Annotated in this window: 51 protein-coding genes and 1 pseudogene (1 of these 52 running past the window's edge); 43 read left to right on the top strand and 9 right to left on the bottom strand. The window is 71.6% G+C overall.

Annotated features, from left to right (window positions below; genetic code table 11):
* The 3 genes from ACH4NX_RS32905 to ACH4NX_RS32895 all read left to right on the top strand — a co-directional run.
* On the top strand, positions 1-1,022 hold the 3' portion of the coding sequence (locus tag ACH4NX_RS32905) for an ABC transporter ATP-binding protein (RefSeq protein WP_279561856.1). The gene continues 76 nt to the left of window position 1, outside the view; the window shows 1,022 of its 1,098 coding nt (coding positions 77-1,098); its start codon lies off the left edge, out of view; the stop codon is at positions 1,020-1,022.
* Positions 1,023-1,045: 23 nt separating this feature from the next.
* On the top strand, positions 1,046-2,449 hold the full coding sequence (locus tag ACH4NX_RS32900; protein ID WP_398129723.1) for an ABC transporter ATP-binding protein: 1,404 nt from the start codon (positions 1,046-1,048) through the stop codon (positions 2,447-2,449).
* Between the two features lie 70 nt (positions 2,450-2,519).
* Positions 2,520-3,179 carry a trimeric intracellular cation channel family protein gene (locus ACH4NX_RS32895; RefSeq protein ID WP_398129722.1) on the top strand — a complete coding sequence of 220 codons (660 nt, stop codon included), beginning with the start codon at positions 2,520-2,522 and terminating at the stop codon, positions 3,177-3,179.
* 12 nt (positions 3,180-3,191) lie between these two features.
* Here the strand turns inward: ACH4NX_RS32895 and ACH4NX_RS32890 are convergent, their stop codons facing one another.
* Complete coding sequence (locus ACH4NX_RS32890) at positions 3,192-4,418, bottom strand: erythromycin esterase family protein (RefSeq protein WP_398129721.1); 1,227 nt, start codon at positions 4,416-4,418, stop codon at positions 3,192-3,194.
* 58 nt (positions 4,419-4,476) lie between these two features.
* On the opposite strand from ACH4NX_RS32890, the gene ACH4NX_RS32885 reads away from it, so the two are divergent.
* Complete coding sequence (locus tag ACH4NX_RS32885) at positions 4,477-5,211, top strand: TioE family transcriptional regulator (protein ID WP_398129720.1); 735 nt, start codon at positions 4,477-4,479, stop codon at positions 5,209-5,211.
* A 60-nt stretch (positions 5,212-5,271) separates the two neighbouring features.
* Complete coding sequence (locus ACH4NX_RS32880; RefSeq protein ID WP_398129719.1) at positions 5,272-6,132, top strand: thioesterase family protein; 861 nt, start codon at positions 5,272-5,274, stop codon at positions 6,130-6,132.
* 228 nt (positions 6,133-6,360) lie between these two features.
* Here ACH4NX_RS32880 and ACH4NX_RS32875 read toward each other — a convergent pair whose 3' ends face one another.
* Positions 6,361-7,032, bottom strand: a complete 672-nt coding sequence (locus tag ACH4NX_RS32875; RefSeq protein WP_351400224.1) for a TetR family transcriptional regulator — start codon at positions 7,030-7,032, stop codon at positions 6,361-6,363.
* A 114-nt stretch (positions 7,033-7,146) separates the two neighbouring features.
* Between ACH4NX_RS32875 and ACH4NX_RS32870 the strand changes: the two genes are divergently transcribed.
* The 3 genes from ACH4NX_RS32870 (at position 7,147) to ACH4NX_RS32860 (ending at position 8,990) form a co-directional block, all read left to right on the top strand.
* A complete protein-coding gene (locus tag ACH4NX_RS32870) occupies positions 7,147-7,314 on the top strand; it encodes a hypothetical protein (protein ID WP_351400225.1) in 168 nt (55 codons plus the stop codon).
* A 46-nt stretch (positions 7,315-7,360) separates the two neighbouring features.
* Positions 7,361-7,630: a DUF4190 domain-containing protein gene (locus ACH4NX_RS32865; RefSeq protein WP_351400226.1), complete on the top strand. Its 270-nt coding sequence runs from the start codon at positions 7,361-7,363 to the stop codon at positions 7,628-7,630.
* Positions 7,631-7,820: 190 nt separating this feature from the next.
* Positions 7,821-8,990: a cysteine desulfurase family protein gene (locus ACH4NX_RS32860; protein ID WP_398129718.1), complete on the top strand. Its 1,170-nt coding sequence runs from the start codon at positions 7,821-7,823 to the stop codon at positions 8,988-8,990.
* A gap of 7 nt (positions 8,991-8,997) precedes the next feature.
* On the opposite strand, the gene ACH4NX_RS32855 is transcribed toward ACH4NX_RS32860, so the two are convergent.
* Positions 8,998-9,786, bottom strand: a complete 789-nt coding sequence (locus ACH4NX_RS32855; protein ID WP_398129717.1) for an N-acetylmuramoyl-L-alanine amidase — start codon at positions 9,784-9,786, stop codon at positions 8,998-9,000.
* Positions 9,787-9,846: 60 nt separating this feature from the next.
* Between ACH4NX_RS32855 and mnmA the strand changes: the two genes are divergently transcribed.
* Entirely contained in the window at positions 9,847-10,980 is a 1,134-nt protein-coding gene (gene mnmA / locus ACH4NX_RS32850; protein WP_351400230.1) for a tRNA 2-thiouridine(34) synthase MnmA, read from the top strand.
* A 39-nt stretch (positions 10,981-11,019) separates the two neighbouring features.
* Here mnmA and ACH4NX_RS32845 read toward each other — a convergent pair whose 3' ends face one another.
* Positions 11,020-11,364, bottom strand: a complete 345-nt coding sequence (locus tag ACH4NX_RS32845; RefSeq protein ID WP_398129716.1) for a DUF427 domain-containing protein — start codon at positions 11,362-11,364, stop codon at positions 11,020-11,022.
* Positions 11,365-11,456: 92 nt separating this feature from the next.
* Here ACH4NX_RS32845 and ACH4NX_RS32840 point away from each other — a divergent pair, with 92 nt between their 5' ends.
* From ACH4NX_RS32840 to ACH4NX_RS32770, 15 genes are all read left to right on the top strand, one after another.
* Positions 11,457-11,996 (top strand): TIGR00730 family Rossman fold protein, encoded by a 540-nt coding sequence (locus ACH4NX_RS32840; RefSeq protein ID WP_351400232.1) that lies wholly within the window; start codon positions 11,457-11,459, stop codon positions 11,994-11,996.
* Positions 11,997-12,022: 26 nt separating this feature from the next.
* Entirely contained in the window at positions 12,023-12,712 is a 690-nt protein-coding gene (locus tag ACH4NX_RS32835; protein WP_351400233.1) for an SDR family oxidoreductase, read from the top strand.
* Between the two features lie 46 nt (positions 12,713-12,758).
* The gene (locus ACH4NX_RS32830; protein WP_398129715.1) at positions 12,759-13,772 is read left to right on the top strand and encodes a methionine synthase; all 1,014 of its coding nucleotides are present in this window, start codon (positions 12,759-12,761) and stop codon (positions 13,770-13,772) included.
* 15 nt (positions 13,773-13,787) lie between these two features.
* Entirely contained in the window at positions 13,788-15,983 is a 2,196-nt protein-coding gene (gene ligA, locus ACH4NX_RS32825) for an NAD-dependent DNA ligase LigA (protein ID WP_398129714.1), read from the top strand.
* A gap of 258 nt (positions 15,984-16,241) precedes the next feature.
* Positions 16,242-18,611, top strand: a complete 2,370-nt coding sequence (locus ACH4NX_RS32820) for a putative bifunctional diguanylate cyclase/phosphodiesterase (RefSeq protein ID WP_398129713.1) — start codon at positions 16,242-16,244, stop codon at positions 18,609-18,611.
* Positions 18,612-18,772: 161 nt separating this feature from the next.
* The gene (gatC, locus tag ACH4NX_RS32815; protein WP_003973500.1) at positions 18,773-19,069 is read left to right on the top strand and encodes an Asp-tRNA(Asn)/Glu-tRNA(Gln) amidotransferase subunit GatC; all 297 of its coding nucleotides are present in this window, start codon (positions 18,773-18,775) and stop codon (positions 19,067-19,069) included.
* Positions 19,070-19,074: 5 nt separating this feature from the next.
* On the top strand, positions 19,075-20,568 hold the full coding sequence (gene gatA / locus ACH4NX_RS32810) for an Asp-tRNA(Asn)/Glu-tRNA(Gln) amidotransferase subunit GatA (protein ID WP_351400238.1): 1,494 nt from the start codon (positions 19,075-19,077) through the stop codon (positions 20,566-20,568).
* Entirely contained in the window at positions 20,565-20,804 is a 240-nt protein-coding gene (locus ACH4NX_RS32805; protein WP_210960232.1) for a hypothetical protein, read from the top strand. The genes gatA and ACH4NX_RS32805 overlap by 4 nt, the downstream gene beginning before the upstream one ends.
* 15 nt (positions 20,805-20,819) lie before the next feature.
* Positions 20,820-22,331 carry an Asp-tRNA(Asn)/Glu-tRNA(Gln) amidotransferase subunit GatB gene (gene gatB, locus ACH4NX_RS32800; RefSeq protein ID WP_398129712.1) on the top strand — a complete coding sequence of 504 codons (1,512 nt, stop codon included), beginning with the start codon at positions 20,820-20,822 and terminating at the stop codon, positions 22,329-22,331.
* Between the two features lie 287 nt (positions 22,332-22,618).
* Entirely contained in the window at positions 22,619-24,865 is a 2,247-nt protein-coding gene (locus tag ACH4NX_RS32795) for an MMPL family transporter (RefSeq protein WP_398129711.1), read from the top strand.
* The gene (locus ACH4NX_RS32790) at positions 24,843-25,427 is read left to right on the top strand and encodes a GNAT family protein (protein WP_351400241.1); all 585 of its coding nucleotides are present in this window, start codon (positions 24,843-24,845) and stop codon (positions 25,425-25,427) included. Before ACH4NX_RS32795 ends, ACH4NX_RS32790 begins: the two co-directional genes overlap by 23 nt.
* 35 nt (positions 25,428-25,462) lie before the next feature.
* Positions 25,463-26,050 (top strand): hypothetical protein, encoded by a 588-nt coding sequence (locus tag ACH4NX_RS32785; RefSeq protein WP_351400242.1) that lies wholly within the window; start codon positions 25,463-25,465, stop codon positions 26,048-26,050.
* Positions 26,051-26,291: 241 nt separating this feature from the next.
* The gene (locus ACH4NX_RS32780) at positions 26,292-26,501 is read left to right on the top strand and encodes a hypothetical protein (RefSeq protein ID WP_398129710.1); all 210 of its coding nucleotides are present in this window, start codon (positions 26,292-26,294) and stop codon (positions 26,499-26,501) included.
* Positions 26,502-26,617: 116 nt separating this feature from the next.
* Entirely contained in the window at positions 26,618-26,740 is a 123-nt protein-coding gene (locus tag ACH4NX_RS32775) for a hypothetical protein (protein WP_351401586.1), read from the top strand.
* 64 nt (positions 26,741-26,804) lie between these two features.
* The gene (locus ACH4NX_RS32770; protein WP_351401584.1) at positions 26,805-26,987 is read left to right on the top strand and encodes a DUF6191 domain-containing protein; all 183 of its coding nucleotides are present in this window, start codon (positions 26,805-26,807) and stop codon (positions 26,985-26,987) included.
* Between the two features lie 10 nt (positions 26,988-26,997).
* Here the strand turns inward: ACH4NX_RS32770 and ACH4NX_RS32765 are convergent, their stop codons facing one another.
* Positions 26,998-28,200 (bottom strand): PQQ-dependent sugar dehydrogenase, encoded by a 1,203-nt coding sequence (locus tag ACH4NX_RS32765; protein ID WP_398129709.1) that lies wholly within the window; start codon positions 28,198-28,200, stop codon positions 26,998-27,000.
* A 108-nt stretch (positions 28,201-28,308) separates the two neighbouring features.
* Entirely contained in the window at positions 28,309-29,307 is a 999-nt protein-coding gene (locus tag ACH4NX_RS32760) for an aldo/keto reductase (protein ID WP_351401579.1), read from the bottom strand.
* Between the two features lie 75 nt (positions 29,308-29,382).
* Here ACH4NX_RS32760 and ACH4NX_RS32755 point away from each other — a divergent pair, with 75 nt between their 5' ends.
* The 6 genes from ACH4NX_RS32755 to serA all read left to right on the top strand — a co-directional run bounded on the left by ACH4NX_RS32755 (position 29,383) and on the right by serA (position 39,607).
* Positions 29,383-30,324, top strand: a complete 942-nt coding sequence (locus ACH4NX_RS32755; RefSeq protein WP_398129708.1) for a 2-hydroxyacid dehydrogenase — start codon at positions 29,383-29,385, stop codon at positions 30,322-30,324.
* A gap of 389 nt (positions 30,325-30,713) precedes the next feature.
* Positions 30,714-33,998 carry a putative bifunctional diguanylate cyclase/phosphodiesterase gene (locus tag ACH4NX_RS32750; RefSeq protein ID WP_398129707.1) on the top strand — a complete coding sequence of 1,095 codons (3,285 nt, stop codon included), beginning with the start codon at positions 30,714-30,716 and terminating at the stop codon, positions 33,996-33,998.
* Positions 33,999-34,240: 242 nt separating this feature from the next.
* Positions 34,241-36,088 (top strand): acetolactate synthase large subunit, encoded by a 1,848-nt coding sequence (locus ACH4NX_RS32745; protein ID WP_351401573.1) that lies wholly within the window; start codon positions 34,241-34,243, stop codon positions 36,086-36,088.
* A gap of 21 nt (positions 36,089-36,109) precedes the next feature.
* Positions 36,110-36,634: an acetolactate synthase small subunit gene (gene ilvN / locus ACH4NX_RS32740; protein WP_351401571.1), complete on the top strand. Its 525-nt coding sequence runs from the start codon at positions 36,110-36,112 to the stop codon at positions 36,632-36,634.
* Positions 36,635-36,751: 117 nt separating this feature from the next.
* Complete coding sequence (gene ilvC, locus ACH4NX_RS32735; protein ID WP_279561887.1) at positions 36,752-37,750, top strand: ketol-acid reductoisomerase; 999 nt, start codon at positions 36,752-36,754, stop codon at positions 37,748-37,750.
* A 267-nt stretch (positions 37,751-38,017) separates the two neighbouring features.
* On the top strand, positions 38,018-39,607 hold the full coding sequence (gene serA / locus ACH4NX_RS32730; protein WP_351401568.1) for a phosphoglycerate dehydrogenase: 1,590 nt from the start codon (positions 38,018-38,020) through the stop codon (positions 39,605-39,607).
* 62 nt (positions 39,608-39,669) lie between these two features.
* Here serA and ACH4NX_RS32725 read toward each other — a convergent pair whose 3' ends face one another.
* Positions 39,670-41,217, bottom strand: coding sequence for an MFS transporter (locus tag ACH4NX_RS32725; RefSeq protein WP_398129706.1), 1,548 nt, complete (start codon positions 41,215-41,217; stop codon positions 39,670-39,672).
* Between the two features lie 84 nt (positions 41,218-41,301).
* Here ACH4NX_RS32725 and ACH4NX_RS32720 point away from each other — a divergent pair, with 84 nt between their 5' ends.
* Complete coding sequence (locus ACH4NX_RS32720; protein WP_351401564.1) at positions 41,302-41,880, top strand: TetR/AcrR family transcriptional regulator; 579 nt, start codon at positions 41,302-41,304, stop codon at positions 41,878-41,880.
* On the opposite strand, the gene ACH4NX_RS32715 is transcribed toward ACH4NX_RS32720, so the two are convergent.
* Positions 41,861-43,171, bottom strand: a complete 1,311-nt coding sequence (locus tag ACH4NX_RS32715; RefSeq protein ID WP_398129705.1) for a PucR family transcriptional regulator — start codon at positions 43,169-43,171, stop codon at positions 41,861-41,863. The genes ACH4NX_RS32720 and ACH4NX_RS32715 overlap by 20 nt on opposite strands.
* 165 nt (positions 43,172-43,336) lie before the next feature.
* Between ACH4NX_RS32715 and ACH4NX_RS32710 the strand changes: the two genes are divergently transcribed.
* The 10 genes and pseudogenes from ACH4NX_RS32710 to ACH4NX_RS32665 all read left to right on the top strand — a co-directional run bounded on the left by ACH4NX_RS32710 (position 43,337) and on the right by ACH4NX_RS32665 (position 53,460).
* Positions 43,337-44,263 (top strand): proline dehydrogenase family protein, encoded by a 927-nt coding sequence (locus tag ACH4NX_RS32710; protein ID WP_351401560.1) that lies wholly within the window; start codon positions 43,337-43,339, stop codon positions 44,261-44,263.
* A 49-nt stretch (positions 44,264-44,312) separates the two neighbouring features.
* A complete protein-coding gene (pruA, locus tag ACH4NX_RS32705) occupies positions 44,313-45,953 on the top strand; it encodes an L-glutamate gamma-semialdehyde dehydrogenase (RefSeq protein ID WP_398129704.1) in 1,641 nt (546 codons plus the stop codon).
* A 307-nt stretch (positions 45,954-46,260) separates the two neighbouring features.
* Positions 46,261-46,392: a hypothetical protein gene (locus ACH4NX_RS32700; protein ID WP_302185845.1), complete on the top strand. Its 132-nt coding sequence runs from the start codon at positions 46,261-46,263 to the stop codon at positions 46,390-46,392.
* Positions 46,393-46,467: 75 nt separating this feature from the next.
* Positions 46,468-47,511: a 3-isopropylmalate dehydrogenase gene (locus ACH4NX_RS32695; RefSeq protein ID WP_351401554.1), complete on the top strand. Its 1,044-nt coding sequence runs from the start codon at positions 46,468-46,470 to the stop codon at positions 47,509-47,511.
* Positions 47,512-47,783: 272 nt separating this feature from the next.
* Positions 47,784-48,872 (top strand): branched-chain amino acid aminotransferase, encoded by a 1,089-nt coding sequence (locus ACH4NX_RS32690; RefSeq protein WP_351401552.1) that lies wholly within the window; start codon positions 47,784-47,786, stop codon positions 48,870-48,872.
* A 133-nt stretch (positions 48,873-49,005) separates the two neighbouring features.
* A pseudogene (locus ACH4NX_RS32685) lies at positions 49,006-49,248 on the top strand (agmatine deiminase family protein); the annotation flags it as partial.
* Between the two features lie 34 nt (positions 49,249-49,282).
* Positions 49,283-49,423 carry a hypothetical protein gene (locus tag ACH4NX_RS32680; protein WP_398129703.1) on the top strand — a complete coding sequence of 47 codons (141 nt, stop codon included), beginning with the start codon at positions 49,283-49,285 and terminating at the stop codon, positions 49,421-49,423.
* Positions 49,424-49,742: 319 nt separating this feature from the next.
* The gene (cimA, locus tag ACH4NX_RS32675) at positions 49,743-51,347 is read left to right on the top strand and encodes a citramalate synthase (RefSeq protein WP_398129702.1); all 1,605 of its coding nucleotides are present in this window, start codon (positions 49,743-49,745) and stop codon (positions 51,345-51,347) included.
* A 116-nt stretch (positions 51,348-51,463) separates the two neighbouring features.
* Positions 51,464-52,807, top strand: coding sequence for a hypothetical protein (locus ACH4NX_RS32670; protein ID WP_351401548.1), 1,344 nt, complete (start codon positions 51,464-51,466; stop codon positions 52,805-52,807).
* 74 nt (positions 52,808-52,881) lie between these two features.
* Positions 52,882-53,460: a cysteine hydrolase family protein gene (locus ACH4NX_RS32665; RefSeq protein WP_398129701.1), complete on the top strand. Its 579-nt coding sequence runs from the start codon at positions 52,882-52,884 to the stop codon at positions 53,458-53,460.
* Here ACH4NX_RS32665 and ACH4NX_RS32660 read toward each other — a convergent pair.
* Positions 53,447-54,004 (bottom strand): YceI family protein, encoded by a 558-nt coding sequence (locus tag ACH4NX_RS32660; RefSeq protein WP_351401543.1) that lies wholly within the window; start codon positions 54,002-54,004, stop codon positions 53,447-53,449. The genes ACH4NX_RS32665 and ACH4NX_RS32660 overlap by 14 nt on opposite strands.
* A gap of 151 nt (positions 54,005-54,155) precedes the next feature.
* On the opposite strand from ACH4NX_RS32660, the gene ACH4NX_RS32655 reads away from it, so the two are divergent.
* Positions 54,156-56,498 (top strand): polysaccharide lyase 8 family protein, encoded by a 2,343-nt coding sequence (locus ACH4NX_RS32655; RefSeq protein WP_398129762.1) that lies wholly within the window; start codon positions 54,156-54,158, stop codon positions 56,496-56,498.
* 154 nt (positions 56,499-56,652) lie between these two features.
* Positions 56,653-57,080 (top strand): carboxyl transferase domain-containing protein (locus ACH4NX_RS32650; protein ID WP_398129700.1); only part of this gene is annotated, 428 nt, incomplete at its 3' end.

The raw sequence follows: 57,080 nt of genomic DNA, 5'->3' as shown, positions 1-57,080 counted from the left end.
AAGTACGCGACCTGAAGGTGCACTTCCCGACCGACGACGGGCTGGTCAAGTCCGTCGACGGGCTCAGCTTCCAGCTGGAGAAGGGCAAGACCCTCGGCATCGTGGGCGAGTCCGGTTCCGGCAAGTCGGTGACCTCGCTCGGCATCATGGGCCTGCACACCGCCGGCCAGTACGGCAGGCGCAAGGCGCAGATCTCGGGCGAGATCTGGCTGGACGGCACCGAGCTGCTGTCCGCCGACCCGGACCACGTGCGCAAGCTGCGCGGCCGTGAGATGGCGATGATCTTCCAGGATCCGCTGTCCGCGCTGCACCCGTACTACACGATCGGCCAGCAGATCGTGGAGGCGTACCGCATCCACCACAAGGTGGACAAGAAGACCGCCAAGCGCCGTGCCGTGGAGATGCTGGACCGCGTCGGCATCCCGCAGCCGGACAAGCGGGTGGACAGCTACCCGCACGAGTTCTCCGGCGGTATGCGCCAGCGCGCGATGATCGCGATGTCGCTGGTCAACAACCCCGAGCTGCTCATCGCCGACGAGCCGACCACCGCCCTGGACGTGACCGTCCAGGCGCAGATCCTCGACCTCATCCGGGACCTGCAGACGGAGTTCGGCTCCGCGGTCATCATCATCACCCACGACCTGGGCGTCGTCGCCGAACTCGCCGACGACCTGCTGGTGATGTACGGCGGCCGGTGCGTCGAGCGGGGCCCGGCGGAGAAGGTGTTCTACGAGCCCCGGCACCCCTACACCTGGGGTCTGCTCGGCTCGATGCCGCGGCTCGACCGCGACCAGCAGGAACGCCTCATCCCGGTCAAGGGCTCCCCGCCCTCACTCATCAACCTCCCGTCCGGCTGCGCCTTCAACCCGCGCTGCCCGTACGCCGACGTGCCCAAGGACGACGTCACCCGCACGGTCCGCCCCGACCTGACCGAGGTCGGCAGCAAGCACTGGGCCGCCTGCCACATGTCGCAGGAGCAGCGGGAGCGTATCTGGACCGAAGAGATTGCGCCGAAGCTGTGAGCGAGAACGCCAAGGACGAAGCAGTGGCCATCCCTGCGCAGAGCGACGGCACACAGAGCGAGGCCGCTGGCACCGCCACCCTCACCCAGGACGCCGCCCCCGGCGAGGTCCTGCTGAAGGTGACCGGGCTGCAGAAGCACTTCCCGATCAAGAAGGGCCTGCTGCAGCGCCAGGTCGGCGCGGTGCGCGCCGTCGACGGCATCGACTTCGAGGTCAAGTCCGGCGAGACCCTCGGCGTCGTGGGCGAGTCCGGCTGCGGCAAGTCGACCATGGGCCGGCTGATCACCCGGCTCCTGGAGCCGACCGCCGGCAAGGTCGAGTTCCAGGGCAAGGACATCACCCACCTCGGGGTCGGCGGCATGCGCCCGCTGCGCCGCGACGTGCAGATGATCTTCCAGGACCCGTACTCCTCGCTGAACCCGCGCCACACCATCGGCACGATCGTCAGCGCACCCTTCCACCTCCAGGGCGTCGAGCCCGAGGGCGGGGTCAAGAAGGAGGTGCAGCGGCTGCTGTCGGTGGTCGGTCTCAACCCCGAGCACTACAACCGCTACCCGCACGAGTTCTCCGGCGGTCAGCGCCAGCGCATCGGCATCGCCCGCGCGCTCGCGCTGAACCCGAAGCTGGTCGTGGCGGACGAGCCGGTCTCCGCGCTCGACGTGTCGATCCAGGCCCAGGTCGTCAACCTCCTCGACGACCTCCAGCAGGAGCTGGGCCTGACGTACGTGATCATCGCGCACGACCTGTCCGTCGTCCGGCACGTCTCGGACCGGATCGCGGTGATGTACCTCGGCAAGATCATGGAGCTGGCCGACCGCGACCTGATCTACAAGACGCCGATGCACCCGTACACCAAGGCGCTGATGTCGGCGGTCCCGATCCCGGACCCGTCCCGCAAGTCGGCCAAGAGCGAGCGCATCCTGCTCAAGGGCGACGTGCCCTCGCCGATCGCCCCGCCGAGCGGGTGCCGCTTCCACACCCGGTGCTGGAAGGCGACGCAGATCTGCACGACGACCGAGCCGCCGCTGAAGGAGCTGCGTCCCGGACAGCAGGTCGCCTGCCACCACCCGGAGAACTTCGAGGACCAGGCCCCGCAGGACGTCGTCCTGCTCTCCGACGCCAAGGAGGCGGCGGAGCTGGTGTCCGAGGAGGCGCTGGCGGCGTCGGCGGCGACCTCGGCGGCGGTGGCCGCGGAGGTCGAGGCGGTCGAGGCGGAGGCCGAGCGCACCAAGGACGCCGGGGCAGCCGAGGACACCGAGGCCACCGAGGACACCGAGGACACGGGGAGCGGTGACAAGCCGGGTGCCGAGGTCGCCGAGAGTGCCGAGGTCGCCGAGAGTGCCGAGAGTGCCGACGAGGAGCCTCCCGCCAAGGGGAAGCCCGGGAAGCCGGGGAAGCCCGGGAAGCCGGGCAAGCCGGGGAAGTGACCTTGCCCTGCCGATGAGCCCCCGCCTTCGTTTGTAAGGCGGGGGCTCATCGTCGGGTAAGAATGGAAGGGTGTACGAGCAAATCTTCACCCCTACCGTCCAGCACACGCTCGACCTGGTCGGCATCTTCGTCTTCGCCATCTCCGGCGCGCTGCTGGCCGTGCGCAAGAACTTCGACGTGTTCGGCATCGCCGTACTCGCCGAGGTCACCGCGCTGGGCGGCGGGCTGTTCCGGGACCTGGTCATCGGCGCCGTACCGCCCGCGGCCTTCACGGACCTGGGGTACTTCATCACCCCGCTCTTCGCCACCCTGCTGGTCTTCTTCCTCCATCCCCACGTGGAGCGCCTCCAGACCGGCGTGAACATATTCGACGCGGCCGGCCTCGGCCTGTTCTGCGTCGCCGGCACGGTCAAGGCGTACGACTACGGGCTCGGCCTGACCGCCTCCGCCTGCCTGGGCCTGACCACCGCGGTGGGCGGCGGCGTGCTGCGGGACGTGCTGGCCAACGAGGTGCCCTCGCTGCTGCGCTGGGACCGCGACCTGTACGCCGTCCCGGCGATCGTCGGCGCCGCCATGGTCGCCCTGTGCATCCGCTACGACGCCCTCACCCCGTTCACCACCGGGCTCGCGGTGCTCACGGCCTTCGTCCTGCGCCTGCTCGCCCTGCGGTTCCACTGGCGGGCGCCGCGCGCCTGGAACCGGCGGTCGACGGTGACGGAGGGGGAGTGAGGCCCGGCGGCGCTATCGCCGGTCCGGAACCTCGACGTCCTTGACGAACACCAGCCCGTCGATCGAGGCCAGGTGGGCCGGGTCCAGCGAGGCGTAGCCGAACCAGGGGGACACGCGGGCCGCGGGCCGCGGGTCGCCGAGAGCGGTGGCCAGGCGGGAGGGGTCGACGACGCAGCTCTCCTCCGGGAGCTCGTACAGGAGCCCCTCGACGGTGTCCGGCGGTGGTGTGCCCACCCCCTGGTGCCGGATCGTGCCGAGGGCCGTGGCGAAGAAGGCGTACTCCTCGCCGAGCCGCGCGCCGACCAGCGCGCCGGCACTCCACCACTCCACCGGCCCCTGCCACATCCGCATCGAACTCTTCTCCCGCTGGAGATGGGCGTTCTGGGCGTTGACGAGGGCCGGGCCCCGGGCGGCGAGCGCGAGGAGGTTGTCGGCCATCATCCGGTCCCGCAGGCCCAGCAGCCGGTTCATGCGGGCCGGTGAGGCGTCGGCCATCCAGTGGTGGTAGCGCAGCAGGCCGGTCGCGGTACGCCCGTACAGGTCCGCCCGCTCCCAGTCGTCCCGCGAGGTCTCCGCGAGCAGGTGCGGCGTCTGCTCGTCGAGCAGCGACACCAGGTCGTCGGCGAGCAGCCGCAGCTCCCGGGCCTCGGGCGACCGCCCCACGGACCGGGCCGGGTCCGACATCGCGGCGGGCTCGGTCCACCGGTCGTCGGCGCCGAGCAGGCGGTCGAGCGTTTCCGCGGTGCACGGGAGCAGGCCCGCGTCCACCCGGGCCGCGAGACAAGCGTGGAGCGCGGTGAGGGCCTGGCGGGGGCTCGCGGCGCCGGTGATCTCCAGCGGGCCGTCGAATCCGGCGAAGCGGAGCCGCTCGGAGGCGGGCCGGCCGTCGTGGTGGAGGCGCTCGTTGTGGGCGCGCATCCAGCGCACCAGCTCGCGGTTGCCCGCGTACGCGCCCCAGCCGTGGCTGAACCCACGCTCCATGACCTCGTCGAGGGTGCCCGTGCCCGAGGTGACGTAGTCGTCCACGACCAGGCCCCTCAGGCAGTCGCTCTCGATCGCGACCGTCCGGTAGCCCTCCTGCTCGACGAGTTGCCGGAAGAGAGCGTTGCGCACTTCGAGCAGAGTGTCCGCGCCGTGGGTGGGCTCGCCCAGGGCGAGCAGCCGGGGCCGGGCGGGAAGCAGCCCCATGACGGCGGCGGTCTCGACGGGGTGGACGGTGTCCTTGATGCCAGTGACCATGCCCTCAACGCTATCGTTGAACCTTCGGTGGAGACTTTTCCGCGCTACAGTCCGCCTCATGGTCGGAAAGCTTCAAAACGGTGACAGGCTCAGGCCGATCGACCTCGCGCGCGGGCACGGTCTGTCGACGCAGGCCGTCAGGAACTACGAGGAGGCCGGCATCCTTCCAGCCGCCGGTCGCACGGCCCACGGCTACCGCACCTACACCTCCCTGCACGCACGGGCGCTGGGGGCGTTCCTCGCCCTGCTGCCCGGCCACGGCCACCGGTCGGCGGCCTCGATCATGAGGGCCGTGAACCGGGGTGCGGCGGGCGAGGCGTACCGGCTCATCGACGAGAGCCACGCCCAGCTGCTCGACGACCGGCGGACACTTTGGGCCGTGGAGAGCGCGCTGCGTGACCTGGCACACGCGGAGGTGCCCGTGCCCAGCGCGGTGGCGTCCCGTCCGGGCGGTACGTTCGTCGGGCCGCTGGCGGCGGAGCTGGGGATCCGGCCCGCGACGCTGCGCAAGTGGGAGCGTGCCGGGCTGGTGCGCCCGCGCCGCGACCCGCTGACCGGGTACCGCGTCTACGGCGAGGCCGACGTACGGGACGCCCGGCTGGCCCACCAGCTCAGGCGGGGCGGCTACCTGCTGGAGCAGATCGCCCCCGTGATCGCCCAGGTGCGGGACGCCGGTGGGCCGGAGCCGCTGGAGGCCACCCTGCGCGACTGGCACGACCGGGTCTCCGCGCGCGGCCGCGCGATGCTGTCGGGGGCCGCCGAACTGGAGGCGTACCTCCGCGAACGCGGATGAAGCCCTGACCGGACATTCACAAGCTACCGCTTAGTAGCCTGTCTGTTGTACCGTGCAGCCATGCCAGAAGCAGCCTCCGCAGCGGCCATACGGGCCACCATCGGCGACAGCGAGTTCGACCGGGACACCACCGCCACCCGGCGTGCCCCCGGTGTCTACGACATCGACCTCTCCGCCGGCTGGACGATCATCAACGCCGTCAACGGCGGCTACCTGCTGGCCGTCCTGGGCCGCGCCCTCGGGGACGCCCTCCCGCACCCCGACCCCTTCACCATCTCGGCGCACTACCTCACCGCCTCCCGGCCGGGCCCGGCGGTCGTACGCACCGAGACCGTCCGCACGGGACGCACCCTCTCCACCGGCCAGGCCTCCCTCTTCCAGTACGACGACGAGGGCGACGAGGTGGAGCGCATCCGCGTCCTCGCCTCCTACGGCGACCTCGACGCGCTGCCCGACGACGTCCGCACCTCGGCGAAGCCGCCGGCGATCCCGCCGATGGACCAGTGCTTCGGTCCGGAGGACGGCCCCGCCCCCGTCGAGGGCAGCTCGGCGATCGCCGACCGGCTGATGCTCAAGCTGGACCCCGCCACGCTGGGCTGGGCGCTCGGGAAGCCGTCCGGCCGGGGCGAGATGCGGGCCTGGTTCGGGCTCGCCGACGGCCGCGATGCGGACCCCCTGTCGATGCTCCTGGCGGTGGACGCGCTGCCTCCGACCGCCTTCGAGCTCGGGCTCAAGGGCTGGGTCCCCACGGTCGAGCTGACCGCGCACGTGCGGTGCCGTCCGGCGCCGGGGCCGCTGCGCGTCTCCATCACCACCCGCAACCTGGCCGGCGGCTTCCTCGAGGAGGACGCGGAGGTCTGGGACAGCGCCGACCGCCTGGTGGCCCAGTCCCGTCAGCTGGCCCGCGTCCGGCTCGGCTGACCCACGCCCCCGCGCGGCACGCCGGAGCCGTGAAGTCCGGCCGTACCGTCCACCGGGACGCCGAGGTCCCTGTCCGCTTCCGGCGTCCCGGTTTCGGCGGCCTGGTCTCCGGTGTGCCTTCCGACGGCCGACGGTCGACGGCCGACGGCAGGTTGCCAGTTGCTGGTCGCCGACAGCCGACAGCCGACAGCCGACAGCCGGTCGCCGATGGCCGACCACGGGCGGCCGTCAGTCCAGCCAGTGCCGGCGGCCGAGGCTGATCAGCCGCATCTGGCGGGTCGCGGTGTCGGCCGCCCTCCGGCGCGCCGCTTCCGCCGCCTCCCGCCCTTCCGCCACCTCCGCCGCTTCCGCTGCCTCCGGCGTCTCCAGGGCTTCCAGGAACAGGGAGCCCGTGGCGAGCATCTGATCGACGTAGAGACCCGCCAGCATCAGCAGATCGGCGTCGCTCCAGCCCACCGACAGGGGGTCCTTGGCCAGCTCGGCCTTCACCTCCTCCGCGAACCGGGCCAGTTGCTCCCGTATGGCCTCCCGCACCGGCTGCACCCCGCCGTGCCGCTCGCGCGCGATGAACCGGACGTGGGCGGGGTACGCGGCCACGTGACCGGCGATCAGCTCGACCGCGCGGGCGATGCGTTCGTCGCTGTCCTCGGCCGGTGACACCGTCGTCCGGATCATCGGGTGCAGGCTGCCCAGCGCCTCCTCGACCAGCGCCACGCCGAGATCGGCGGTGGAGCGGAAGTGCCGGTAGAAGGCGGTCGGGGCGACGCCCACGGCGCGGGTGACCTCGCGCAGGCCCAGGCTGCTCAGGCTCTGCTCCTCCAGCAGCCCGAGGGCCGCGTCCAGGAGCGCCTGCCGGGTCTTCCGCTTCTGGGCCTGCCGAACGCCGGCGGTGTGACTCATGCCATGCAGTCAACAACTGTTCTCTGAAATTGAAAAGCCGTGCCGCGCGTTAGGCTGGAAGTCAGTGAACAACTGTAACCGCAACCGTTCACGAAAGGTCGGGGGATTCGCCCCATGCTGTTTCTCGTCGCCGCACTCCTGCTCCTCGGCGTGGTGCTGGGCACCGTCGCCCACGCGCCGCTCAGCTTCTCCGTCGCCGCCGGCCTGGTCATCGCCGTCTGGCTCGGCGTCTTCGCGCTCCGCGAGCGGCACGGCCGCCGACGGAGCACCTCCGCCCGCTGACGCACGGCACACACGCACAGCACCGACGCACGGCAGGGAGAACACCATGCAGCTCACCGCACCGGCCACCGCCCGCCGCACCGGCATCCGGGACACCGACGGCATGGCCGTCGCCTCCTTCGTCCTCGGCCTGCTCGGTCTGCTCGTCCTCAACGTCTTCCTCGGCCCGATCGCCATCGTGCTGGCGGGCGTCGCCCTGTGGCGCGGCACCGCCCGCCGCGGCCGGGCCCTGCTCGGCCTCGGGCTGGGCGTCGCGGACCTGTTGGTCCTGGTGGCGTTCATGGCCGCGGACGACACGATGTCGTGGAGTCTGTGAGCCGCGCCGAGCCGCGCCGAGTCGCGCCGCGCCGCGCCGCGCCGCGCCGCGCCGCGTACCCGTACGAGCCCCGCCCCTCCGCGCGGGCCCTCCGCGAGCGCCATCCGCGCGCCATTCGCACGGCCGTGCGGGGAAGAGGCCAACCTTGGCCTGAGGCCGGGCGGGAGTGCCCCGTAGAATCGGCCCCACCATGGCTTACCTCGACCACGCCGCGACCACCCCGATGCTTCCCGAGGCGGTCGAGGCACTCACCGCGCACCTGAGCGCCACCGGCAACGCCTCCTCCCTCCACGCGTCCGGCCGCCGCGCGCGGCGCACCGTCGAGGAGTCCCGCGAGGCCCTTGCCGAAGCCCTCGGCGCCCGCCCCAGCGAGGTGGTCCTCACCTCCGGCGGCACCGAGGCCGACAACCTCGCCGTCAAGGGCCTGTACTGGGCCCGCCGCGACGCCGACCCGGCCCGCACCCGGGTCCTGGCCAGCCCTGTCGAGCACCACGCCGTCCTCGACGCCGTCCACTGGCTCGGCGAACACGAGGGCGCGCGGGTCGAGTACCTGCCGGTCGATGCCCACGGCCGCGTCCACCCCGAGGCGCTGCGCGAGGCCATCGCCCGCGACCCCGCCGACGTGGCCCTCGCCACCGTCATGTGGGCCAACAACGAGATCGGCACCATCATGCCGGTCCGTGAACTCGCCGACGTGACCGCCGAGTTCGACGTGCCGCTGCACGCCGACGCGGTCCAGGCCGTCGGTCAGCTCCCGGTCGACTTCGCCGCCTCCGGGCTCGCCGCCATGACGGTTTCCGGCCACAAGATCGGCGGCCCCTACGGCATCGGCGCGCTGCTGCTGGGCCGCGAGTACAGCCCCGTACCGGTCCTGCACGGCGGCGGCCAGGAACGCCACGTCCGCTCCGGCACCCTCGACGTCCCCGCCGTCGCCTCCTTCGCGGTCGCCGGGCGCCTCGCCGCCGGGCAGCGCGAGTGGTTCGCCCGCGAGATCGGCGCCCTGCGCGACGACCTGGTCGACGCCGTCCGTACGGCGGTCCCGGACGCCATCCTGGGCGGCGACCCGGCACCGGAGGGCCGCCTCCCGGCCAACGCCCACTTCACCTTCCCGGGCTGCGAGGGCGACTCCCTCCTCCTCCTGCTCGACGCCCAGGGCATCGAGTGCTCCACCGGCTCGGCCTGCACCGCCGGCGTCGCCCAGCCCAGCCACGTCCTGCTGGCCACCGGCACCGATCCCGACCTGGCCCGCGGCACCCTGCGCTTCTCGCTGGGCCACACCTCCACCGAGGCCGACGTCGAGGCCCTCGCCAAGGCGATCGGCCCGGCGGTGGAACGCGCCCGCGCGGCGGGACTGAGCTGAGACCCGGCTAGGCGCCGGACCGGGAGGGACCGCCCGACGGGCCGCCCGACGGGGCGCTCGTGGCCGCCCGCCGCACCAGCTTCATGTACCGGTCCCAGTCCCAGTGCGGCCCCGGATCGGTGTGGTCGGTGCCGGGCACCTGTACGTGGCCGATGATGTGCTCGCGGTCCAGGGGTATGTCGTACCGCGCGCAGATCCCCGCCGTCAGCCGCGCCGAGGCCGCGTACATCTCGTCGGTGAGGTCCTGCGGGCGGTCCACGAAGCCCTCGTGCTCGATGCCGACGCTGCGTTCGTTGTAGTCGCGGTTGCCCGCCTGGTAGGCCACGTCCAGCTCGCGGACCATCTGGGTGACGCGCCCGTCCTGCCCGACGATGTAGTGGGTGGCCGCCTTGTGCCCGGGGTCCTGGAAGGCCCTGACCGCACTCTCGAAACTGCCCTGTGTGACATGGACGATCACCATGTCGACACCGAAGTCGTCGGGCCGGTCGGCACGCCGCCAGTTCTCGTCCGAGGCCGCCACCCAACTCGCGCCGGCGTAGTCGACCACTCCCTCCTCGCGGGGCCGCTCGACTCCCGGCACGCGCCACCACAGGCGGGCCAGCTCGTCGCGCGCCAGCACGGCCGTGCCCACGGCCGCCGCCGTGCCGCCGACGATCAGCGCGCGGCGGCCGATGCGCCGGTCCGCGTCCCCGGGCCTGCCCGTGGGTCCGCCGGAGGACCCGCCCGCGGACCCGCCGGCGGACTCGCCGGCCGACCCGCCGGTGGATGAGCTTCTGGATTCGTGCTTCGCCCCCATGCGATCAACAACGCATACTCGCGGGCTCCGGTTCCCGCCTCCCCGTACCCTGGAAGGGCTATGACTGATGACACCCCGCAGCGCACCCGTCCCCTCCGCGTCCTCGCCGCCATGTCGGGCGGAGTCGACTCCGCCGTCGCCGCCGCCCGCGCGGCCGAGGCGGGGCACGACGTGACCGGCGTCCACCTCGCGCTCTCCGCGAACCCGCAGTCCTTCCGCACGGGCGCGCGGGGCTGTTGCACCATCGAGGACTCGCGGGACGCCCGCCGCGCCGCGGACGTCATCGGCATCCCGTTCTACGTGTGGGACCTCGCCGACCGCTTCCGGGAGGACGTGGTCGAGGACTTCGTCGCCGAGTACGAGGCCGGCCGCACCCCCAACCCCTGCCTGCGCTGCAACGAGAAGATCAAGTTCGCCGCGCTGCTCGACAAGGCGCTCGCCCTCGGCTTCGACGCCGTCTGCACCGGCCACTACGCCAAGGTGATCCTCAAGGACGACGGCACGCGCGAGCTGCACCGCGCCTCCGACATGGCCAAGGACCAGAGCTACGTCCTGGGCGTGCTGGACGACCGGCAGCTCGCGCACGCGATGTTCCCGCTCGGCGACACCCTCACCACCAAGGACGAGATCCGCGCGGAGGCCGAGCGCAGGGACCTGGCGGTCGCCAAGAAGCCCGACTCGCACGACATCTGCTTCATCGCCGACGGCGACACCCAGGGCTTCCTGGCCGACCGGCTCGGCAAGGCCGAGGGTGACATCGTCGACGAGGCGGGCAACCGGCTCGGCACCCACGAAGGCGCGTTCGGTTACACCATCGGCCAGCGCAAGGGCCTCAGGATCGGTACCCCGGCCCCCGACGGCAAGCCGCGCTACGTCCTGGACATCTCCCCGGTGACCAACACGGTGACCGTCGGCCCCGCGGACTCCCTGGACGTCCACGCGCTGCGCGCGATCAAGCCCCGCTGGTGCGGCGCCGCCCCCACCGGCCCCGGCACCTACACCGCCCAGCTCCGCGCCCACGGCGGCGAGACCGAGGTACGGGCCGAGCTGGTCGGCGAGTCCCTCGAGGTCTCCTTCACGGAGCCGGTGCGCGGCGTCGCCCCCGGCCAGGCGATCGTGCTGTACGACGGCACACGCGTGGTCGGCTCGGCGACGATCGCGTCCACCACGCGCGCGACGGCCGGCGTGGCCTGAGCCGGAGGTGCCGACGATCGGTCGGGACACACGAATCGGTCAGGACACCTCGACCTCGTAGAAGCAGAGGTGGTCCTTGATGTCCCGTACCTCCGGCTTCGGGTCCGGGTACGCCCAGACGACGTCCGCCGCCTGGGGCAGCGACCAGTAGGACGCGTCGCCCTTGAAGGGGCAGTGCGTCCGCGTGTCGGACGGGGTCAGCAGGTCGAGGCGTACGTCCCGGGGCGGGAGGTAGTAACGCTCCGGGAGGCCCGTCTCCCGCAGGACCAGTGCCTCGTCGCTCTCCGCCAGGACCTGCCCGCCGTGCACCACGCGCACGTGCCGGTCGCTGCGCTCGACGGTGATGCGGTGTCCCTTGAGTCCCTTGAGCTTTTCGAGTCCCACGATCGTCCTCCTCGGTGGCAGTGGCCCCGGTCACTTCAGCGCGGCCGGAAGCCGGGTTCTTCCCCGTGGGGTGCCGAACGTACCGTTGCCCCATGAACATCTGCGTCTTCCTCTCCGCCGCCGACCTCGACGAGCGCTACACGCGCCCCGCGAAGGAGTTCGCCGAGCTGCTCGGCAGGGGCGGTCACACCCTGGTGTGGGGCGGCTCCGACGTCGGGCTGATGAAGGTGGTCGCCGACGGCGTGCAGGAGTCCGGAGGGCGGCTGCTGGGGGTCTCGGTGGACTTCCTGGCGGCCAAGGCGCGCGAGGGCGCCGACGAGATGGTGATCGCCCGGGACCTCGCCGAGCGCAAGCGGCTGCTGCTGGAGAAGGCCGACGCCGTCGTGATCATGGTGGGCGGCACCGGCACGCTGGACGAGGCCACGGAGATCCTGGAGCTGAAGAAGCACGGGCACACCGACAAGCCGGTCGTCCTGCTCAACACGGCGGGCTTCTACGACGGGCTCAGGGAGCAGTTCCGCCGGATGGAGGACGAGGGGTTCCTGCCCCGCCCCCTCACCGAGCTGGTGTTCTTCGCCGAGGAGCCCGTCGGGGCGCTCGCCTACCTGGAGGAGGGCCAGGGCATCGAGTGAGGCCGCGGTGGTGCGAGCATGGCGGCATGGCTACACATGTGATCACCGGAGCGGGCTCCGGCATCGGCGCCGCCGTCACCCGCCGCCTGCACGAGCGCGGCGACGAGGTCGTGCTCCACGCGCGCGACGCGGGCCGGGCGAAGGAACTGGCGGCCGCGTTCCCCGGCGCCAGGACGCTGGTCGGCGACCTGGCCGACCCGGAGAAACTCTCCTGGGCCTTCTCGCACCAGACCCTGCCCGACCGGGTGGACTCGCTGCTGCACATCGCCGGCGTGGTCGACCTCGGCCCGGTCGGCGACCTCACCCCGAAGACCTGGCGCCACCAGCTGGGCGTCAACCTGATCGCCCCCGCCGAGCTGACCCGTCTCTTCCTGCCCCAGCTGCGCGTCGCCCAGGGCCACGTGCTGTTCGTCAACTCCGGATCCGGCCTGAACGCCCACGCCGGCTGGTCCGCGTACGCCGCCTCCAAGCACGGGCTGAAGGCACTGGCCGACTCCCTGCGCCAGGAGGAGCACGCGAACGGCGTCCGCGTCACCTCGGTCTACCCCGGCCGCACCACCAGCCCCATGCAGGCCAAGGTGCACCGGCAGGAGGGCAAGGAGTACGACCCCACCAAGTGGATCGACCCCGAGTCGGTCGCCACGACGATCCTGATGGCCCTGGACCTGCCCAGGGACGCGGAGGTCAACGACCTGACGGTGCGCCCGGGGCGGTGACGGCCCGCCGGGGCGCGGGCGGCGTCCTGCCGCATAGGCTGGCCGGGTGAGCGACAACAGCCAGACCAGCCCGCGCTTCGGCCCCGCCACCGGCATCGGTTCCCTGCCCGGCCACGACGCCCGCGAGGCCGTCAAGACCGTCACCGGCACCTTCGAGGACTTCCCCCACCTCCCCGAGCTGCCCGCCCGCGGCCCCGGCGCCGACATGATCGGCCGCACCGCCGGGATGCTCGTCGAGCTGTACGCGCGCGTGGAGCCCAGCGGCTGGCGGCTCGGCGACCGGCCGGGGCGCGACACCAAGCGGGCCCGGGCCTGGCTCGGTGAGGACCTCGACGCCCTGGAGGAGTTCACCCAGGGCTACGAGGGGCCGCTGAAGGTCCAGGCCGTCGGCCCCTGGACGCTGGCCGCCGCCCTGGAACTCAGGAACGGCGAGGCGGTCCTCTCCGACGCCGGCGCGTCCCGCGACCTCGCCGCCTCGCTCGCGGAAGGGCTGCGGCTGCACCTCGCCGAGGTCCGGCGCCGGGTGCCCGGTGCCGGGATCGTGCTCCAGCTGGACGAGCCGTCCCTCACCGCCGTCCTGCGCGGCCGGGTACGGAGCGCCAGCGGCTACCGCACCCACCGGGCCGTCGACCGCCAGGCCGTCGAGGCCGCGCTCCGCGACGTCGCCGCGGTACACGGCGACGACCCCGTCGTGGTCCACTCCTGCGCACCGGACGTGCCGTTCGCCCTGCTGCGCCGGGCCGGCGTCGCGGGTGTCTCCTTCGACTTCTCACTCCTCACCGAGCGTGACGACGACGTGATCGGCGAGGCCGTCGAGGGCGGCACCCGGCTGCTGGCCGGTGTCGTACCGGGCACGGACACCGCATTGTCAGACCCTGCCGGTAGCGTCATGGGGGTCAGGACGCTGTGGCGCAGGCTGGGGCTGCATCCGGGGCTTCTCGCGGAGGCGGTCACCGTGACGCCGGCGTGCGGACTCGCGGGCGCGTCCCCCGAGTACGCCCGCCGGGCGCTCGCCCACTGCGCCCGGGCGGCGAGATCCCTCGCGGACAACCCAGAGTAACGGGAGGACGACACGGTGGCCGGCGACAAGCAGGCGGAGACGACGAGCGTGCCCGCCGAGGCGCGCGAGAAGCACGTGCAGCTCGCTGAGCGGATCGAGGAGCACCGCTTCCGGTACTACGTGAAGGACGCCCCCGTCGTCAGCGACGCGGACTTCGACCGGCTGCTGCGTTCCCTGGAGGAGCTGGAGGAGGAGTATCCGCAGCTGCGCACCCCGGACTCTCCCACCCAGAAGGTCGCCGGGTCCTACGAGACGGAGTTCACGGCCGTAGAGCACCGCTCGCGCATGCTCTCCCTCGACAACACCTTCAACGACGACGAGCTCGCCGCCTGGACCGAGCGCATCGCCCGGGAGCTGGGCGAGCAGAAGTACCACTTCCTGTGCGAGCTGAAGGTCGACGGACTCGCCGTCAACCTCACCTACGAGCGGGGCCGGCTCGTCCGCGCGGCCACCCGCGGCGACGGCCGCACCGGCGAGGACATCACCCCCAACGTCCGCACCATCGCCGACATCCCGGAGCGCCTCACGGGGGACGAGGTCCCCGACCTCGTGGAGATCCGCGGCGAGGTCTACTTCCCGATGGAGAAGTTCCAGGAGCTCAACAAGCGGCTGAACGAGGCGGGGGACAAGCCCTTCGCCAACCCGCGCAACGCGGCGGCGGGTTCGCTGCGCCAGAAGGACCCGCGCGTCACCGCCACCCGCCCGCTCCACATGGTCGTCCACGGCATCGGCGTCCTGGAGGGCTTCAAGGGCATGACCCGCCTCTCCCAGGCCTACGACCTGCTGAAGACCTGGGGCCTGCCCACCTCCCCGCACAACAGGGTGGTCGACGGACTCGACGGCGTACGGGAGTTCATCGCGTACTACGGCGAGAACCGGCACTCCGTGGCGCACGAGATCGACGGTGTCGTCGTCAAACTCGACGAGATCCGCCTCCAGGGACGGCTCGGCTCCACGGCCCGGGCGCCGCGCTGGGCCATCGCCTACAAATACGCGCCGGAAGAGGTCAACACCAAGCTCGTCGACATCAAGGTGGGCGTCGGCCGCACCGGCCGCGTCACGCCGTACGCGCAGGTCGAGCCGGTCACGGTGGCCGGCAGCGAGGTGGAGTTCGCCACGCTGCACAACCAGGAGGTCGTCAAGGCCAAGGGCGTGCTCATCGGCGACACCGTGGTGTTGCGCAAGGCCGGTGACGTGATCCCGGAGATCCTCGGGCCGGTCGCCGACCTGCGGGACGGCGGCGAGCGGGAGTTCGTCATGCCGGTCGAGTGCCCCGAGTGCGGGACGCCGCTGAAGGCGATGAAGGAGGGCGACATCGACCTCCGTTGCCCCAACGCCCGCACGTGCCCGGCCCAGTTGCGGGAGCGAGTCTCCTACCTCGCCGGCCGGGAGTGCCTGGACATCGAGCACTTCGGCGGTGTCGTGGCGGCCGCGCTGACCGGGCCGCTGGAGCCCTCTCGGCCGCCGCTGGTGGACGAGGGCGACCTCTTCGACCTCACCGTCGAGAAGCTGCTGCCCATCAAGGCGTACGTCCTCGACCCGGACAGCGGGCTGCCCAAGCGCGACCCCAGGACGGGCGAGGAGAAGATCGTCACGGTCTTCGCCAACAAGGAGGGCGAGCCGAAGAAGAACACCCTCGCGCTGCTGCGGCACATCGAGGAGGCCAAGACCCGTCCGCTGGCCCGCTTCCTCAACGGGCTCTCCATCCGGCACGTCGGGCCCGTCGCCGCCCAGGCCCTGGCCCGCGAGTTCCGCTCGCTCGACCGCATCGAGCAGGCCACCGAGGCGGAGTTGTCGAACACCGACGGCGTCGGCCCGATCATCGCCACCGCTCTCAAGGAGTGGTTCGCAGAGGAGTGGCACCGCGAGATCGTCCGCAAGTGGAAGGCGGCCGGAGTCCCGCTGGAGGACCGGTCGACGGGGGAGGACGAGGGGCCCCGTCCGCTCCAGGGGCTGACCGTCGTGGTCACCGGCACCCTGGAGAACTTCACCCGGGACGGAGCCAAGGACGCCCTGCAGAGCAGAGGCGCGAAGGTGACCGGGTCGGTCTCCAAAAAGACGTCGTTCGTGGTGGTCGGTGACAGTCCCGGTTCGAAGTACGACAAGGCGATGCAGCTGAAAGTACCGGTTCTGAACGAGGACGGTTTCACCGTCCTGCTCGAACAAGGACCCGAAGCGGCGGCCGACGTCGCACTTTCGGCTGAGGAATAGCGGTTGAAGGCCACCCGTTCGGCGCATACCAGATGCATACGGGTGGCCAGGTCGCATTCGGGCAACCGCCGACGACCGGTGCCCCTGGAAGCCTTCCGCGGCCTACTGTTGAGGTGTGCGCCCGCCGTGCCCGGCTGCGGTCGGGGCATCCCCCTGCCCCGAGGGACGGGAGGAAGAGGTCTCCGACGCGGAGCCGTTGATGGTGGTCGAGGCGGGGGCCGCGTGGCGTGGGCACCGCCGGCTGTGAGAGGGACGGGAATGGAACCGACCGAGAGCGCCGCCGCGGGCTCACGGCTGCGCCTGCGTCGCATGGTGGGCGCGTGGCACGTGAGCCGGTGGCTCGGGCAGCGCGGTGGTGGCGCACCGCATCCCAAGGCCGCCGTCCGGGGCTCCGGGCCGCCCGCCGCCGTCCGCGGCTCCGCCTCTCCGGTCACCGGCCGGGGCTCCGGACCACCGGCCGCCGCTCGCGGCTCGGGGCCGCCCACCACCGGTCGCGGCTCCGGTCCGCCGGCCGCCCGCCACCCCTCCCTCCTGTCCGGCACCGGCACGGACGCCGGCACCGGCACCGACGGTGAACGGCACCTGGCCTGGCCCGCGTTGCCCTCGGCGGTCGTCGCGGCCGCCGCCTTCGTGCTGGGCGCCGGCTTCTACCGGGCGTTCACCGACGGCCAGGCCCTCTTCCCGTCCGGCACCGTCGGCTGGTCCCTGGCCGTGCTGACCGGCGTCGTCGTCGGCCACCTGGTGATGCTCGGCCGCTCCCGCTGGTGGGGCGGCACCGGCTCCGGCGCCGCCCTCAGCCTCGCCGTCCTGCTGCTGTACGGCTGGCTTCCGGCCGGCCTGGTCAGCCTCACCGTCGTCGTCCTGGTCGGCATAGCCCGCCGGGGCCGCTGGCGGCAGGGCGTCCTGCACGGCGCGGTGGACATCCTCGGCATCGCCGCGGGCGCCCTGCTGCTGGGCGTCTGCGGCTCCGTACCGACCGTCGAGGACCCCTGGGACCCGAACACCTGGGGGGTGTACGCGGCGCCCAAGGTGGTGCTCGTCGCGGTCGCCTACCTCGCCGTCACCCGCGCCCTGCTCTGGTACCTGCAGACACCGCGCCCGGGCCTGCCCACCGTCGCCCGCTCCGCCCTGGTCAGACAGGGCCTGGTCGCCGTCGCGCTGCTCGGCATCGCCCCGCTGGTCTGCGTGGTGGCCGTCGCCAAGCCGCTGCTGCTGCCGCTGTTCTCCATCCCGCTGATCGCCCTCGACTCCACGCTGTGGATCGCCCGCGCCCGGGCCGAGGAGCAACTGCGCGACCCGCTCACCGGACTGCCCAACCGTCAGTGGCTGCTCGAGCGGACCTGGGCCGCCCTGGACGACGCCGAGCGCATCGGGGCCCGCGCCGCCCTGATGCTGATCGACCTCGACCGCTTCCGGTCGGTCAACGACACGCTCGGACACCTCGCCGGCGACCGGCTGCTGCTGCAGACCGCCGACCGGCTGCGGCAGGCCCTGCCGCGCGGAGCGGAGGCCGCGCGGCTCGGCGGCGACGAGTTCGCCGTCCTGCTGCCCGTCGCCGACTCGACCACGTCGGCGACCCGGATCGCCCGGAGCCTGGTGGCCGCGCTCAGCTCCCCGATGGACCTGGACGGGCTCACCCTCGTCCTGGAGGCCAGCGCCGGCGTCGCCGTCTTCCCCGACCACGCGCTGGACACCGAAGGGCTGCTGCGCCGCACGGACGTGGCGATGTACCAGGCGAAGCGGGACCGTACGGGCGTGGAGGTCTACGAGTCCAAGCGGGACTCCAACACCCCCGACCGGCTCGGGCTGCTGGGCGACCTGCGCCGGGCCCTGGACGCCCACGAGGTCCAGCTGCACTACCAGCCCAAGGTCCGCTTCGACGGACAGGTCGCGGGCCTGGAGGCCCTGGTCCGCTGGGTGCACCCCGAGCGGGGCAAGGTGCCCCCGGACGAGTTCATAGCGATCGCCGAGTCCTCCGGACTGATGCCCCACCTCACCGAGTACGTGCTGGAGAGGGCCCTCGAACAGGTCGCCCAGTGGCGCTCCCAGGGCCTGTTCGTGCCCGTCGCGGTCAACGTCTCCCCGCGCGACGTCCACACCCCCGGCTTCGCGGGCGCGGTCGCCGCCCGGCTCGCCCGGCACGGCGTCCCGGCGGGAGCGCTCCAACTGGAGATCACGGAACACGTCCTCCTGGAGGACCCGCAGCGCGCCGCCGACACCCTCAACGCGCTGACCGGACACGGCGTGAAGATGTCCCTGGACGACTTCGGCACCGGCTACTCCTCCCTCGTCCACCTGCGCAAGCTCCCGGTCAGCGAGCTGAAGATCGACCGCTCGTTCGTGGCCCGGCTGGCCGTCGACACCGAGGACGCGGCCATCGTGCGCTGCACCGTCGACCTCGCGCACTCGCTCGGCCTGCTCGTCGTCGCCGAGGGCGTGGAGGACGACGAGACCTGGGAGCGCCTGCGCGACCTGGGCTGCGACGCCGTACAGGGCTGGCTGGTCGCGGCCGCGATGCCGCCGGAGGAGACCACCGCCTGGCTGCTGGCCCGCGGCGACCGCGGCTGGCAGCGTCCCGCGGCGGCCCTTCCGGCAGCCGCGGCGGACGACCCGGGGCGGGTGGGATAGCGGCGGGGCCGGCGCCCCCTCGGGGCGCTTCGGCGCCGTCGCTCCGGCGCTGAGGGCGACCGTTTCACGCGCACCGGCCCCCGACCCATAGGATTGGGCCAAACCGACTTGCGAAAGCCGATTTGCCCACACCACACACACTCACCCCAGAGGAACGCTGCATGCCTGGCATCACGCGCGAGGAGGTCGCCCACCTCGCCCGGCTGGCGCGTCTGGAGCTGAAGCCCGAAGAGCTCGAGCACTTCGCGGGACAGCTGGACGACATCATCGGCGCGGTCGCCCGCGTCAGCGAGGTCGCCGACCAAGACGTACCGCCGACCTCGCACCCGCTCCCGCTGACGAACGTCATGCGGCCGGACGAGGTCCGTCCGTCGCTCACGCCCGAGCAGGCGCTCTCCGGCGCCCCGGCCCAGGAGCAGCAGCGATTCAAGGTGCCGCAGATCCTGGGGGAGGAGTAACCGCCATGAGCGACATCATCAAGCTCACCGCGGCCGAGATCGCCGCGAAGATCGCCTCCGGCGAGCTGACGGCCGTCGAGGTCACCGAGGCCCACCTGGCCCGCATCGAGGCCGTCGACGAGAAGGTGCACGCCTTCCTGCACGTCGACCGCGAGGGCGCCCTCGCCCAGGCACGTGCCGTGGACGCCAAGCGCGAGCGCGGCGAGAAGCTCGGCCCGCTGGCCGGCGTCCCGCTCGCGCTCAAGGACATCTTCACCACCGAGGGCATCCCCACCACCGTCGGCTCGAAGATCCTCGAAGGCTGGATCCCGCCGTACGACGCGACCGTCACCCAGCGGCTGAAGGCCGCCGACGTCGTCATCCTCGGCAAGACCAACATGGACGAGTTCGCCATGGGGTCCTCGACGGAGAACAGCGCGTACGGCCCGACCGGCAACCCCTGGGACCTCACCAGGATCCCCGGCGGTTCCGGCGGCGGTTCCTCCGCCGCCCTCGCCGCCTTCCAGGCGCCGCTCGCCATCGGCACCGACACCGGCGGCTCCATCCGCCAGCCCGCGGCCGTCACCGGCACGGTCGGCGTCAAGCCGACGTACGGCGGCGTCTCCCGCTACGGCATGGTGGCCTTCTCCTCCTCCCTCGACCAGGGCGGGCCCTGCGCCCGTACGGTCCTGGACGCGGCCCTGCTGCACGAGGTGATCGCCGGACACGACCCGATGGACTCCACCTCCATCGACGCCCCGGTCCCCGCGGTCGTCGAGGCCGCCCGCAACGGCTCGGTCTCCGGCATGCGCGTCGGCGTCGTCAAGCAGTTCCGCGGCGAGGGCTACCAGCCCGGCGTCATCCAGCGCTTCGACGAGTCCGTCGAACTGCTCAAGGAGCTGGGCGCCGAGGTCGTCGAGCTGGACTGCCCGTCCTTCGACCTGGCGCTCTCCGCGTACTACCTGATCGCGCCCTCCGAGTGCTCCTCCAACCTCGCCCGCTTCGACGGCCTGCGCTACGGCGCGCGCGTCGGCGACGACGGCACGCACTCCGCCGAGGAGGTCACCTCCCTGACCCGCGAGGCCGGCTTCGGCCCCGAGGTCAAGCGCCGCATCATGCTCGGCACGTACGCCCTGAGCTCGGGCTACTACGACGCGTACTACGGCAGCGCCCAGAAGGTCCGCACCCTGATCAAGCAGGAGTTCGAGCAGGCCTTCGAGCAGGTCGACGTGATCGTCTCCCCGACGACCCCGACCACCGCCTTCCCGATCGGCGAGCGCGCCGACGACCCGATGGCGATGTACCTGGCCGACCTGTGCACCATCCCCACCAACCTGGCGGGCAACGCGGCCATGTCGCTGCCCTGCGGCCTCGCACCCGAGGACAACCTGCCGGTGGGTCTGCAGATCATCGCCCCCGCCATGAAGGACGACCGGCTGTACAAGGTCGGCGCCGCGGTCGAGGCCGCCTTCGTGGAAAGGTGGGGCCACCCGCTGATCGAGGAGGCACCGTCGCTGTGAGCGCACTGTCCAAGGCCAAGGGCTTCAAGAGCTCGAAGTCCGGCCTGTACGTCTCGATGGCCACGTCGGCGTTCGGCGCCGTCGGGGTGTACAAGCAGATCAAGAAGGCCCGCGGCGACCACGACACGCTGCGGCTGCTCGACGCCGTCGTGACCGGAGCAGCGGTCGTCACCAACCTCGCCATCCTCTACCGCGAGCTGAAGCGCCTGGGCGACGACGACGTCCTGCTGGGCTGAGAGGGAAGTTTCACCGTGACCACCACGACCGACCTGGTGTCGTACGAGGACGCGCTGGCGTCGTACGACCCCGTCATGGGCCTCGAGGTCCATGTCGAACTCGGCACCCACACCAAGATGTTCTGCGGCTGTTCGACCGCACTGGGCGCCGACCCCAACACCCAGACCTGCCCCGTCTGCCTCGGCATGCCCGGCGCGCTCCCGGTCGTCAACGCGACCGGCGTCGAGTCGGCGATCCGGATCGGTCTCGCGCTGAACTGCGAGATCGCCGAGTGGTGCCGCTTCGCCCGGAAGAACTACTTCTATCCGGACATGCCGAAGAACTTCCAGACCTCCCAGTACGACGAGCCGATCGCCTTCGACGGCTACCTCGACGTGCAGCTGGAGGACGGCGAGACCTTCCGTGTCCAGATCGAGCGCGCCCACATGGAGGAGGACACCGGCAAGTCGATGCACGTCGGTGGCGCGACGGGCCGTATCCACGGCGCCTCGCACTCCCTGCTCGACTACAACCGCGCGGGCATCCCGCTCATCGAGATCGTCACCAAGCCGATCGAGGGAGCGGGCGGGCGCGCCCCCGAGGTCGCGCGGGCCTACGTCCGTGAACTGCGCGAACTCATCCGTGCCCTCGGCGTGTCCGACGCCCGCATGGAGATGGGCCAGATGCGCTGCGACGTGAACCTGTCGCTGCGCCCGCACGGCCGGGAGAAGTTCGGCACCCGCAGCGAGACCAAGAACGTCAACTCCCTGCGTTCGGTCGAGCGGGCGGCCCGCTTCGAGATCCAGCGGCACGCCGCCGTGCTGAACGACGGCGGCACGATCATCCAGGAGACCCGCCACTTCCACGAGGACACGGGGTCCACGACCTCGGGCCGCGTGAAGGAGGAGGCCGAGGACTACCGGTACTTCCCGGAGCCCGACCTGGTGCCGGTCGCCCCCTCGCGCGAGTGGGTCGAGGAGATCCGCGCCACCCTGCCCGAACTGCCGCTGGTGCGCCGCAACCGGCTCCGCGAGGAGTGGGGCGTCTCCGGCAACGACATGCAGTCGATCCTCAACGCCGGCGCGCTGGACCCGATCGTCGCCACGATCGACGCCGGTGCCGACTCGGCCTCCGCCCGCAAGTGGTGGATGGGTGAGCTGGCCCGCAGCGCCAACGAGTCGGGCACGTCGCTCGACGAGCTGGCGATCACGCCGGAGCAGGTCGCGCGGGTCGCCGAGCTCGTCACCAAGGGCGACCTGAACGACAAGCTGGCCCGCCAGGTCATCCTGGGCGTCCTCGCCGGTGAGGGCACGCCGGACGAGGTCGTCGACAAGCGCGGCCTGAAGGTCGTCTCCGACGAGGGCGCGCTGACCGCCGCCGTCGACGAGGCCATCGCCGGCAACCAGGGCGTCGTGGACAAGATCCGCGGCGGCAAGGTGGCCGCGGTCGGCGCCCTGGTCGGCGCGGTCATGAAGTCGACCCGGGGTCAGGCGGACGCGGCGCGCGTCAAGGAGCTGATCCTTCAGAAGCTGGGCGTGGAGGGCTGAGCGCCGCGCCGGCGTGCGATGTGTGAAGGGCGGTGCCGGGACCAAGGGTCCTGGCACCGCCCTTTCGTCCTTACTCGTCAGGGTGTTCCCCGCGGCGAGGCGGGACGGTGGGCGAGGCCGGATGGTGAACAAGGCGGAATTGTGAATAAGCCCACGAAACCGGCAAAGGATCATCTCTGCCTGAAAGAGTGGCGGCGCATTGCTCATGCGTTCTTTGCGGGCTGTTCGCACCATGTACGACTGTTCCCGGCCAAAGATCCACAATCAGACACCCTGGGAGCACGTTCGTGGCAGCCCTCGCGCGCTGGTGTGTCCGGCGCCGCCTCGTCGCAGTCCTGCTCTGGCTCCTCGCGTTCGGCGGGGTCGCCACGGCCGCCGTGGCCGCCGGCTCCGCGTACTCCAACGACTACGGAGTCCCCGGCACCGACTCCGACCGTGCCTCCCGGCTGCTCGCCTCCGGTTTCCCCGGCCTCGGCGGTGACAGCGAGACGATCGTGTGGCACACGACGACGGGAACCGTCCGCGCCCCCGACGTCGAACAGTCCATGACACACACCCTGGACCGCGTCGCGGACCTGCCCGGGGTGGCCTCGGTGACCAACCCGTACCACGACCCCGACTCGCCTCTGATCAGCGAGAACGCCCACACGGCGTACGCCTCGGTCACCTTCGAGGACGCCTCCCAGGACATCGACGCGGGCGACGCGCGGGCCGTGGTCGACACCGCCGAGGAAGCCGAGACCGAGGGGCTCCAGGTCGAACTGGGCGGCGGCGCCGTCGCGCTCACCGAGGCGCCGGAAGGCCATCTCGCCGAAGCCCTCGGTGTGGCCGTGGCCGCGGTCGTCCTCTTCCTCGCCTTCGGCTCCCTCGCCGCCGCCGCGCTGCCCATCGCCACCGCGCTGGTCTCGGTCGGCACCTCCTACGCGGGCATCACCCTGCTCGGCCACGTCATGACCGTCGCCGACTTCGCCCCCATGCTGGGCACCCTCATCGGACTCGGCGTCGGCATCGACTACGCGCTGTTCATCGTCACCAGACACCGGCGCGGACTGAAGCGGGGGCTCACGGTCGCCGAGGCCGCCGAGAGCGCCGTCGCGACCACGGGACGCGCGGTCGTCTTCGCGGGTGCCACCGTTTGCATCGCCCTGCTGGGCATGCTGATCCTCCGGCTGAACTTCCTCAACGGCGTGGCCATCGCCGCCTCGCTGACCGTCGTCCTCACCGTCGCCGCATCCGTGACCCTGCTGCCGGCCCTGCTGTCGTACATCGGCCCGCGCGCCCTGAGCCGGCGCGAGCGGCGCCGGCTCGCGGAGCACGGGCCCGAACCCGAGCTGCCCACCGGGTTCGCCGCCCGCTGGTCCGCGTTCGTGGAGCGTCACCCCAAACTGCTCGGCGCCGTCGCCCTCGTCGTCGTCACCGTCCTCGCGCTGCCCACTCTCGGACTGCGCCTCGGCACCTCCGACCAGGGAAACGACCCCCGCGGCACGACCACCCGCCAGGCCTACGACCTGCTCGCCGAGGGCTTCGGACCCGGCGTGAACGGCCCCCTCACCCTGGTCACAGAGGTCGGCGGGGCCGAGGACCGGCTCGCCCTGGACAATCTCGACACCTCCCTGCGCACCACCGAGGGCGTCTCCTCGGTGACCCCCGTGACATACGACTCCGGCGGCGACACCGCCTACCTCACCGTCGTGCCCGAGTCCGCACCGCAGTCCCGGAACACCAGCGACCTCGTCGAACGGCTGCGCTTGGAGGTGCTGCCCCGCGCCGAGGCCGGCACCGCGCTCGACGTGCACGTCGGCGGTGTGACGGCCGGTTACGACGACTTCGCCGACGTCATCGTCGGCAAGCTGCCCCTCTTCGTCGGCGTCGTCATCGGCCTGGGCTGCGTGCTGCTCCTGCTGGCCTTCCGCTCGGTCGGCATCCCCGTCAAGGCCGCCGCGATGAACGTGGCCGCCGTCACCGCCTCCTTCGGCGTCGTCGTCGCGATCTTCCAGTGGGGCTGGGGGAGTGAACTGCTCGGCCTCGGCAGCGCCGGCCCGATCGAGCCCTTCCTGCCCGTGATCATGGTGTCGGTGCTCTTCGGGCTCTCCATGGACTACCAGGTCTTCCTGGTCAGCCGGATGTACGAGGAGTGGCTGGAGACCGGCGACAACCGCCGTGCCGTCCGCGTAGGCCTGGCCGAGACCAGCCGGGTGATCAACTCCGCCGCGGTCATCATGATCTCGGTGTTCCTCGCCTTCGTCCTCAGCGGCGACCGGGTGATCGCCATGTTCGGCATCGCGCTCGCCGCAGCCGTCGCGCTGGACGCCTTCGTGCTCCGTACGCTGCTGGTACCCGCCCTGATGCACCTGCTCGGCAGCGCCAACTGGTGGCTGCCGAGCCGGCTGGACAAGCTCCTGCCGCGTATCAGCATCGAGCCGCCCGAGTGCCGTGTCACCCATGAGAGGCTGGCCGCCGCGACGGACGCCGAAGTGGCGGACGTCCTTGCGGAGGAGGATCGGCAGCGGGATGTACGCGATACCACTGGGTGACGACGGAGCCGAACTGCGCCCCCTGGAGACCTGGCACGCCGAGGAGTTCCTGGCCCACCTGGACCGGGGCAGGGAGTTCATCACACAGCACATTCCCTTCGGGGCGAAGGCCACGGACGTCGACTCCGCCCGTGAGGTGATCCAGGCCTACGCCGACCGGCACGCCGCCGACAGCGGCTTCCTGCACGGACTGTGGCTGGACGGCAAGCTCGTCGGCGGCCTGCTCTTCCGGGTCTTCGACGCGGCCACCGGCGTCTGCGAGATCGGCTGCTGGCTGGAACCGGCGGGGACCGGGCGCGGCCTGGTCACGCGCGGCGCCCGGGTCCTGATCGACTGGGCGTTCGACGAGCGCGGGATGCACCGTGTGGAGTGGCACGCGTCGTCCGCCAACACCCCGAGTGTCAACGCCGCCCGGCGACTCGGCATGATGCGGGAGGGCGTGTTGCGCGAGACCTTCCCCTACCGGGGTGCCCGCCAGGACACGGAGGTGTGGGCGGTGCTCGCGCCCGAGTGGCGTGCGGCACGTGAGGCACGCGCGCGTGCCGCTCAAAAGGAACGTTAAGGGACCTCTCAGACAGCGTCCGTACGGTGCGAGACATGGGAACGAAGACAGTGGACGAGACCGGCGTGAAGACCGACCTGCACAAGACGGACGAGACGGCCGAGGCCCCCGGGACGGCCGGGACCGAGACCGAGACCGCTGACGTCGCGGGCGCCGCCGAGGACGACGCCACTACGGATGCCGAAGTGACGGACGACGGCGATTTCGCCACCACCGAGAACGAGGACGCCACCGGCGTCGGCCAGGGCGCGGGCGCCGTCGTCTCCGCGGGGCTCGGCATCGTCTCGCTGACGGGGAGCTGGGTCGGCACCGTCGCCTCCGCTCGTGAGTCGGTCTTCGGACAACTGGAGACGACCACCTCCTCGAACGTCCAGGACATGCTGGAGAAGGGCTACGGCGACGCCTGGCAGGCCACTGCCCTCTGGGGCGGCGTCTTCGCGCTGATCGCGCTGATCGTCGGCGTCGTGGTGCTGGTCCGGCCCGCGTTCGGCGCCCCCGGCAAGCCGCAGGCCGCGTGGATCAAGTCGGTCTCCTGGGCCGGCGTCGCGCTGGGCGTGATCGGCCTGATCCTGGCCGTGCTCAAGTACACCAACGTCATCCTGGACGTGCCGGCCGTGGGCTGACGCCCACGCGGCCCCCGAGGGGTCTCAGGGCACCGGCGCGCACCCGGCGCACGCCCTAAGACCCCTCACACACGTCTAAGACCCCTCGCGCGTATCTAAGGCCCCGCGTCCCGCCGAAGATGCGGAACTTACCCGATGTGGCTCACCCCCCTCGGAGACGAAGGTTGAGGCATCGCAAGCAAGCGAAGCCGAAACCGAGCCGAAACCCAGGCCGGAACCGGCTCTCACCGAGGGGCACACCATGTTCGAGTACGAGATCCAGCAGACCCGTTCCGCCGAACTGATCCGCAGCGCCGACCAGGCCCGGCTGGCCCGCGAGGCCGTCCGCGCCCGCCGCGACGCCCGCCGCGACGCCCGCCGCGACGCCCGCCGCGACGCCCGCGACGGTGCCGCCGGTGCGGACCGCCATACGCCGCGGTTCCTCCGGCACCGGTTCACCCGGGCCGCGTGAACGGGCAGTCCGGGGAAGGAGACGGCACGGCCGCCCTCCCCGTCGCCGTTCCGTCCGCCGGCCTCCGTCCCCGGACCGGTGCCCCGCTGTCGGACCCGCGTGCGATGCTCCGGTCCGTGGAGACCAGGCGCCGGCGGCGGCCGGCACGACGAGGTCTCCGCATCCTGGCCGGACTCGGTGTCCTGGGGTGCGGCGAGGCGGCGGCGGTGGCCCGCCGGCCGGCGCTGTTCCCGCTGTGAGGGCTCACGGCCCGTTCGACGCGGTGAGGCTTACGCTGTAAGGACGCCGACCGACGGAGGCTCCGTGTTCAACGCATTCGAGGAACTCTTCTCCCCCGGCCGCAAACACACCCGCGACGAGCAGAACCGACTGGAACTGACCCGCGAGGACGTCGGCGACGGCGACCCCGGCCACGGACCGATAGACCTCACCTCGGGCAAGGTCGTCGTCCACCCGCCGCGCCGCGCGGCGGCCGAGGACGAGTGACGGGCCCCGCCTACGTCACCCGCAGTTCCAGGATCCGGTCGTCGCCCCCCTTGGCGTCACCCCGGCCGTCCGTGTTGCTGGTCACGAGCCACAGCCTGTCGCCGCCCGCCGGGACCACCGTGCGCAGCCGGCCGTACTCGCCCTCCAGGAACGCCTGCGGGTCGGCCGCCGCCTCCGTGCCCTTCAGCGGGACGCGCCACAGACGCTCGCCCCTCAGGCCGGCCATCCACACGGAGCCCTCGGCGTGCGCGATGCCGCTGGGCGAGGCCTCGTCGGTGCTCCACTGGGCGAGGGGGTCGTGGAACTCCGAGCCGCCGGACTCGCCCTCCGCCTCGGGCCAGCCGTAGTTGTCCCCGGGCTTGATCGCGTTCAGCTCGTCCCAGGTTTCCTGCCCGAACTCCGCGGCGAACAGCCGCTGCTTGTCGTCCCAGGCCAGCCCCTGCACGTTGCGGTGCCCGTACGAGTACACCGCACTGTCGGGGAAGGGATTGCCCGGCGCCGGGTCGCCGTCCGGTGTCATCCGAAGGATCTTCCCGCCGAGGGACTCCTTGTCCTGGGACAGGCCGGTGTCACCGCTCTCGCCCGTGCCCGCGTAGAGCATCTTGTCGGGGCCGAAGGCGATCCGGCCGCCGTTGTGGACGACGCCCTTGGGGATACCCCGGAAGACCGTGTCCGGCGCGCCCAGCTGCTCACCGGCCGGCCTCTTCTCGTCGTACAGCATGCGCACGACGCGGTTGTCCGAGGCCGAGGTGAAGTACGCGTAGACCATGTGGTCCGAGGCGTAGTCGGGGGAGAGCGCGATGCCGAGGAGGCCGCCCTCGCTGGACGGGGACACCCCGGGCACCTCGCCCAGCTCCGTCTTCTTGCCCGTCTCCTCGTCGACCCGGGTGATCGTGGCCTCGTCACGGGAGGAGACCAGCAGGTCACCGCCCGGCAGCGGGGCCAGACCCCAGGGGCTCTTCAGCCCCGTGGCGACCGTACGCAGCACCTTCACGGAGCCCTTCGCGGGCGGGGCCTGTTCGGCGGCCGAGCCCGAGGGCGAGGACTGCGCCGTCGTACGGCTCGGGGAGGTGCCGCCGTCGGCGCCGGACGGCTCCCCGTCGTCGGAGGAGCAGCCGGCCGTCAGCAGGAGGGCGGCGGCGGCCAACACGGCCGTCACGGCTCGACGTTGCACGATCATGGTCCCTTCGACGCGGCGGGTTCTCCTTGTCATACACCGCACGCGTCCTACAAGTTCCCGATCGCCGAATCCCGAACCAGGAAACCCGGCCCTCGGTGGATCGCGCCTCAGGAACCGCGTGTCCGTACGGGAAAGCGCGGATCACTCCCACGAGCCCTGCGCCGCGGGCAGCCCGCGCACCTCCGCCAGATCCTCCGCTGTCAGCCGCAGCTGTGCCGCCCGCGCGTTCTGCGTCACCCAGCGTTCCTGCTTGGTGCCCGGCACCGGCACCACGTGCCGCCCCTGCGCCAGCACCCAGGCCAGCGCCACCTGCGCCGGCGTGACCTCGTCACCGTGCCGGGCCGCGATCCGCCGCAGACCGGCCACGATCGGCTGGTTGGCGGCCATCATCTCGGCGGTGAAGCGGGGGTGCCGGGCGCGCAGGTCCTCCGGCTCGAAACCCTGCCCGGGCGTCAGCGTGCCGGTCAGGAAACCGTTGCCGAGCGGCATCGCGGCGAGGAAACCGACACCGCGCGTCACACACCACGGCAGCAGCGTCCGCAGCGCCTCCGGCGACCACACCGACAGCTCCGCCTCCACCGCGCTCACCGGGAAGACCTGCTGCACCCGCTCCAGCTGGCGGATCGTCGCGTCGTGCAGCCGCGCCCCCGGCCGCCGGGCCGACCGCGCGCCGACCGCGCAGAGCCCCAGCGCCCGTACCTTCCCGGCCCGCACCAGCTCCGCCATCGCGCCCCAGGTCTCCTCGACGGGTATCTCGGGATCGGCGCGGTGCAGCTGGTAGAGATCGATGACGTCCGTCTGCAGCCGGCGCAGCGAGGCGTCGCAGGCACGCCTCACATAGCCGGGGCGGCCGTTGGCCACGATGTGCTGATCGCCCACCAGCAGACCGACCTTGGTCGACACGAAGGCATCCGACCGCCGCTCCTTCAACACCCGGCCCAGCAGCAGCTCGTTGGTGAACGGGCCGTACATGTCCGCCGTGTCCAGCAGGGAAGCGCCCAGGTCGAGGGCCCGGTGCACCGCCCTGACCGACTCCTCGCCCCGCTGCCGCGACGCGCTGTACGCCCAGTTCATCGGCATGCACCCCAGTCCGACGGCCCCCACCGCGAGTGCCGTCGCGCCGATCGTCCTGCGCTCCACCGGTCGTGACCCTCCCTCGTCAGGCCACCCAACCTAACCTCTGCCCTTCCGAGCCCCTGACATAGCCTCCTGACCATGACTCCTGACGTGTGGCTGCCCATCCCGCCGGACGAGATCGAGGGGCTCCCCGAGGGCCCCGCCTACCGCTACTGGAACGGCGAGGAGGCCTTCCCCGCCGACCCGGCCGACTGCGCGTACTACGTCGTCCCCTACATGAAGCCCACCGGGATCGGCGTACGCCCGCTGCCGGACATGCGCTCCGTCCAGGTCGTCCAGACCCTCTCCGCCGGCATCGACCACGTGGAGCCCGGGCTGAAGCACCTGCCCGCGGGCGTACGGCTGTGCAACGCGCGCGGGGTGCACGAGGCCAGCACCGCCGAACTCACCCTCGCGCTGATCCTCGCGTCGCTGCGCGGCATCCCCGACTTCGTCCGGGCGCAGGACCGGGGCGAGTGGCTCGGCGGCTTCCGGCCCGCGCTCGCCGACCGGAAGGTACTCGTCGTCGGGTACGGCTCGATCGGCGCCGCGATCGAGGACCGGCTCGTGCCCTTCGAGGTCGCGCCAGTGGTGCGCGTCGCGCGCTCCGCCCGCACCACGGCGCGCGGCCCGGTGCATCCGCTCACCGAACTCCCGGCGCTGCTCCCACAGGCCGACGTCGTCATCATCTCCACGCCGCTCACCGACGCCACCCGCGGCCTGGTCGACGCGGACTTCCTGACCCGGATGAAGGACGGCGCCCTGCTCGTCAACGTCGCGCGCGGCCCCGTCGTCGACACGAAGGCGTTGCTGGCCGAACTGGAGAGCGGGCGCCTCACCGCAGCCCTCGACGTGACCGACCCCGAGCCGCTGCCGCCGGGCCACCCCCTGTGGCAGGCTCCGGGCATACTCGTCAGCCCGCACGCCGGGGGACCGACCTCCGCCTTTCTGCCGCGCGCCAAGCGGCTGCTGGTGGACCAGTTGAGCCGTTTCGTGAACCGGGAGCCGCTGCGCAACGTGATCCTGATGACGGGCGCGTAATCCGTTTCAGGTACCCTCCGCAACTTGCCGGATGCGGTGGGTACGCGCATATCCGCTGGTCGTCACGGAGAGTAGAGAACCTATGTCCCTGAGTGACGAGACTGGTGTATCGTCCGACAGGGGATGCGCCGCGCACCGTTCGGCGCCGGGGATGGACATCTCAGACTGTGAGGGGGGCGACGGGCGATGCACGGCCTATGGACGAAGAACCCGACGCGGCGGAGCCGCCGCCGGCGACCCTGGCGCACGACCACGACCGCACACAGACGCGGTCGGCACCGCCGCCCCGGCGGCCCACACGGCCGGTACGGTCCTCACCAGCGTCGGCAGAGCAGCCGCGGAAAGCACCCCCAGCCGGCGCACCGGGGCCCGGGGGACGCGGGAGCGGCATGGACCGGGAGGCCCCGGTGAGCCCGCCGTCCCCCGTGCCCACCCTGGACGGAGCGCTGCGGACGCAGCCCTCGACCGGGCCGCTGCTGCCCCGGCCCTCGGCCGCCGTCGGCGGGTTCGCCCTCGTCCGCCAGCTCCTGCTGGCCCTGGTTTGCGGGGGATACGCCGTCGGTGCCGCGCTCGGCTGGGGCTCGGACTACGTCGCCAAGATCATGGGCGACTTCGGACTGAGCGCCGCCGCGGCGACCGCCGCCCTCTCCTGCTTCCTCTACGCCCGCGGGCGCCGCGTCCGCTTCCGGCCGGCCTGGCTGCTGTTCGCCCTCTCCTCGGCGATGGCGGCCCTGGGCAATCTGGTCTGGGGGTGGTACGAGGTCGTGCTGCGTCAGCCCGTGCCCAGCCCCAGCTACGCGGACCTGTTCTTCCTGTGCTTCGCGCCGCCCGCCATCGTGGGGCTGCTGGTGCTGGCCAAACGGCCGGTGACGAAGGCCGGCTGGATCTGCCTGGGTCTCGACGCCTGGCTGATCGGCGGTTCGCTGCTGACCCTCGCGTGGAGCCTGGCGCTCGCCCAGGCGGCGAAGGCCGGAGGCGGTTCCAGCGTCGCCCACTCCGCGCTCTCGGTGGCGTACCCGCTGCTCGACATCGCACTGGTCAGCATGGTGCTCGCGCTGCACTTCAGGCGATCACCCGTCTGCAGGTCGGCCGTCAACACCGCCATCGGCGCGCTCGCCCTGACGGTGATGTGCGACGCCCTGTTCACCTCGCCGCTGCTGCACAACAACTACCGCTCGGGCCAGCTGCTCGACGCGGGATGGTTCGCGGGTTCCCTGCTGCTCGCCTACGCCCCCTGGGCCGCGTCCCGGCGGGGGCTGTCGTACGACGCGCGGGAATCCGACGGGCGTGAGCCGGACGGGCACACGCGCGTGGTGCGCGAGCACGTCCCCGGACAACGCGGCACGGTCGGTCACCAGCCCGCGCCGATGTCCGTGCCCGGTACGATGCCAACGCCCGTGCCCGGGACCGCGCCCACGTCCGTGCCCGGCTCAACGTCCGGACCGGAACACGAGGGCGGACCCGGGGCCGGACCCGGTCACGCGGGCGAGCGCGGACGCTATCCGGCCACCCGGCCCATCGCCGGGTCCCTGGCCGCGCTCACGCCGTACCTCGCCGCCGCGGTCTGCACCCTGGGCATCCTCTACAACGTCCTCAACGGCCGCAGCGTCGACCGCGTGGTGCTGCTGACCGGCGGCACCGTGGTCCTCGCGCTCGTCGTACGCCAGGGCATCATGCTGCTCGACAACATCACCCTCACCCAGGAACTGGCCCAGAAGGAGAACCACTTCCGCTCCCTGGTGCAGGGCTCCAGCGACGTCATCATGATCGCCGCACCCAACGGCATCCTGCGCTACGTCTCCCCGGCCGCCGCCGGGGTCTACGGAAGCCCCGCCGAGGAACTGGTGGGCAGTGAACTGGCCGGTCTCATCCACCCGGAGGACCTCGGCTGCGTGGTGCACGAGGTACGCCGGTTCCTCGCCGCGAGCCCGGCCGAGGAACCCACCACACGCATCGAGTGCCGCTTCCGCTCCGGGGACGGCGGCTGGCTCAACGTCGAGTCCACCGTCAACCGTCACCACGGGGGCCTGATCTTCAACAGCCGGGACGTGACCGAAAGAGTGCGCCTCCAGGCCCAGCTCCAGCACAACGCCGAGCACGACCCGCTCACCGACCTGCCCAACCGCGCCCTGTTCACCCGGCGCGTCCAGCAGGCCCTGTCCGGCCGCCGCGCCTCGGACCGGGGCGCCGCCCTGCGCGGCACGGCGGTGCTCTTCATCGACCTCGACGGTTTCAAGGCCGTCAACGACACCATCGGGCACCAGGCCGGCGACGAGCTGCTGGTGCAGGCCGCCCGCAGACTCCACGAGGCCGTCCGCAAGGGGGACACCGCCTCCCGGCTGGGCGGCGACGAGTTCGCGGCCCTGATCGTCGGGGACGGCGCCAGGGACCGGGCCGCCCGCGAGGGACACATCCTGGAACTCGCCGACCGTCTGCGGATGACCCTCTCGCAGCCCTACCTCATCGACGGCAGCGACGTCCGTGTCAACGCCTCCATCGGGGTCGCCTTCGCCGAACCGGGTCTCGGCGCCGGCGAGCTGCTGCGCAACGCCGACCTCGCGATGTACCGCGCCAAGGCGGCCGGCAAGGGACGCGTCGAGCTCTACAGACCACAGATGCAGCAGGACGTCGTGCGCAAGGCCGAGCTGGCCACGCGCCTGCGGGCCGCGCTGCACGACGGTGAGTTCGCGCTGCTGCACCAGCCGGTGGTCTCCCTGACGGACGGCCGGATCACGTCGGTCTGCGCGCAGCCGCGCTGGCGCTCCTCGCAGGGGGTGATGTTCACCCCCGCCGAGTTCCTGCGCGTGGCCGAGGACGGCGACAAGACCGCCGAACTGGACCGCTGGGTGCTCCAGGAGGCCGTGGAGCAGGCGGCCGAACGCGCGGGCGCCGGGCTGCCGGTGGCCGTCGCCATACGGGTCGGTGCCCGCCGGCTGCTGGACCGGTCCATGCCGCTGGGTTCCGTGGAGGCCCTGCTGACCCGGCACGGACTGCCGCCCGGCTCACTCGTGATCGAGCTGTCGGACATCGACCCACGGGTCGGCCTGGACGAGCTGGACCGCCGGCTGAACGCCCTGCGGAGAGTGGGCGTCCGTATCGCCCTGGACGGCTTCGGCAGCGGCTACGCGGCGATCACCGCCCTGCGGCGACTCCCCGTGGACGTCCTCAAGCTCGACCGGGGCCTGGTCGAGGGCGTGGTGGAGTCCGCGCGGCTGCACAAGATCACCAGTGGTCTGCTGCGCATCGCCACCGACCTCGGGCTGCAGTCCGTGGCCGACGGGGTGGACCTGCCCGAGCAGATCGTCGCCCTGCGGGCGATGGGCTGCACGCACGGGCAGGGCATGGCGTTCTCCGGGCCGCTGGACGAGTACCGGCTGCGCAGAGCGCTCACAACCGGCCACTACCCGGTGCCGCACGGCCCGGCCGAACCGGCCTTCGCGGGCGGCGGCGGCGCGGGGGTGTACTCCAGAGGAGTCGGTACGGGAGTCGGGGCGGCCGTCGGTACGGGAGTCGGTACGGCCGTCGGCACGGGGGTCGGTACGGGGATGGGAACGGCCGTCGGCACCGGCGTCGGTCCGGGGGCAGCCCCAGGTGTCGGCCCCGGGCTGCCCGCCGTTCTGGGTGGTGGCACGGCCCTCCGCTCACATGATGAGACTCCCGTCCCACCCACTTGACAGTGGGTGCGTGCCGGGGGGAGGGTCAGTGCCATGCGCACCCGAATTCTCGTACTTGGACAGCGCGTCGGCTGAGCTGGTGACGTCCGGACCGACCCGGACTCCCAGCGACCCACACCCGGCGCGCTCCCCTCGCTTGCCTTATGGCACGAGGGGTTTTTTGTTGCACAGGCACCTGCCGAGCAGCAGCCGCACTCCGCGCAAACCTCGCAAAAACCCTCAGCATCGAGAAGAGAATGCCGATGACCGAGCAGGCCACCGGGGCCCATCACCCGCAGCCGCGGCCCCGATCCGGAGGACAGTCCGCCCCCGAGCACGTCACGGGTGCGCAGTCCCTCATCCGCTCTCTCGAGGAGGTCGGCGCCGACACGGTATTCGGCATTCCCGGCGGCACGATCCTTCCGGCGTACGACCCTCTGATGGACTCCACCAAGGTGCGTCACGTCCTGGTCCGCCACGAGCAGGGCGCCGGCCACGCGGCCACCGGCTACGCGCAGGCCACCGGCAAGGTGGGCGTCTGCATGGCGACCTCGGGACCCGGCGCCACCAACCTGGTCACCCCGATCGCCGACGCGCACATGGACTCCGTGCCGCTGGTCGCGATCACCGGGCAGGTGGTGTCCTCGTCGATCGGCACGGACGCCTTCCAGGAAGCGGACATCGTCGGCATCAGCATGCCGATCACCAAGCACAGCTTCCTCGTCACCAAGGCCGAGGACATCCCCCGGGTGATCGCGCAGGCGTTCCACATCGCCTCCACCGGCCGCCCCGGCCCGGTCCTGGTCGACATCCCCAAGGACCTCCTCCAGAAGAAGACCACCTTCTCCTGGCCGCCGGTCATGGACCTGCCCGGCTACCGCCCGGTCACCAAGCCGCACGCGAAGCAGATCCGCGAGGCGGCCAAGCTGATCACCGCCGCGAAGCGCCCCGTGCTCTACGTCGGCGGCGGCGTGCTCAAGGCGCGGGCCACAGCCGAGCTGAAGGTCCTCGCCGAACTCACCGGAGCCCCCGTCACCACCACCCTGATGGCGCTCGGCGCCTTCCCCGACAGCCACCCGCTGCACGTGGGAATGCCGGGCATGCACGGTGCGGTCACCGCCGTCACCGCGCTGCAGAAGGCCGACCTGATCGTCGCCCTCGGCGCCCGCTTCGACGACCGCGTCACCGGCAAGCTGGACAGCTTCGCGCCGCACGCCAAGATCGTCCACGCCGACATCGACCCGGCCGAGATCGGCAAGAACCGCGCCGCCGACGTGCCGATCGTCGGCGACGCCCGCGAGGTCATCGCCGACCTCGTGCAGGCCGTCCAGAAGGAGCACGGCGAGGGCGGCAAGGGCGACTACACCGCCTGGTGGAAGGACCTGAGCCGCTGGCGCGACACCTACCCGCTGGGCTACGACCAGCCCGAGGACGGTTCGCTCTCGCCGCAGCAGGTCATCGAGCGCATCGGGCAACTGGCGCCCGAGGGGACGATCTTCGCGGCCGGTGTCGGCCAGCACCAGATGTGGGCCGCGCACTTCGTCCAGTACGAACAGCCCGCCACCTGGCTGAACTCCGGCGGCGCCGGAACCATGGGCTACGCCGTCCCGGCCGCCATGGGCGCCAAGGCCGGCGCGCCCGACCAGGCGGTCTGGGCGATCGACGGCGACGGCTGCTTCCAGATGACCAACCAGGAACTCACCACCTGCGCCCTGAACAACATCCCGATCAAGGTCGCCATCATCAACAACGGCGCCCTCGGGATGGTCCGCCAGTGGCAGACCCTGTTCTACAACCAGCGGTACTCCAACACCGTGCTGCACAGCGGCCCCGACGCCGACGGCAGGCAGCCGAGCGCGGGTACCCGCGTCCCCGACTTCGTGAAGCTGTCGGAGGCCATGGGCTGCTACGCCATCCGCTGCGAGGACCCCGCCGACCTCGACAAGGTCATCGAGGAGGCGAACTCCGTCAACGACCGCCCCGTCGTCGTCGACTTCATCGTCCACGAGGACGCGATGGTCTGGCCGATGGTCGCCGCCGGCACCTCGAACGACGAGATCATGGCCGCCCGGGACGTCCGCCCCGACTTCGGCGACAACGAAGACGACTGAGCGAGAGAGACCGAAGAGATCATGTCCAAGCACACGCTCTCCGTCCTGGTGGAGAACACGCCCGGCATCCTCGCCCGGATCGCCGCCCTGTTCTCCCGCCGCGGCTTCAACATCGACTCGCTCGCCGTCGGTGTCACCGAACACCCCGACATCTCCCGCATCACCATCGTGGTGAGCGTCGAGGAGTTCCCGCTGGAGCAGGTCACCAAGCAGCTCAACAAGCTGATCAACGTGCTCAAGATCGTCGAGCTGGAGCCCACCCAGGCCGTCCAGCGCGAACTCGTCCTGGTGAAGGTGCGCGCCGACAACGAGACGCGCTCCCAGATCGTCGAGATCGTCCAGCTCTTCCGCGCCAAGACCGTCGACGTCTCCCCGGAGGCCGTCACCATCGAGGCCACCGGCAGCAGCGACAAGCTGTCCGCCATGCTCAAGATGCTGGAACCGTACGGCATCAAGGAACTCGTCCAGTCCGGCACGATCGCCATCGGCCGCGGCGCCCGTTCGATCACGGACCGCTCGCTGCGCGCACTCGACCGGTCCGCATAACGACGGAAACGGGCGGCCGGTGAAAGTCCGGCCGCCCGCATTCCGAGACCCCGAGACTTCCCTTCCGCCCACCGGCATACGGTGGGACGCAACACCTGCACACAAGGAGAGAACCCAGTGGCCGAGCTGTTCTACGACGCCGACGCCGACCTGTCCATCATCCAGGGCCGCAAGGTCGCGGTCATCGGTTACGGCAGCCAGGGCCACGCCCACGCCCTGTCGCTGCGCGACTCCGGTGTGGACGTGCGCGTCGGTCTGCACGAGGGCTCCAAGTCCAAGGCCAAGGCCGAGGAGCAGGGCCTGCGCGTGGTCAGCCCGGCCGAGGCCGCCACCGAGGCCGACGTCATCATGATCCTCGTCCCGGACCCGATCCAGGCCCAGGTCTACGAGGAGCACATCAAGGACAACCTGAAGGACGGCGACGCCCTGTTCTTCGGTCACGGCCTGAACATCCGCTACGGCTTCATCAAGCCCCCGGCCGGCGTGGACGTCTGCATGGTCGCCCCGAAGGGCCCGGGCCACCTGGTGCGCCGTCAGTACGAGGAGGGCCGCGGCGTTCCCTGCATCGCCGCCGTCGAGCAGGACGCCACGGGCAACGGCTTCGCGCTGGCCCTGTCGTACGCGAAGGGCATCGGCGGCACCCGCGCCGGCGTCATCAAGACGACCTTCACCGAGGAGACCGAGACCGACCTCTTCGGCGAGCAGGCCGTCCTGTGCGGTGGCACGGCCGCGCTGGTCAAGGCGGGCTTCGAGACGCTGACCGAGGCCGGTTACCAGCCGGAGATCGCCTACTTCGAGTGCCTGCACGAGCTGAAGCTGATCGTGGACCTCATGTACGAGGGCGGCCTGGAGAAGATGCGCTGGTCGATCTCCGAGACCGCCGAGTGGGGCGACTACGTCACCGGTCCGCGGATCATCACCGACGCCACCAAGGCCGAGATGAAGAAGGTTCTCGCCGAGATCCAGGACGGCACGTTCGCCAAGAACTGGATGGACGAGTACCACGGCGGTCTGAAGAAGTACAACGAGTACAAGCAGCAGGACTCCGAGCACCTGCTGGAGACCACCGGCAAGGAGCTGCGCAAGCTCATGAGCTGGGTCGACGAGGAGGCGTAAGCCTCGGGTCCGAAGGGGCCGGAGCGAAGCCGCTCCGGCCCCTTCGGCGAACCCCGGGCGACGTCGTGAGTGCGGCGTTGTCCCACCCGTCCGGCCACGGACGGGTGATCCTTCCGCAGAGGCGCAGGACGACCCCCGCCACGCCACTAGACTGCTGACAACATACGCGTCGGGCCCACAGCGTCGTGCGTCTTCCACGCGGCTAGCAACCCTCCACCGCATGCGGCCGTCGGGACGGCCGTCCGCATTGGACCTGTGAGGACTCACGTGAGCTCGAAACCCGTCGTACTCATCGCTGAAGAGCTGTCGCCCGCGACCGTGGACGCGCTCGGCCCCGACTTCGAGATCCGCCAGTGCAACGGCGCGGACCGGGCCGAACTGCTCCCCGCCATCGCCGACGTGGACGCGATCCTGGTCCGCTCCGCGACCAAGGTCGACGCCGAGGCCATCGCCGCCGCGAAGAAGCTCAAGGTCGTCGCCCGCGCCGGTGTCGGCCTGGACAACGTGGACGTCTCCGCGTCCACCAAGGCCGGCGTGATGGTGGTCAACGCCCCGACCTCCAACATCGTGACCGCCGCCGAGCTGGCCTGTGGTCTGCTCGTCGCCACCGCCCGCAACATCCCGCAGGCCAACGCCGCGCTCAAGAACGGCGAGTGGAAGCGCAGCAAGTACACCGGCGTCGAGCTGGCAGAGAAGACCCTCGGCGTCGTGGGTCTGGGCCGTATCGGCGCCCTCGTCGCACAGCGCATGTCGGCCTTCGGCATGAAGGTCGTCGCCTACGACCCCTACGTGCAGCCCGCCCGGGCCGCGCAGATGGGCGTCAAGGTCCTGTCGCTGGACGAGCTGCTCGAGGTCTCCGACTTCATCACCGTCCACCTGCCCAAGACCCCCGAGACCCTCGGCCTGATCGGCGACGAGGCGCTGCGCAAGGTCAAGCCGAGCGTCCGCATCGTCAACGCCGCGCGCGGTGGCATCGTCGACGAGGAGGCGCTGTACTCGGCGCTCAAGGAGGGCCGCGTCGCCGGCGCCGGCCTGGACGTGTACGCCAAGGAGCCCTGCACCGACTCGCCGCTGTTCGAGTTCGACCAGGTCGTCTGCACCCCGCACCTCGGCGCCTCCACCGACGAGGCCCAGGAGAAGGCCGGCATCGCGGTCGCCAAGTCGGTCCGCCTCGCCCTCGCCGGTGAGCTGGTCCCCGACGCGGTGAACGTCCAGGGCGGCGTCATCGCCGAGGACGTCAAGCCCGGCCTGCCGCTCGCCGAGCGCCTCGGCCGCATCTTCACCGCGCTCGCCGGTGAGGTCGCCGTCCGCCTCGACGTCGAGGTCTACGGCGAGATCACCCAGCACGACGTGAAGGTGCTGGAGCTGTCCGCGCTCAAGGGCGTCTTCGAGGACGTCGTCGACGAGACCGTGTCGTACGTCAACGCCCCGCTGTTCGCGCAGGAGCGCGGCGTCGAGGTCCGGCTGACGACCAGCTCGGAATCCCCGGAGCACCGCAACGTCGTCACCGTGCGCGGCACCCTCTCGGACGGCGAGGAGGTGTCGGTCTCCGGCACGCTGGCCGGCCCGAAGCACCTCCAGAAGATCGTCGCCGTCGGCGAGTACGACGTGGACCTCGCCCTCGCCGACCACATGGTCGTCCTGCGCTACGAGGACCGGCCGGGTGTCGTCGGCACCGTCGGCCGCGTCATCGGCGAGGCCGGCATCAACATCGCCGGCATGCAGGTGGCCCGCGCGACGGTCGGCGGCGAGGCGCTGGCCGTGCTGACCGTCGACGACACGGTGCCTTCCGGGGTGCTGGCGGAGGTCTCGGCGGAGATCGGCGCGACGTCCGCCCGGTCCGTGAACCTCGTCTGACGTCGCCGTACCCGGGGGCTGCCGCCCCCGGGCCCCCCGTTCATCCCGAACGGACTCGTCCCTCATACGCCGGACGGGCTGACCTGGTCGGCCCGTCCGGCGTTCTCCGTGCAGGACTCCTCGCGGACCCGCACCCGACGCAGCGTCACCGACGCCAGGACGGCCGCGCCGGCGAGCACCACCGCGCCCGCGATCGCCGCCGCCTGCATCCCCTGGGTGAACGCCTCCCGTGCCGCCGTCGCCAGCGAGTCGCCCGCGCTCCCGGGCGACTGCCCGGCGACGGCCAGCGCCCCGCCCAGCGTCTCGTGAGCCGCAGCCGGTGCCGAGTCCGGGACGCCGTGGCGGTAGACGGCGGTGCCGATGGAGCCCAGGACCGCCATGCCCAGCGCACCGCCGAACTCCGTGCCGGTCTCCATCAGCGAGGACGCCGAGCCCGACCGCTCCACCGGGACGGTCCCCAGGGCGAGATCCATCAACTGGGACATCACCATGACGATCCCGGACGCGAGGACGCCGCACGCGACGAGCACCAGCCACAACGAGTCCGTACCGGCCAGGGCCAGCAGCCCGTAGCCGGACGCGGCGACCACGAAACCGGCGGCGACGACGTGGGCGCGGTGTACGCCCCGCTGGACCAGCCCGGCCGTGACCGGGGCCGCGAGCCCGATCGGCAGGGACGGCAGCAGTGCCCACAGCGCGGCCTGAAGGGCGCTCTTGTCGAGCACCGACTGCAGGTACTGCGTGGTGAAGAAGGCCGAGCCCATCATCCCGAACGCGGAGACGAGGTTGAGGCCGATGGCGGAGGCGAAGCCACGGCCGCGGAACAGAGCCGGGGAGACCATCGGTGAGGCGCTCGTCCGCTGCCGGTGCACGAACAGGGCCGCGAAGAGCAGGCCGACCGTGATCGAGAGGACGTAGCGGGCGTTCCAGCCCTCGGACGTGATCTCCTTCAGGCCGTAGACCACGGGGAGCACGGCGGCCATCGACAGGGGGACGCTCACCCGGTCGAAGCGGCCCGGAGCCGGGTCCTTCGACTCGGGCAGCAGAAGCGGGGCGAGGACCAGCAGCAGCGCCATCGCCGGCAGGTTGACCAGGAAGACCGAGCCCCACCAGAAGTACTCCACGAGCACGCCGCTGAGCACCGAGCCCAGTGCGACCCCGGCCGTCATCACGCCGGACCACATGGCGATCGCCTTCGCCCGCTGGGCGGGATCGGTGAACATCGTGCGGACCAGGGCGAGCGTCGACGGCATCAGGGTCGCGCCGCCGATGCCGAGGACCGCGCGGGCCGCGATCAGGGTCTCGGCGCTGTTCGCGTACGCCGCCACGAGGGAGGCCGCGCCGAAGGCCGCCGCACCGATCAGCAGCAGCCTGCGGCGGCCGATGCGGTCGCCCACGGAGCCCATCGTCATGAGCAGACCGGCCAGGACGAATGCGTAGATGTCGAAGATCCACAACTGCTGGGTACCGCTCGGCTCCAGGTCCGCGCTGATCTGCGGAATCGCGAAGTAGAGGACCGAGACGTCCATCGAGACCAGCAGCAGCGGGAGCATCAGTACGGCCAGCGCGGTCCATTCACGGCGGCCGGCGCGGGGCGGGTTCGTCGTCATGGCGGTGACTGTACGGTCGTCCTATACGATTGTCTAGGACGGTCGTGTAGGACGCTTGTATGGATCCAGCGGTAGAGTGGGCCCATGGGACACCGCGAGGATCTGCTCGAGGGCGCCAAGCGCTGCCTGCTCGCCAAGGGGTTCGTGCGTACGACGGCCCGTGACATCGTCAGGGAGTCGGGGACGAACCTGGCCTCCATCGGCTACCACTACGGCTCGAAGGACGCGCTCCTCGCGCAGGCGTACGTGGCGATGGTCGAGAGCACGTCCGAGGCCTTCGACGGCGAGGTCCGGGGCGAGCCCGGCTCGCTGGAGCGGTTCACCTCGGTCTGGTCGAGCATCATCGGCACCATGCGCGAGCCGGGGTCGATGTGGCGCCTGAGTCTGGAGATCGTGGCCATGGGCGATCAGCTGCCCAAGGTGCGCGACCATCTGGCGCGGGCGCAGCGTGACGGCTCGCGCGGCTTCGTCTCGCTGTTCACGGGCGCGCCCGAGGAGAGTGTGCCGGACGAGGTCGTGGACACGCTCGGCACCTTCTACACGACCCTGATGATGGGTGTCATGGCCCAGTGGTCCTTCGACCCGAAGAGCGCCCCCGAGGCCGAACGTCTGACCGCGGGGCTCCGCCAGGTGATCGAGGCCGCTACAGACCCCATGCCTTGAGCGCCATGTGCAGCAGCAGCCGGTCCTCGCCGTCGTCCAGGTCCAGGCCCGTGAGCTGCTCGACGCGGGACAGGCGGTAGTACAGCGTCTGGCGGTGGATGCCCAGCTCGGCGGCGGTGCGCCCGGCCTGGCCCGCGCAGTCGAGGTAGACCTCGGCCGTGCGGGCCAGTTCGCGGTGGGCGGGGGAGAGCAGCGCCCGTACGGCGGGATCGTGCGCGGCCTGCGCGGGCAGCGCGGTCAGCAGACGGAACGCTCCGATGGACGTCCACTCGGCGACCGGACCGAACCGGCTCTCGGCGCGCGCCGCCCGGGCCGCCGCCGAGGCCTCCCGCCAGGCGGCCCCCAGCTCGGCCAGCCCGGTGCGCGGCGCGGAGACCCCCGCGGCCGCCCCGGCCGCCGCACCGATCGCCCCGGCCGTCGTCCCGGCCGTCGTCCCGGCCGCCGCCCCGGAGGCGGCGCCGGTCCGCAGGCCGGCGGCTCCGGCCCTCCCACCCGCTCCGGCTGTCCCGCCCTCGCTCCGCGCCCGCTCCAGCAGCCGTCCCGCCGCCGTCGTCGCCGGGGTCAGCACGTCCGCCGAGCGCAACCGCACCAGCAGCGCCAGCGACTGGCCCGCGGCCTCCCACGGCACCGTGCACAGCGCCGTCGCCCCCGGCACCGTACGGACCGAGGGCGCGTCCTCGGGGCCGGCCGAGGGCCAGGGCGCCACGCACACCACCGCGTGCGGGGTGTCGGCGCGGGCACCGAGGGCGGTGCGCAGTTCCGCCACCGCCATGTCCCGCTGCCAGTCCCGCTCGGCGGTCAGCACCGCCCGCAGCTCCCGGCTCAGATCGGCGCCGTGCTGCGCCTCGTCCGCGAGCAGCGCGCCGATCCGGACGGTGACCTCCATCGCCGCCGCCAGCTGCCGCTCCGTCGGGCCGGGCTCGGTGTCCAGGAGCCACACATAGCCGAGGACGACGCCCCGATGCCGTACCGGCAGACACGTGCGCCCCCGGTACACCCCCGCCTCCGGGGTCGGCGGAATGCGGACCGGGCCCCTGGCGCGGGTGATGCCGAAGCCCTCGAACCAGGCCCGGACCGCCGCCGTGGAACGCCGGGTCAGGATCGAGCGGGTGCGCACCGGGTCCAGGACCGAGGGATCGAGGTCGCCCTCGCTGTCGTACGCGCCGAAGGCGATCAGCTCGAAGTCGCGGTTCTCCAGGGTCGCGGGCGCGCCCAGCAGCTCGGAGATCTCGTCGACCAGCTCCTGGTAGTCACCCCTGGAATCCGTCGTCACCCGGGCATTCTGCCGCATTTCCGCGCCCGGTTCATACATCTGTCTGAGATCCGTGGCACGGATGCGTGACAGCTGTCGATGGCCGACGATCGGGGGGATCCCTAGATTTCACGGTGGTTCTCCGTGCCGTTCCCCGTTCGACGGGCAGCGGCCCTCGTGTTGGTCGGTAAGTGGAGGTGCCCCGTGCTGGGTCCCGTGATTCTCGCCGCGTCGCGCAGCGACCGGATGCGTCGTCTGGTCTCTGCGGCGCCCGTGACCAAGCCGGTCGTCGACCGGTTCATCCCCGGCGAGACGGTCGACGAGATCGTGCCGATCGTCCGGGAGCTCACCGACCAGGGCCTGGAACTGACGATGGACGTCGTCGGCGAGGACATCACGAACCCCGCGCAGGCCGAGGCCGCCCGCGACGCCTACCTGGAGCTGGTCGACCGGCTCGAGCCGCTCGACCTCGGCGGCCGTGCCGAGATGTCGGTCAAGCTCTCCATGTTCGGCCAGGCACTGGACGGCGGCCACGAGCTGGCCCTGAAGAACGTCCGCCCGGTCGTCGAGGCCGCCGCCCGCATCGGCACCACCGTCACGCTCGACGCCGAGGACCACACCACCCTCGACTCGATGTTCGCCATCCACGACGAGCTGCGGAAGGACTTCCCGCAGACCGGCTGCGTCATCCAGGCCTACCTCTTCCGCACCGAGGCCGACGCACGCCGGCTCGCCGACAACGGCTCTCGCGTACGGTTGGTGAAGGGCGCCTACAAGGAGCCCGCCGAGGTCGCGTACCAGCAGCGCCACGAGATCGACAAGGCGTACGTGCGCATCCTGCGCACCCTGATGGAGGGCGAGGGCTACCCGATGATCGGGTCCCACGACCCGCGCCTGATCTCCATCGCGCAGGAACTGGCCCGCACCGCCGGGCGCAAGCTCGACGAGTACGAGTTCCAGATGCTGTACGGCATCCGCGGCGACGAGCACCTGCGGCTCGCCGCCGAGGGCCACCGCATGCGCGTGTACACCGCCTACGGCACCGACTGGTACGGCTACTTCATGCGCCGTCTGGCGGAGAAGCCGGCCAACCTCCGGTTCTTCGCCCGCTCGATGGTGAGCAAGGGCTGAGCCCGCACCCGCTCGCACAACCCGCTCAAGTCAAGGAGTAACGGAACTCATGGACGCTGTGACCCAGGTCCCCGCCCCCGTCAACGAGCCGGTGCACGGCTACGCCCCCGGCTCGCCCGAGCGTGCCCGCCTGGAGGCCAAGCTCAGGGAGCTGGCCGACAACCCGGTCGACCTGCCCTGCACCATCGGTGGCGTCAAGCGGATGGGCGGCGGCGAGCGCTTCGACGTCGTGCAGCCGCACAACCACAAGTCCCGCCTGGGCACGTACGCCAACGCCACCCAGCAGGACGCCCAGGACGCGATCGACGCCGCCCTGGCCGCCGCCCCCGCGTGGCGCGCGATGTCCTTCGACGACCGCGCGGCGATCATCCTGCGCGCCGCCGAGCTGCTGTCCGGCCCGTGGCGCGAGACCATCGCCGCCTCCACCATGCTCGGCCAGTCCAAGACGGCCCAGCAGGCCGAGATCGACAGCCCCTGCGAGCTGATCGACTTCTGGCGCTTCAACGTCCACTACGCCCGAGGCATCCTGGCCGAGCAGCCCCCGGCCAACTCCCCGGGCGTGTGGAACCGCATGGACCACCGCCCGCTGGAGGGCTTCGTCTACGCGATCACGCCGTTCAACTTCAGCGCGATCGCGGCGAACCTGCCCACCGCGCCCGCGCTCATGGGCAACGTGGTGGTCTGGAAGCCGTCCCCGACCCAGACCCACGCCGCCGTGCTGCTCATGCGGCTGCTGGAGGAGGCCGGGCTGCCCAAGGGCGTCATCAACCTGGTCACCGGCGACGGCATCGCGGTCTCCGAGGTCGCCCTGGTCCACCGCGACCTCGCGGGCATCCACTTCACCGGCTCGACCCCGACCTTCCAGCACCTGTGGAAGACGGTCGGCAACAACATCGCCAAGTACCGCACGTACCCGCGTCTGGTCGGCGAGACCGGCGGCAAGGACTTCCTGGTCGCCCACCCGAGCGCCGACCGCGCCGTGCTGAAGACCGCCCTGACCCGCGGTGCCTTCGAGTACCAGGGCCAGAAGTGCAGCGCCACCTCCCGCGCGTACATCCCGGCGTCCATCTGGAACGACGGCTTCAAGGAGGAGTTCGCCGCCGAGGTCGACTACCTGACCATGGGTGACGTCACCGACCTGTCGAACTTCATGGGCGCCGTCATCGACGAGCGGTCCTTCGCCAAGAACAAGGCCGCCATCGACCGCGCCAAGGCCGACGAGACCTGCACGATCGTCGCGGGCGGCTCCTACGACGACTCGGTCGGCTACTTCGTCCGCCCGACGGTCGTCGAGTGCACCGACCCGGAGAACGAGGTCTTCCGCACCGAGTACTTCGGCCCGTTCCTCGCCGTGCACGTGTACGACGACAGCAAGGCCGACGCGTACGACGAGATGCTGACCCAGATGGAGTCGGTGTCGGACTACGCGCTCACCGGCTCGGTCGTCTCGAACGACCGAGCGGCGGCGGCGTACACGATGGAGAAGCTGCGCTACGCGGCCGGCAACTTCTACATCAACGACAAGTCGACCGGCGCCGTGGTCGGCCAGCAGCCCTTCGGCGGCGGCCGTGCCTCCGGCACCAACGACAAGGCGGGCGCCCCGCAGAACCTGATGCGCTGGACCCTGACCCGCGCCATCAAGGAGACGCTGGTCGCGCCGACCGACTACGCGTACCCGCACATGGGCTGACGCCCACCCGATCCCGGACGGGCCAGGTCTCCCCCCGACCTGGCCCGTCCGACGTTTTCGCAGGTCGCGGCCGAGTGACCGACGGCACTGTCTCAGATAGTAGGAAGTCCGAGTAATTGTGGAGACAGACGCTCCGCGCTCCCTTAGTTTTGTAGGAGCCGAACGTCCCGCTCGATCGAGCGGATGGCGGTAGTGAGCCGGGCCCCGTGCAGGCAACCCCTGCGGCCCCGTGCTCCCCGCCCCTTCCGGCGTCTCCCCGTACCACTCGCTTTCCGCGCTCTCCCGCGTGCCGAAGGAGTCGATTCCCATGGCCGAGACGACCGTCCGCCGCCGAGTCCGCCACCTCTCCCGTACCAGCGACTCCGACCGCAAGAACGCGGCCGCCGCCCTCCAGCGCGCCCTCGACCGCCGGGACAACGGCGGCTCCACCGGGCACTGAGTCCGCGGGGACGCGTCGGCGTCCGCATGCCGGACGTCGCATGTCATCCCGTGGGACGAGGAGTAGGGTGCCGTCATGTCTCGCAGCCTCAATCTCGCAGTGATTCCCGGTGACGGCATCGGCCAGGAGGTCGTGGCCGAAGGTCTCAAGGTCCTCTCCGCCGTCCTTCCGCAGGATGTGAAGCTGGAGACCAGGGAGTTCGACTTCGGCGCCCGGCGATACCACTCCACCGGTGAGACCCTCACCGACGCCGACCTCGACGCCCTCAAGGCGCACGACGCCATCCTGCTCGGCGCGATCGGCGACCCGTCGGTGCCGTCCGGCGTCCTGGAGCGCGGCTTCCTGCTGAAGCTCCGCTTCGCCTTCGACCACCACGTCAACCTGCGGCCGAGCAAGCTCCTGCCCGGTGTCGCGACCCCGCTCGCCGGCCAGCCCGAGATCGACTTCGTCGTCGTCCGCGAGGGCACCGAGGGCCCGTACACGGGCAACGGCGGCACCATCCGCAAGGGCACCGAGCACGAGGTCGCCACCGAGGTCTCCGTCAACACGGCCTTCGGCGTCGAGCGCGTGGTCCGCGACGCCTTCGCCCGCGCACAGGCCCGCCCGCGCAAGAAGCTGGCGCTGATCCACAAGAACAACGTGCTGACCTTCGCGGGTCACCTGTGGACGAACGTCTTCAACAAGGTGGCCGCCGAGTACCCCGACGTCACCACCGAGTACATGCACGTCGACGCGGCGACGATCTACCTCGTCACCCAGCCCGAGCGCTTCGACGTGATCGTCACCGACAACCTCTTCGGCGACATCATCACCGACCTCGCCGCGGCCGTCTCCGGCGGCATCGGCGTCGCCGCCAGCGGGAACATCAACCCGTCCGGCGACTTCCCCTCGATGTTCGAGCCGGTCCACGGCTCCGCGCCCGACATCGCCGGCCAGGGCAAGGCCGACCCCACCGCCACGGTGCTGTCCGTCGCCCTGCTGCTGCGCCACCTCGGCCACGAGGCCGAGGCCGCCCGGATCGAGGACGCGGTCTCCGCCGACCTCGGGGAGCGCGCCGGCGACGGCGCCCGCTCCACCTCCGAGATCGGCGACGCGCTCGCCGTACGAGTAGCCGGCTGACCCGGCGCGCTCGAAATCCAACCTTTCGAAGCCGCCGGGTCCGAGAAACAAGGCACCCGGCGGCTTTCTCCTGCGTCCGCAAGGTGCGACCATCGAACCCTGGGCCGCATTCACCCCGCTTCATCCGTCGCCGCCCGCGCGTCCGTCCGTGCGCGATAATCGAACGCGAAGCCGCGACATGAGGGAATGCTCGGACGTCCTAGCACCGGCCACCGGCCGTACGGGCGTGACAGCGGCCCGTCACAACCAAAACCGGTGAAGGACATCAACCCATGACGACGCCCACGATCGAGCTCAAGCCCTCCGCCAACCCGCTCTCCGACGCAGAGCGGCAGGCGATCCTGGCCAACCCCGGGTTCGGCCGCCACTTCACCGACCACATGGTGACGGTCAAGTGGACCGAGGGCCGCGGCTGGCACGACGGTCAGCTGGTTCCGTACGCCCCGCTCTCCCTCGACCCGGCCACCACGGTCCTGCACTACGCGCAGGAGATCTTCGAGGGGCTGAAGGCGTACCGTCGCCCCGACGGATCCGTCGCCACCTTCCGCCCGGAGAAGAACGCGCAGCGCTTCCAGGCCTCCGCCCGCCGCCTCGGCATGCCGGAACTGCCGGAGGACACCTTCATCGAGGCGTGCGACGCCCTGGTGCGCCAGGACCAGGACTGGGTCCCGGCACACGGTGGTGAGGAGTCCCTCTACCTGCGTCCCTTCATGATCGCGACCGAGGTCGGCCTGGGCGTGAAGCCGGCCAACGAGTACCTCTTCATCGTCATCGCCTCCCCGGCCGGCGCCTACTTCCCGGGCGGCGTCAAGCCGGTCTCCATCTGGGTCTCCGAGGACCGCGTCCGCGCCGTCCCCGGCGGCATGGGCGACGCCAAGACCGGCGGCAACTACGCCGCGTCCCTCCTCGCCCAGGCGGAGGCCGCGGCCAAGGGCTGCGACCAGGTCTGCTACCTCGACGCGGTCGAGCACCAGTGGGTCGAGGAGCTGGGCGGCATGAACCTGTACTTCGTCTACGGAGACAGGATCGTCACGCCGTCCCTCACCGGCTCCATCCTGGAGGGCGTCACCCGCGACTCCCTCCTCACCGTCGCCCGGGACCTCGGCTACGAGGCCGAGGAGGGCCGTGTCTCCGTCGAGCAGTGGCAGCGCGACTCGGAGAACGGCACCCTCACCGAGGTCTTCGCCTGCGGTACGGCGGCCGTGATCACGCCGGTCGGAACGGTGAAGCGCGCCGGTGCCCAGTGGCAGCAGAGCGGAGGCGAGCCCGGTGAGGTGACGCAGCGCCTGCGCGGAGCCCTGCTCGACATCCAGCGTGGGACGGCCGAGGACAAGCACGGCTGGATGCACCGCCTGGCCTGAGACGCCCGGGGCCGGTGCGGCCATGTGCCGGGGATGAGAGCCCCCGGCACCCCGTACGACGTCACCGCGAGGGGCCCCGCACGAACGCACCCGGACGGCGTGGCCGGGCCCCAGCCCCGCCTTCGAGGACCCCGGTGACCTGGCCGCCGCGCGCGTCGCCCGGCGTCGGTCGCCCGTGCCGTCCGCCGCTTCGAACCGGTCACGACGGGGTGCGGTCCGGGACAGCGGGGCGCGCACCCTGCTGGGCGACGGCGTCGAGACGGTCGAACGCGACCTGGACGACGCCCGGATGCGCGACATCGGCCCCGTCTTCCCCGCCCGGGACGGCGAGTTGGCGGCCGTCGACCGGACCCATAACGGCTGGGGCGCCCAGGAGTGGGCCCGCTGGGAGCACGACGCGAGGATCGGCCGTGACGTCGCCGGCCTCGCGGGCACCCGGACGCACCTCCCCGCTGGTCAACGAGGGCGGCATCGCTCTGGCGCTCGACCGTGAGGCCGGCATGAGCGGCGGCCGCCTCCTCTCCCGCTTCCCCCCGGTCGCGGACGCCTGAGTCACTCGCTCGCGGACGGACGCCGCTCGCATCCTGAGACGGACGGTGAGCACCGGGACAGACTGTGCCAGACTGCCCCCGTGCTCTCGTTCGCCATGATTATTGGCAGCAGGCGCGCCGGTCCGCAGTGACCACCACGTACGACCACGTACGGGTGGACACCGTCGTCCTCGACCCGCGCGCAGACCTCTCGCACCCGCGAGAGGTTTTTCGTTTTCCTGGCCCACCTCCAGCCGGGAAGAGAGCGCGAGGGATCATAGACGGACGGTGGAACCGGTCATTCCGGTAGACCGAGATCCCCTACAGGAGTCTTCAGATCATGACCGCACCCAGCGAACTCGACGATTCGTTCCACGTTTTCGACACCACCCTGCGCGACGGCGCGCAGCGCGAGGGCATCAACCTCACGGTCGCGGACAAGCTGGCCATCGCACGGCACCTGGACGACTTCGGTGTGGGCTTCATCGAGGGCGGCTGGCCCGGCGCGAACCCCCGGGACACCGAGTTCTTCGCCCGCGCCAAGCAGGAGATCGGCTTCCGCCACGCCCAGCTGGTCGCCTTCGGCTCCACCCGCCGGGCGGGGGCCACGGCCGCCGAGGACCACCAGGTCAAGGCGCTCCTGGAGTCCGGAGCCCAGGTGATCACCCTGGTCGCCAAGTCCCACGACCGGCATGTCGAGCTCGCCCTGCGCACCACGCTCGACGAGAACCTGGCGATGGTGCGGGACACCGTCTCCCACCTCGTCGCGCAGGGCCGCCGGGTCTTCGTCGACTGCGAGCACTTCTTCGACGGCTACCGCGCCAACCCCGAGTACGCCAAGGCCGTCGTCCGCGCCGCCTCGGAAGCGGGCGCCGACGTGGTCATCCTGTGCGACACCAACGGCGGCATGCTCCCGGCGCAGATCCAGGCCGTGGTCGGCACGGTGCTGGCCGACACCGGTGCCCGGCTCGGCATCCACGCCCAGGACGACACCGGCTGCGCCGTCGCCAACACCCTCGCCGCGGTCGACGCGGGCGCGACCCACGTCCAGTGCACGGCGAACGGCTACGGCGAGCGGGTCGGCAACGCCAACCTGTTCCCGGTGGTGGCCGCGCTGGAGCTGAAGTACGGCAAGCAGGTCCTGCCCGAGGGCCGGCTCCGCGAGATGACGCGCATCTCCCACGCCATCGCCGAGGTCGTCAACCTCACCCCTTCCACCCACCAGCCCTACGTCGGCGTCTCGGCCTTCGCGCACAAGGCGGGCCTGCACGCCTCCGCGATCAAGGTCGACCCGGACCTGTACCAGCACATCGACCCGGAGCTGGTCGGCAACACCATGCGGATGCTGGTCTCCGACATGGCCGGCCGCGCCTCCATCGAGCTCAAGGGCAAGGAGCTCGGCATCGACCTCGGCGGCGACCGGGAACTGGTCGGCCGGGTCGTCGAGCGCGTGAAGGAACGCGAGCTGGCGGGCTACACCTACGAGGCCGCCGACGCGAGCTTCGAGCTCCTGCTGCGCGCGGAGGCCGAGGGCAGTCCCCTGAAGTACTTCGACGTGGAGTCCTGGCGCTCGATCGCCGAGGACCGCCCCGACGGCTCCCACGCCAACGAGGCCACGGTCAAGCTCTGGGCCAAGGGCGAGCGCATCGTCGCCACGGCGGAGGGCAACGGCCCGGTCAACGCCCTGGACCGCGCCCTGCGCGTCGCCCTGGAGAAGATCTACCCGGAGCTGGCCAAGCTCGACCTCGTCGACTACAAGGTCCGCATCCTGGAGGGCGTGCACGGCACCCAGTCCACGACCAGGGTCCTCATCTCCACCAGCGACGGCACGGGGGAGTGGGCCACGGTGGGTGTCGCGGAGAACGTCATCGCCGCCTCCTGGCAGGCACTGGAGGACGCGTACACGTACGGGCTGCTGCGGGCGGGGGTCACGCCCGCGGGATGAGTGCCGGGAGGGGAGTGGGCCGCACGTAGTGCCGGAGCGGTGCCGGGACGAGTGCCGGTTTTTTTCCGGGTCCGCACCGATGTCTTATCGGGGCGGATTCGGGTACTTTCGAACGTATGACGGACGCACGTGTTCGAGTCCTCATACGCCTCCTGGTCGCGCCGGTCGTCGCCGCGCTGGCGGTGCTGATGGCCGGGGCGCCCGGCGCGCAGGCGGCCACCGACGTCTCCGAGATCGGCGCGGCCCTGCGCGAGAGTCCCGTCTACGTGGACCCGGCCGCCACCGACGTGCTGTCGTCGTCGGACGCCGAGGCGCTCGCCGACAAGATCGAGGACGCGAACGAACCCGTCTTCGTCGCCGTCCTCCCGGCCGACTACCCGACCGAGAACCTCTTCCGGAACCTCCGCACCGAGACCGGCATCACCGGCCTGTACGGCATCCGCCTCGGCGACGAGTTCGACGCGCGCGCCGACAGCCGGGTGCTGAGCCGCCAGGGCGTGGACAACCTGGTCACGGCGGCCCAGGGCGCCGGAGACGCCAAGGCCCAGCTGAACGACTTCGTGGACGACGCGCTGCGCAGCGTCCGCGGCTCCGCCCCCTCCTCCTGGGACTCCGGCGGCGCCTCCGCGCCGACCGGCGCCCTGATCACCGCCGGCGCGGTGGTGGCGGTCGGGGGCGCGGGCGTCTACGCCCTCTCCCGGCGCAACCGGCACCGCAGGGAGGAGGAGCAGCGGGAGGCGCTGGAGCGGCTGCGGGTGGTGGTCGACGAGGACATCACGGCGTTCGGCGAGGAACTGGACCGCTTGGACTTCCACCCTGCGGAACCACGCGCCGACGACGCGATGCGCACGGACTACGAACGCGCCCTCGACGCCTACGAGCAGGCCAAGACGTTCATGGCGGACGCCCGTAAACCGGAGGACGTCCGCGCCGTGACCCAGGCCCTGGAGGACGGCCGTTTCTCGCTCGCGCAGCTGTCGGCCCGGCGCGAGGGCAGGCCGCTGCCCGAACGCCGCCCGCCCTGCTTCTTCGATCCGCGCCACGGCCCGTCGGTCGCCGACGTCACCTGGACCCCACCGGGCGGCGCCACCCGCGAGGTCCCGGTCTGCGCGGCCGACCGGACCCGGCTGTCCGACGGCCGGGACCCGATGATCCGCGAGGTGGACACCGAGTACGGCCGGCGCCCCTACTGGGACGCGGGCCCGGCCTACGGCCCTTGGGCGGGCGGATACTTCGGCGGCGGCATCCTGCCGGGCCTGCTGGTCGGCACGATGCTGGGCGGCATGATGGCGGGCCCGGCCTACGGAGCGGGCTACGGCGCCGGCTACGGCGACTTCGGCGGCGGCGACGTCTCCGGCGCCGACTTCGACCCCGGCGACTTCGGGGGCGGCTTCGGCGGCGGCGACTTCGGTGGCGGCGGTGGGTTCGGCGGCGGTGGCGACTTCGGCGGAGGCTTCTGACCGGCGCGAGTTCGCCACACCGTGAGTTCGCCGTACGGAGGGCAAGGGGAACGCTCGTTCGTTAACGTGAGCCCATGCCGCATACTCCCGCGCTCCTCGTCATCGACATGCAGAACGCCACGGTCGGCGCCGCCCACCGGCCCGCCGAGACCGTCGCCGTGATCGCGGGGCTGAGCGAGCGGGCCCGGTCCGCCGGCGTGCCCGTGGTGACGGTGCGGCAGCGGGGGGAGGGGATGGTGCCCGGCACCGAAGGGTGGCGGGTGGTGCCGGAGCTGGCGCCGCGGGTGGGGGAGCCGGTCGTCGACAAGACGACTCCGGACAGCTTCCTGGACACCGACCTCGCCGAGATCCTCCAGGCCCACGGTGTCACCGAGGTGATCGTCACCGGGTTCGCCACGGAGGTCTGCGTGGACACCACGGCACGGCAGGCGCTGAGCCGGGGTTACGACCTGGTCGTCGTGGCCGACGGGCACACCACGTCGCGGCGGAGCGCGGCGGACGCCGGTGGTCTGATGCCCGCCGACCGCTCGATCGCCCAGTACAACACGGTCTACGGGATGATCGGCTGGCCCGGCCGGAGCATCCGGGTCCGGGCCGCCGCCGACGTGGACTTCGCCGCTTTCGAGGAGGCGCGGGGGGTCACGCCTGCTTGATCGCGGAGATGTCGAAGGTCAGCTTGATCTTGTCGGAGACCAGCACGCCCCCGGTCTCCAGGGCGGCGTTCCAGGTGAGCCCCCACTCCGAGCGCTTGATCTCCGCCTTGCCCTCGAAACCGACGCGTTCGTTGCCGAACGGGTCCCTGGCGGCGCCGTTGAACTCCAGGTCGATGGTGAGCGGCCTGGTGGTGCCGAGGATCGTGAGGTCGCCGGTGACGCGGTAGTCGTCGTCGCCCAGGGCCTCCGCCTTGGTGGACCGGAAGGTCATCTTCGGGAACTCGTCCGTCTTGAAGAAGTCCGAGCTCTTGAGGTGGCCGTCGCGGTCGGCGGACCCGGTGTCGATGCTGTCCATCGTGATGTCGAGGGACGCCGTGGAGCGGGCCGGCTCGGCACCGTCCAGGTGCAGCTCGCCGCTGAAGTCGAGGAACTTGCCCTTGACGTTGGTGACCATGGCGTGGCGAGCCGTGAAGCCGATCGTCGTGTGCGCGGGGTCGATCGTGTACTCGCCGGTCAGCGTGGTGAGGTCCGGGGTCGTGGTCATGGTGCCCTCCTGGTCGTGGTCGGCGCCGGGTCATGGCGCTCGACATGATGTTGAATGTTCAACCAGTGCAACGGTCACGACTGTAGACCTATTCCGCGCGGGCTTCAACGCTTGCGCACGGTGCCGCGTGAATCGGGGAAAGGTCATGAGCATGTCCTCCATGTGGCCGCACATCCGCCCCACCCGCCGCTCCCTCCTCCTCACGGCCGCCCTGGCCGCCACACTCCCCCCCGCCCTCGGCGCCGCCGCCCCCGCCGCGGCCGCCGCCGACCCCTACGACACCCTCCGCCGCCGCTGGCTCGGCCTCGCCCTCGGCACCGGCTACGACCCGGCCGCCGAACCGTACGTCTCCCGCCTCGCCGAGACCGGCGAACGCGCCCGCGCCCACCGCGCGACCATGGCTCCCACTCCCACCTCCCTGTGGCCCGGCCACCCCTTCGACCCGCCCGCCGGCATCACCCTCGCCTACGACCGCCTGTGGACCATGACCGAGGCGTACGTCCAGCAGGGCACCGGCTCCACCGGCGACGAGGTCCTGCTCGCCGACATCCTGCGCGGGCTCGACCACCTCTCGGCCACCGTCTACAACCCGGCCACCACCCGCTACGGCAACTGGTGGGAGTGGCAGATCGGCAGTCCCCGCCTCCTCATGGACATCACCGCCGCCCTCCACGACCACCTCGGCACCGACCGCGTCAACGCCGCCTGCGCCGCGGTCGACCACTTCGTCCCCGACGCGATGCTCGCCGACTACTCCGGCACCTCCACCGGGGCCAACCGCGTCGACCTGTGCCGCTCCGTCGCCCTGCGCGGCATCCTCGGACGGGCCCCCGCCAAGATCGCCCTGGCCCGCGACGCCCTCTCGCCGGTCTTCCCGTACGTCACCAAGGGCGACGGCCTCTACGCCGACGGCTCGTTCGTCCAGCACACCTGGGTCGCCTACTCGGGGACGTACGGCCAGGTCATGCTGGACGGGCTCGGCCGGCTGTTCACCCTGCTCGCCGGCTCGGAGTGGGAGGTGACGGACCCCGGCAAACAGATCATCCTGGACAGCGTCGAGCACGCCTACGCACCCCTCGTCCACGACGGGCTGGTCATGGACGGCGTCAACGGACGCGCCATCAGCCGGGGTTACCTCAAGAGCGACGACCTGCACGTCATGCGCGGCGACCACTTCCACGGGCAGCAGCTCATCGCGGCCATGGCGGTCCTCGCGGGCGGCGCGAGCGACGCCGAGCGGGAGCGCTGGCACGCGCGGATCAAGGGCTGGATCGAACGGGACACCGTCACGCCCGTCCTGACGGCACCCCAGTTTCCGGTCGCCGACCTGGCCCGGCTGCACGCGATCGCCGACGCCCCCGTCGAGGCCGCGCCCGAACCCACCGGACACCACCTCTTCGCGGCCATGGACCGCGCCGTCCACCGTCGCCCCGCCTTCACCGCGTGTCTCGCCATGGCCAGTGACCGCATCGCCCACTACGAGTGCGGCAACGGCGAGAACCCACGCGGCTGGCACACCGGCGCGGGCATGCTCAGCTGGTGGGCGAACGGCGTCGCCTCCGACCAGTACACGGACTGGTTCTGGCCCACCGTCGACTGGTACCGGCTGCCCGGCACCACCGTCTCCACCAAGCGCCTGCCCGACCGGGCGGGCGGCGAATGGGGCGCGCCCAAGCCCGACGCCCGCTGGGTCGGCGGCGCGACCGACGGCGAGTACGCGGCCGTCGGACAGCACCTCAAGGGGCTCGGCTCGACCCTCGAAGCCCGCAGGTCCTGGTTCTTCCTCGACGACGAGGTGGTGTGCCTGGGCGCCGGCATCACCTGCGCGGACGGCGTCCCGGTCGAGACGGTCGTCGACAACCGCAACCTGGGGGAGGGCGGCACCCAGGCCCTCACCCGCGGCCGGGACTGGGCCCACCTGGAGGGCCACGGCGGCTGGATCGTGCCCGAGGGCGACCTGCGCACCCTGCGCGAGGACCGCACCGGCGCCTGGTCCGACATCAACACCACCAGCACGACCGAGCGCCGCACCCGCCGCTGGCAGACCCTCTGGCTGGACCACGGCACGGACCCGGCCGGCGCCGCCTACGTCTACGTCCTCATGCCGGGCGCCACCCGCCGGGCCGTCGCCCGGCGCGCCGCCGACCGCCGTCGGCTCACTCTCCTCGCCAACGACGACCGCTGCCAGGCGGTCGCCGTTCCCCCGCTCGGCCTGACGGCCGCGAACTTCTGGCGGGCCGGGACGGCGGGCCCGCTCACCACGACGGCGGGAGCGAGTGTGCTGATCCGCCGCCGGGGGCGTACCGCTACCCTCTGCGTGAGTGAACCGCCGCGCACGGGCGAGCCTCTGGACATCATCTGGGACCACCCGGTCCGAGCGGCGCTACGGGCCGACGACACGGTCGAGATCCTCGCGACGGGCCGCCGACTGCACCTGAGAGTCACTCCAGGGGTGGTATGTACCACCCACGAATGTGAGGTGACTCTCAGCTGACGGCTTTGTACGACCCCTACAAGGTTGAACCCCTCTGAGCAGTCGAAACGGCTGCGCGCCGTGGGGGTTATGTTCAGTGCTACCAGGAAAACGCGCCGGAGACTGTACGGAGTCGACGGCTGGCATTCCTTGTCCGGCTTCGTACAGTCGCTACATGACCGTTTTGGATGAGGCGCCGGGTGAGCCGACGGACGCACGCGGGCGAGTGGCCGAACTGCACGGGATCCGTGCGCAGGCACTGGCCGGCCCGAGCGAGAAGGCGACGGCGGCGCAGCACGCCAAGGGCAAGCTGACGGCTCGGGAGCGGATCGAACTGCTCCTGGACCCGGGCTCCTTCCGTGAGGTCGAGCAGCTGCGCCGGCACCGGGCGACCGGGTTCGGCCTGGAGGCGAAGAAGCCGTACACCGACGGTGTGATCACCGGGTGGGGCACGGTGGAGGGCCGTACGGTCTTCGTCTACGCGCACGACTTCCGGATCTTCGGCGGCGCGCTGGGCGAGGCCCACGCCACGAAGATCCACAAGATCATGGACATGGCCATCGCGGCCGGTGCGCCGCTGGTCTCCCTCAACGACGGTGCCGG

The sequence above is a fragment of the Streptomyces sp. NPDC017225 genome, from assembly GCF_044331465.1.
In the GTDB taxonomy this organism is placed as follows: Bacteria; Actinomycetota; Actinomycetes; order Streptomycetales; family Streptomycetaceae; genus Streptomyces.
The sequence above is the reverse complement of the archived record's forward strand: the minus strand, read 5'-3'. Positions and strand labels throughout refer to the sequence as shown.

What these genes read in the sequence shown, in the direction of transcription:
- ACH4NX_RS32890 (WP_398129721.1), bottom strand. Translation starts at nt 4,418, where the DNA reads ATGGTCACTGGCATCAAGGACACCGTCCACCCCGTCGAGACCGCCGCC.
- ACH4NX_RS32885 (WP_398129720.1), top strand. Translation starts at nt 4,477, where the DNA reads ATGGTCGGAAAGCTTCAAAACGGTGACAGGCTCAGGCCGATCGACCTC.
- ACH4NX_RS32880 (WP_398129719.1), top strand. Translation starts at nt 5,272, where the DNA reads ATGCCAGAAGCAGCCTCCGCAGCGGCCATACGGGCCACCATCGGCGAC.
- ACH4NX_RS32875 (WP_351400224.1), bottom strand. Translation starts at nt 7,032, where the DNA reads ATGAGTCACACCGCCGGCGTTCGGCAGGCCCAGAAGCGGAAGACCCGG.
- ACH4NX_RS32870 (WP_351400225.1), top strand. Translation starts at nt 7,147, where the DNA reads ATGCTGTTTCTCGTCGCCGCACTCCTGCTCCTCGGCGTGGTGCTGGGC.
- ACH4NX_RS32865 (WP_351400226.1), top strand. Translation starts at nt 7,361, where the DNA reads ATGCAGCTCACCGCACCGGCCACCGCCCGCCGCACCGGCATCCGGGAC.
- ACH4NX_RS32860 (WP_398129718.1), top strand. Translation starts at nt 7,821, where the DNA reads ATGGCTTACCTCGACCACGCCGCGACCACCCCGATGCTTCCCGAGGCG.
- ACH4NX_RS32855 (WP_398129717.1), bottom strand. Translation starts at nt 9,786, where the DNA reads ATGGGGGCGAAGCACGAATCCAGAAGCTCATCCACCGGCGGGTCGGCC.
- mnmA (WP_351400230.1), top strand. Translation starts at nt 9,847, where the DNA reads ATGACTGATGACACCCCGCAGCGCACCCGTCCCCTCCGCGTCCTCGCC.
- ACH4NX_RS32840 (WP_351400232.1), top strand. Translation starts at nt 11,457, where the DNA reads ATGAACATCTGCGTCTTCCTCTCCGCCGCCGACCTCGACGAGCGCTAC.
- ACH4NX_RS32835 (WP_351400233.1), top strand. Translation starts at nt 12,023, where the DNA reads ATGGCTACACATGTGATCACCGGAGCGGGCTCCGGCATCGGCGCCGCC.
- ACH4NX_RS32820 (WP_398129713.1), top strand. Translation starts at nt 16,242, where the DNA reads ATGGAACCGACCGAGAGCGCCGCCGCGGGCTCACGGCTGCGCCTGCGT.
- gatC (WP_003973500.1), top strand. Translation starts at nt 18,773, where the DNA reads ATGCCTGGCATCACGCGCGAGGAGGTCGCCCACCTCGCCCGGCTGGCG.
- gatA (WP_351400238.1), top strand. Translation starts at nt 19,075, where the DNA reads ATGAGCGACATCATCAAGCTCACCGCGGCCGAGATCGCCGCGAAGATC.
- ACH4NX_RS32790 (WP_351400241.1), top strand. Translation starts at nt 24,843, where the DNA reads ATGTACGCGATACCACTGGGTGACGACGGAGCCGAACTGCGCCCCCTG.
- ACH4NX_RS32785 (WP_351400242.1), top strand. Translation starts at nt 25,463, where the DNA reads ATGGGAACGAAGACAGTGGACGAGACCGGCGTGAAGACCGACCTGCAC.
- ACH4NX_RS32780 (WP_398129710.1), top strand. Translation starts at nt 26,292, where the DNA reads ATGTTCGAGTACGAGATCCAGCAGACCCGTTCCGCCGAACTGATCCGC.
- ACH4NX_RS32765 (WP_398129709.1), bottom strand. Translation starts at nt 28,200, where the DNA reads ATGACAAGGAGAACCCGCCGCGTCGAAGGGACCATGATCGTGCAACGT.
- ACH4NX_RS32755 (WP_398129708.1), top strand. Translation starts at nt 29,383, where the DNA reads ATGACTCCTGACGTGTGGCTGCCCATCCCGCCGGACGAGATCGAGGGG.
- ACH4NX_RS32750 (WP_398129707.1), top strand. Translation starts at nt 30,714, where the DNA reads ATGGACCGGGAGGCCCCGGTGAGCCCGCCGTCCCCCGTGCCCACCCTG.
- ACH4NX_RS32745 (WP_351401573.1), top strand. Translation starts at nt 34,241, where the DNA reads ATGACCGAGCAGGCCACCGGGGCCCATCACCCGCAGCCGCGGCCCCGA.
- ilvN (WP_351401571.1), top strand. Translation starts at nt 36,110, where the DNA reads ATGTCCAAGCACACGCTCTCCGTCCTGGTGGAGAACACGCCCGGCATC.
- ACH4NX_RS32725 (WP_398129706.1), bottom strand. Translation starts at nt 41,217, where the DNA reads ATGACGACGAACCCGCCCCGCGCCGGCCGCCGTGAATGGACCGCGCTG.
- ACH4NX_RS32720 (WP_351401564.1), top strand. Translation starts at nt 41,302, where the DNA reads ATGGGACACCGCGAGGATCTGCTCGAGGGCGCCAAGCGCTGCCTGCTC.
- ACH4NX_RS32715 (WP_398129705.1), bottom strand. Translation starts at nt 43,171, where the DNA reads ATGCGGCAGAATGCCCGGGTGACGACGGATTCCAGGGGTGACTACCAG.
- pruA (WP_398129704.1), top strand. Translation starts at nt 44,313, where the DNA reads ATGGACGCTGTGACCCAGGTCCCCGCCCCCGTCAACGAGCCGGTGCAC.
- ACH4NX_RS32700 (WP_302185845.1), top strand. Translation starts at nt 46,261, where the DNA reads ATGGCCGAGACGACCGTCCGCCGCCGAGTCCGCCACCTCTCCCGTACC.
- ACH4NX_RS32695 (WP_351401554.1), top strand. Translation starts at nt 46,468, where the DNA reads ATGTCTCGCAGCCTCAATCTCGCAGTGATTCCCGGTGACGGCATCGGC.
- ACH4NX_RS32690 (WP_351401552.1), top strand. Translation starts at nt 47,784, where the DNA reads ATGACGACGCCCACGATCGAGCTCAAGCCCTCCGCCAACCCGCTCTCC.
- cimA (WP_398129702.1), top strand. Translation starts at nt 49,743, where the DNA reads ATGACCGCACCCAGCGAACTCGACGATTCGTTCCACGTTTTCGACACC.
- ACH4NX_RS32670 (WP_351401548.1), top strand. Translation starts at nt 51,464, where the DNA reads ATGACGGACGCACGTGTTCGAGTCCTCATACGCCTCCTGGTCGCGCCG.
- ACH4NX_RS32665 (WP_398129701.1), top strand. Translation starts at nt 52,882, where the DNA reads ATGCCGCATACTCCCGCGCTCCTCGTCATCGACATGCAGAACGCCACG.
- ACH4NX_RS32660 (WP_351401543.1), bottom strand. Translation starts at nt 54,004, where the DNA reads ATGACCACGACCCCGGACCTCACCACGCTGACCGGCGAGTACACGATC.
- ACH4NX_RS32655 (WP_398129762.1), top strand. Translation starts at nt 54,156, where the DNA reads ATGTCCTCCATGTGGCCGCACATCCGCCCCACCCGCCGCTCCCTCCTC.